This is a genomic window from Streptomyces sp. NPDC028298 (assembly GCF_055565895.1).
Genome location: NZ_JBVHTL010000007.1, coordinates 298693 through 353244 on the forward strand (window position 1 = coordinate 298693; position 54552 = coordinate 353244).

The following is a 54552-nucleotide window of genomic DNA, read 5'->3' on the forward strand; positions in this document are numbered from 1 at the left end:
TCTCGATGAGATCCTGCCGCACAGGAACGGCTGCAGCCACGAGATCGCCTGCTGGGACGGCACCCTCATCCTTGTCTGCCGTGACCTCCAGGCGGCCTGGATTGAGACCATCTGCTCGAGCGAGTCGTAGGCGGGATCGGTCATGGGGATTGTTGAGCGGCTGATACCGGATGAGCTGTGGGAGCTCTTCCAGCGGGTGGTGCCGGAGGCGCCGTCGCGGCCTCAGGGCGGTGGTCGGCGTCGGCATGGCGACCGGGAGGTACTGGCGGCGATCGTGTTCGTGGCCACGTCGGGCTGCACGTGGCAGCAACTGCCGACAGCATCTTTCGGGCTGTCAGGGGCGATGGCTCATCGGCGCTTCAGCGAGTGGTCGCAGGCCTGGGTGTGGGCCAAGCTCCACCGCGTGGTGCTCGGCGCTCGCGGAGAGCTGGACTGGTCCCGTTGCGCGATCGCCTCGGTGAACATGCGGGCCTTGAAAAGGGGGACCTGACGGGTCCGAATCCTGTGGACCGGGGCAAGTACGGCTCGAAGATCCATCTGATCACTGAGCGGACCGGTCTGCCCATATCCGTCGGTATCTCGGGCGCGAACCTGTACGACAGTCAAGCCCAGATTCCCTTGGTCAAGGGCATCCTTCCGCTCCCGCCGCGGACGCAGGCGGCGCAAGCTCCACGCGGACAAGGGCTATGACTACCCCTACCTGCGGCAATGGTTACGCGGACGCGGCGTCACCAATCGCATCGCCGCAAAGGGATCGAGCCCTCACAGCGACTGGGCCGCCACCGCTGGATTATCGAACGCACCATGGCTAGGCCGCTGGCTGCCGCCGCCTCCACCGCCGCTACGAACTCAAAGCCGACCACTTCCTCGCCTTCACCAGCATCGCCCGCACTCTCATCTGCTACCGCAGGCTCACCAAATGAGATGTCGTCTTAGGTGCCCAGGCGGTGCGGGTCAGAGGGGGACGGACTCGATACTTCTCGCAGGAACTGTCCGAGACCGGCGGGAAGGTGCTCTTCGTGTCCGTGTGCGCCCGCTCGTCCGCCGAGACACCGGGCGAATGGACCTGATGCGCGAACGTCGAGGCCTACTCCCCCGCTGGTGATGCTGTGGCGGCCTCTTCCAGCGCCCGACGGGCAGCATGGTACGCACGCTGCCCTGCAATACGGCAACGGCAGAATCGGCGACAAGCAGCACATGAACGTATGGGTTCCGTACCGCGAAGGATGGTACATGCCAATCGCCACCAGCACCGACCGGAGCCCGGTCGATGCGGTGGTCGGGTTCGATCACGTATGCACGGCTGCGGCGGACTCAGGCCGCCTGGTCCGAGCGCAGCATCGAGTACAGGACCATGTCGCGCCATGCACCGGCCCGGAAGCAGGCCCCGCGCAGGACGCCTTCGCGCGTGAAACCCGCTCCCTCAAGGGCACGCTGCTCGGCGATGTTCGACAGTTCGGTGCTCGCCTCGACCCTGTTGACCTTGGTGTGGTCGAACAGGTAGGCGGCGAGCCGGCGCTGCGCCTGCGTCCCGTAGCCCTTGCCGCGTTCGGCGGTGGTCAGGGAGATGCCGATGTTCCAGCATGGAGACGCCGGGCCTTGCATCACCTCGTGCCACTGCACCTCGCCGACGAACCGGTCGTCTTCGCCGGCGATCACGAGCCTGCCGCCCTGAGCGGACAGGAATCCGTCAGCCCACTGCCGTCGAAGTTGCCCTGGATTGCGGAATCCGAAGAAGCCGTGGTCTCCGGCTTCGGCGGGATCTTCGTGAAGGCGTTCGAGCTGGTCCAGGTCCTTCTCGGTGACGGGGCGCAGGTGAATGTGATCAGCGTTGAGCATGATCACAGGGTACGAGGCGCGCGAGCCGACCCTTGTCCCGTCCCGGCCCATGGGGCGCCGACGCGGGCCTCGTGGCCACAGGCCCGGCGGTGGCGGCGTGCAGGAGGGCGTCATCGTCCGGGGGTGACAGCGACCGCGCGGCAGCTCGCCCTGAAACGACCAGGCCGATCGAGGACTTGGGAGCCGACGCTCCACCTCATACAAGCACGCCCGCCGGATCGTCGCCAAGCACCTCGTTCCACGCAAGGACCTCCAGGGTTCGGCGGCGGTCAGACCATCCCTTGCCCAGATCGACCACTGCCGCTGGGCCGACAAGGTCTATCGGGCGTCGGCGGAACCGTCTCTGGAGTACGCCCCTCGGCGACGGTTCCAGGCGCTGGGGACCGTCGCACCGCCCGTACTTGAGCATCAGCGGCATCCGTGTCACAGGGGCTCCTGGTGTTGCCGTACGGCCCGAACTGCGGGTGCGACACGACGAACCGGCCCCGGTGCGCCCGCGAAGGGCGTGCCAGGGCCGGTTCCGGTTGGTGTCGTCGGCGCCACCTAGAAGCGGCTGTCGGCGTCAGCCACGAGGTGCGTGGTGGCACTCATTGTGGGCGGGGCGCCACACGCGGGTCCAGTGGCCGGGGTGCCAGTGGTGGTGACGGTCCCGGAACGCCGGCTGCCACTGCCGCACCCAGTGACCCGCCACCTTCACGCAGTGGTGCGACCCCGCCGACGGCCGGTGGTCCTGCGACGCCGGCGAGGGCCGGTGGTCCTGCGACGCCCGCGACGGCCGGTGGTCCTGCGGGGCGGCCGACGCGGTACCGACCGTACCGACGACCGCGCCCGCGGCCAGGGCCACCGTCGCCGCGCCCAGGGCCGCGGCCCTCTTCAACCCGTTGATCATGTTCAGACCTTTCCGTACGGACCGGGGCCGACGCCCCGGCACTGCCCGGACCATTCGGCCGGGCACGCACTGATCCTCACCGTCGGGCACGGGCAAATCGGCACGGAACACCCCTTCTTAAGAAATGCCAAGTAATTTCTCATTCAGCACAAATAGTCATACATGCGCGCCTATGGTGTGCCCGTCCCGTCAGGAGCTTGACCGGGTCCTCCCTCGACGGAGGAAGGCGGAAGGCGGAAGGCGAGCGTGTCTGTGTGGTGGAGTGTGAGCTTCTGACGACACCGACAGCAGGGAGCACTTCTTCCAATGACCCCGCAGCCCGCACGCCCTGAGCGCATCGGTCCCGAGACCGCCTCGGTCATGGGTGTCTCGCCGTTCAAGCCTTCGCTCGTCAAGGCGGTGTTCAGGGACGTGACCTCGATGCCCGTCTCTCGGTCCGCCGCCTGGGCCGCCGCATCGGTGACACGGACGGTGCTGACGGAGATCATCGCCGGCGCGAGGAGAGCAGCGGCGGAGGAGACCCGGAGGAAGCTGATACCGAGGGACCTTCTCTCGGCGATCGACCGGAACGTCGAACTCGAGGTGGGAACCCGGTGGTTCAACCACAGCCCGACCTTCCGAGGCCTGACCGGCGTCCTCTACGACGCCGACGGTGTCATCGTGTCTTCTCCTCAACGCAGCAGGTCGCGCAAACCGAGTGCCGTGGTCGGCGCGCACAGGTTCGAGGCCGGAGTGAAGAAGTTGCTGTGGAGTCAGGGGGCGACGGCCGTCCCGGCGATGGTCCGCGACCTGGACGGAATCGCGAGCGTGTTCCTGTCGGACCTCGCCGGGGACGCGGCCGCGGTCGCCCGCGAGCGCGGGGTCCAACGTTTCGGTACGGTCACCCCGGTGGTGTCGGGTGAACCGACCCCACCGCTCCTCCTCGATGATTCTCTCCGCCTCCTGTCCACCCGCAGGGGGAACGCGCGGACCATCGGCAGGGACGACATCCTGGCCGCCACCGCGATTCAGTTGTTCGGCGGCGACCTCAGACAGCGGGCCCTCACCGCGGCACGCGAGGCGACACAGAATGCTTCGGCACTACCTGCTGCTCGAAGCTGAGATCGGGGCGGGTAGCAGCGGCCGCGGGTCGGGCGGTCAGGGCCCGCGGGTGGGGCCGGTGATGTCGTTCACCGGCCCCACCCTTCGTCGCCCCTCCGTCGGCCCTTCGACTGACCCTTCGTCGACGCCGTGCGCTTCAGACGTCCGTCCTGCGGTTCAGAATTGCTGGACGAAGTACGGTTCGACGGTCATCCAGCCGTTGCCACGAGCGCCGTAGCGGGTGCCGTTGTCGCTGCTGGCCAGGGTGTACCAGGAGTCGACGTAGTCGGGATCGTCCGTCCACCAGTCGTTCGGGATGGCGTCCAGGATGGCGTTCACCAGGGGGATGTACGTGCCCTGGTCGGTGATGGTGAGCAGGGCGGTGGCGATGGCCTTGGCGAGGTCGCGGTAGTTGGTGCTGCCGTCCTCTTCCATCATCACGGCATCGGCCAGGTTGTACTTGTAGTTCGACCAGTTGACCAGGATCTGGCCGGGCCGGTAGACCGTGCCGTCATTGTCGAGGTAGGGCATGTCGACGGGGTCGACACGTACGGCGCCGTCCTGCCCGAAGCCGGTGACCAGTGTGTAGATCTCGGCGTCGCCCTTGATCCACGGCTCTTCGTCGTCCGAGAGCTCCACCGCGCTGATGCGGGTGGTCCAGAAACCTCCGGCTGCCGCCTGCGCCTGCGGCTTCCGGGTGGCGCCCGCCCTCGGCCCCGCTGCCGGTACCGCCTCCGGTGCGGCGGAGTCCACGCCGTAGTGGCGCAGTTGCCTGTTCAGGACACCCAGGCCGGCGGCCAGCGCCTTGGAGCCGTCGATGTCCACGACGTACACGGGACGGGCGGGTGTGTGGCGGGCGTCGAGTACGTGAGCGCGGCCTTGGACGTCGTAGGCGACGATCGTGGCGGCGTGATCATCGGTGGTGGCGGGGGCCACCCAGGGCACCTGTCCGGCGGACAGGGCGCCGCGCATGGCGCGGTCTCCGAGTCGCAGCCGGAGCAGCGAACCGATGCCGGCGTCGAGGCCCTTGGCGGCGGCGATCCGGCGGTCCGCCGTGGCCAGCGTGGACTTCAGGCCGTTGTCGGCGCGGCCGGCCAGAGAGGTGACGGAGACCTCGTCGGCGGTCAGGGCAGCATGCCGAACGCGGGCACGCCAGGCGGGGTCGGCGAGGGAACGGGCTATGGCACGCGCCGCCTGGTCCTGCGCCGCGGCGACCGTGGAGGCGGCAGCCGGAGAGGAGGGGGCTGCCGAAGCGGCAGGGGCTGCGGGAGCGGCGGCTGCCGGCAGGGCGGCAGCGGTCTGGCCGACGGACAGGGCGACTAAGGACACCACGACGGCGACGGCGCCACGGCGGCGCGTTTCACGAGGTCTCACTGGGCGATCCTCCGGGAGAGTGCGGACGGGCACGCTGGCAGGTGGAACGTCGAAACGCGAATCTATGCGAGTAGATTCACGGAAAGCATGGCGGGTCCATGACAGATTGGACAAGGGGTGCGCACTGCGGAAGACAAGGTGACCCGGATCGGTTTCCTCACCGCGTCGGCAAGGCCCGAGCAAGGCGCAGTCGCCACGGCCGGGGCCCGTCCGTCGCGTGTGGTCGTCCCTCCGACACGAGCAGGACGAGGGGCCACGGCCGGGGTCCGTCCGTCGCGTGTGGTCGTCCCTCCCGAGACGAGCAGGACGAGGGGCCACGGCCGAGGCCCGTCCATCCCACGGGGTCGCCCCTCCGACACGAGCGGGACGAGGGTGACGACCGCGTCATGTCGTACGCGCTGAACAGCCGAACGCGCCCTCGTCCGACCTCCCGGTCGCTCGGTCGAGGGCGCGTTCAACCGCCGGGGCTCACACGCTGAGCGCCGTTCGTACGGTCTGTTCGGCGGCCGTTCCGCCCTCGCCCGAGGACGTCACCCGCCCGGCCTCCAGTACGTAGTACCGCTGGGCGGCGCGCATGGCGAACCCGACGTGCTGTTCGACCAGGAGGACGGAGAGGCCGCCGCGCCGGGTGAGGGCGAGGATCGTCTCCTCGATCTCAGCGACGACCGACGGCTGGATGCCCTCCGTCGGCTCGTCGAGCAGCAGCAGCCTGGGGCGGGTGATCAGGGCGCGGGCGATGGCGAGTTGCTGGCGCTGGCCGCCGGAGAGCAGTCCGGCGCGGCGTCCGGACAGCTCACGCAGGACCGGGAAGAGGTCCAGTGCCTCGGCGGTCGCCGCTCTGCCGTCGGGGCGTCCGTCGGCGACGAGTTGGAGGTTCTCGGCGGTGGTGAGGTGGGGGAAGCACTGCTGGCCCTGGGGGACGTACGCCATCCTGCGGGCGACCCGTTGGTGCGGGGCGAGGTGGGTGATGTCCTCACCGTCCAGCCGGACGCTACCGCTCTTGGGCTTGATCAGGCCCATGGCGGCGCGCAGCAGGGTGCTCTTGCCGGCGCCGTTGTGGCCGAGGACGGTGGCGACACCGTCCTTCGGGACCGTGACCGTGACGCCGTGCAGGACCGTGGTGCGGTCGTAGCCGGCCCGGACGGAGCTGATCTCCAGCATCTGACTCACGCCTCCTCGGCGACGGCCACGGGAGTGGCGGGAGCGGGCTCGGGCTCGGACTTGGGTTCGCGTTCGGCGGTGCGGCCGAGGTAGACCTCCTGGACCTTGGTGTCGGCCTGGACCTCGGCGACGGTGCCCTCGCTGAGGACCTTGCCGGCGTGCAGGACGCTGACGCTGCGGGCGAAGGAGCGCATGAAGTCCATGTCGTGCTCGATGACGACGACCGTGCGGTCCGCGCTGATGCGCCGGAGCAGCGCGCCGGTGGCCTCGCGCTCGTCGTGGCTCATGCCCGCGACCGGCTCGTCGAGCAGCAGCAGCCTCACGTCCTGGACGAGGAGCATGCCGATCTCCAGCCACTGTTTCTGCCCGTGGGCCAGGACGCCGGCGGGGCGGTCGCGCAGGTGGGTCAGTCCGGTGGTCTCCAGGGCGTTGGCGACCGGCTCGGGGATGTCCTTGCGGCGCCGGAGCATCGTCCACGGGCCCCGTCCGGCGCCCGACGCGATGTCGAGGTTCTGCAGGACGGTCAGTTCCTCGAAGACCGTGGCCGTCTGGAACGTACGCCCGATGCCCATGCGGGCGATCTTGTGGACGGGCCTGCCCAGCAGGTCCTGGTCGCCGAAGCGCACCGAGCCCGTCGCCTTCACCAGGCCGGTGACGGCGTCGACCAGGGTGGTCTTGCCGGCGCCGTTGGGGCCGATGAGGAAGCGCAGGTCGCCCGGGTGGATGTCCAGGTCGACGCCGTCGACGGCCGTGAAGCCGTCGAAGGTGACGCGCAGGTCGCGGACGGTCAGTCCCTCGCCGCTCATGCCCTCTCTCCCGTCGTACGCGTAGCGGTTGCGGTGGCGGAAGCGTTGCGGCGCCTGCGCAGGACGACGCCGAGCGAGGCCAGGCCGCCGGGCAGGAAGCCGACCGCCACCACGAACAGCAGGCCTTGGAGGTACGTCCACGCGGCGGGGAAGGCGTCGGACAGCGTGCTCTGTGCCCAGGCCACCGCGATCGCGCCGAGCACCGCGCCCACGAGCGAGGCCCGGCCGCCGACCGCGGCGCCGATGACGAAGCCGATGGAGGGCACGATCCCGATCAGTGCCGGGGAGATGATCCCGACCGCCGGGACGAAGAGGGCGCCGGCCAGGCCCGCCATGCCGGCCGCGAGGACGTACGCGACGAGCTTGACGTTGGCCGGGTTGTAGCCGAGGAAGCGCACCCGCTCCTCGGAGTCCCGTGCGGCGACGAGGAGTTCACCGAACCGGCTGACGAACAACTGGCGGGCGCCGACCATCAGGAGCAGCAGAACGGCGGCGATGATGAAGTACACCATCCGCTGGTTGACGGGGTCGTCGAGGGAGTAGCCGAGGAAGCCGTGGATGTCGGTGAGGCCGTTGGTGCCGCCGGTGGTGGCCTGCTGGCCGATCAGCCAGATGGACAGGGCGGCGGCCAGTGCCTGGCTGAGGATCGCGAAGTAGGCGCCTTTCACCCGGCGGCGGAAGACGAAGAAGCCGAGCAGCGCGGCGACCGCCATCGGCAGCAGCACCGTCATGGCGAGCGCGAACGGCGGATCGGCGAACGGCTTCCACCACCAGGGCAGGGTGTCGCCGGTTCCGTAGAGCTGCATGAAGTCGGGCAGGGTCTCGCCGGTGGCGGCCGCGTCGGTGAGCTTGAGGTGCATGGCCATGGCGTAGCCGCCGAGGCCGAAGAAGACGCCCTGGCCGAGCACCATGAGCCCGCCGCGGCCCCAGGCGAGGCTGACGCCGACCGCGACGATCGCGTAACACAGGTATTTGGCGAGGAGGTTGAGGCGGAAGTCGGAGAGGACGACGGGGGCGACGCCGAGGAGGAGCGCGGCGCCGAGAACGAATCCGGCGGGGACCCGGAACCGCTGCAGCAGGGGCGTCGGCGACGGCGTCGACACGGCGGACGTGGGAGTGGTCGTCGTCGTCATGCCAGGCTCCGGGTGCGCAGGGTGTACAGGCCCTGGGGTCGCCACTGGAGGAAGGCGACGATCGCGACGAGCACGACGACCTTGGCGACGCTGACCGTCGTCGAGTATTCGAGGACCGATTGGAGGATGCCCAGCGCGAAGGCGGTGATGACGCTGCCCTTGAGCTGTCCGATGCCGCCCACGACGACGACCAGGAAGGCGTCGACGATGTAGTTGGTGCCCATGGTCGGGCCGATCGGGCCGACGAGGGTGAGGGCGACGCCGGCGACGCCCGCGAGGCCCGAGCCGATGAAGAAGGTGATGCGGTCGACCTGCCCGGTGGCGATCCCGGAGACCTCGGCGAGGTCGCGGTTCTGGACGACGGCGCGGATACGGCGGCCCAGTGGCGTGAGTTTCAGGATGAGGGTGAGGGCGAGGACGCTCAGCAGGGCCAGGCCGAGGATGAACAGGCGGTTGTTGGCGAAGGTGATGCCGCCGCCCAGCGCGATGTTGCCGGTGAGGACGTCGGGCGCGGCGGTCTGCGCATTGGGGGCGCCGAAGATGTCGCGGGCGAGCTGCTGGAGCATCAGCGAGACGCCCCAGGTCACGAGGAGCGTGTCCAGGGGTCGCGTGTAGAGGCGGCGGATGAGCAGCCATTCCAGCAGGGCGCCCATGGCTCCGGCGACCAGGAAGGCGATCGGCAGGGCGACGAGCAGCGAGACGCCCGCGCTGCTGATGGACTTCTGCAGCACGTACGTGGTGTAGGCGCCGGCCATGATGAACTCGCCGTGCGCCATGTTGATCACGCCCATCTGGCCGAAGGTCAGGGTCAGACCGAGGGCGATGAGCAGCAGGACGGCACCGATGCTGATGCCGGTGAGGGACTGGTTGAGGATGACCGTCATGGGTCGGCTCCGGGTCGGGGGCAGGGGTGCGGGCGTACGCGTGTGCCAGGGGCGTGGCCCGGCCCTGGGAGCGGGCCGGGTCCGGTGCCGGGCGGGGGCGGTGGTCAGGAGAGTCCGGAGGCCCAGGAGTAGCCCTTGAGGTACGGGTCCGGCTTGACCGGCTTGCCGGAGTTCCACACCTCGGTGATCAGACCGTCGGAGCCGACCTTGCCGATCCGGGCGGTCTTGTAGACGTGCTGGGTGGCGCCGTCCACGGTCACCTTGCCCTCGGGGGCGTCGAGTTCGATGCCGTCGGAGGCGGCCTTCACCTTCGCCACGTCGAAGGACCCGGCCTTCTCGACCATCTCCTTCCACAGGTACACGGAGATGTAGGCGGCCTCCATCGGGTCGGAGGTCGGCTTGCCCTTGCCGTACGCCGCCTGGTACGCGGCCACGAACTTCGTGTTGGCCGCGCCCGGGGTGGTCTCGTAGTAGTTCCAGGCGGTGAACTGGCCGTCCAGGTACTGGGTGCCGATGCTCTTGACCTCCTCCTCGGCGATGGAGACCGAGAGCACCGGCAGGCTCTTCGCGGTCAGGCCCGCGGACTTGTACTCCTTGAAGAAGGCCACGTTGGAGTCACCGTTGAGGGTGTTGAACACGGCGTCCGCTCCGGCGTCCTTGACCTTGTTGACGATGGTGCCGAACTCCGTGGAGCCGAGGGGGGCGTAGTCCTCGCCGACGACCTCCATGCCGTTGGCCTTCGCGTACGCCTTGATGATCTTGTTGGCGGTGCGCGGGAAGACGTAGTCGCTGCCGACCAGGTAGAGCTTGGTCAGCCCCTGCTTCTTGAGGTAGTCCAGAGCGGGCACGATCTGCTGGTTGGTGGTCGCGCCGATGTAGAAGATGTACGGCGACTGCTCCAGGCCTTCGTACTGCACGGGGTAGAACAGCAGCGACTTGTACCGCTCGAAGACCGGCTTGACGGCCTTTCGGCTGGCCGAGGTCCAACAGCCGAAGGTGGCGACGACCTTGTCGTCCTTGATGAGGGTCTCCGCCTTCTCGGCGAAGGTGGGCCAGTCGGAGGCGCCGTCCTGGCTGACGGGCTCGAGCTTCTTGCCCAGCACGCCACCGGCGGCGTTGATCTCCTTCACCGCGAGCAACAACGCGTTGTGGACGGTGACTTCACTGATCGCCATCGTGCCCGAGAGCGAGTTCAGCAGACCTACCTTGACTGTGTCACCGGAGGTGTCGGCCTTGGCGCCGGAGCCGGTGGACGTGGTGTCGCCCGTCTTGGCGCCGCACGCGCTGAGGGCGGCGGCTGCGCCGGCGGCCGACATTCCGGCGAGGAGACCGCGTCGGCTGATGCTGAACCCGGACATGCACAACCTCCTTGCCCCGAAGGGCGATACGAAGAGAGCGGAAAGGCTCTGGGGAGGGGATGAGGGGAAAGCGCTTCAGAGGCGGCGGTGTCGACGCGCAGGTTCCCCAGCCGTTCCGGGGTGGTGTCCGGGCTGGTCGCTGAAGTGCGACCACAGCCTGTTGGGAAACTGTTTCAACCGCGTTTCGGAGCAATTGAAGAACAGTTTCCAGTGAAAGTAACCTGGTCGGCCAAAATCGAAGAAGACGCTTCCGAATACGTCCGGTCGAGGACTTCACAGAAACGGCGATCAATGCTTCCCATGGAAAGGGTCAGTTATTCTGATTCCCCTTTTCAAGAGCCCGGTGATCGGCGGTAGGCTCAGGCACCGGTCGGCGAGCACGAGTGGAGGAGCACCATGGCGAGACGGCCCCAGGACCTGCTCCGCCTGCTCACGCGGGCCGAACGTCTCGCCGTGCGCCGAGTGCAGTCCGTCCTCGACGAGTTCGAGTGCTCCGTGGAGGCGTGGCGGGTGCTCGACCTGCTCTCCGACGGGCAGGGCCACAACATGACGGCCCTCGCCGACCACGCCTTCCTGCCGGCGCCGAGCCTCACCAAACTGATGGACCAGCTCGTCGACCAGAACCTGGTCTACCGTCGTGTCGACCCGGCCGACCGGCGCCGCGTCCTGGCCCAGCTCACCCCACGGGGCAAGCAGCGCTGGCAGTTGCTGGCGCGTGAAGTGCGCGCCGACTGGCGGGACTTGGAGCCTCTGCTCGCGGGCGAGGAGCTGGACGACCTGCTCGCACGGCTTGCCGAGGCCCTGGAAGGACGGCTCACCGCCGACCCGGCACGCGTCACGACAGATCGTACGGGGAAGGCAGTTGGGCCAGCACGTTGAAGTCGGGGCCGGCCGCCTCCGCCAGGTAGATGCGCTGGCGTACGTGCCGGTCATGAAGGTGGAGCAGGCCGCGCGGACCCTCGTAGGAGACGGTCTCGGCGGCGGCCGAGATCGCCGAGACGTCCAGGGTGCGAGCCCGCTCGACGAGCGAGGCGAGCAGCAGCACCCCCTCGTAGCACGACTCGCCGAGACTGCCGGGGGCCGGTGCCTCGAAGCCGAAGCGGGCGGCGTACCGACCGTGGAAGTCCAAGGTGTCCTGATTGGCCAGCGAGGCGAAGTAACCGGCCGTGCTGAACAGGTCGCCGGTCGCCTCCGGGCCACTGGCCATCAGCATGTTCTCGTCCATCAGCGTGCTCAGCCGCAGACACCGCTGGTCGAGGCCCGAGGCGGCGAAGGCCCGGTTGAAGCGGACCGCGTCGCTGCCGACGAGCAGCATCAGCACACCGTCCGCATCCGTGTGCTCGATGCGCCGCAGCACATCGGTGAAGTCCTCGGTGCCCAGCGGGAGATACGCCTCGCCGCAGACCCGTCCACCCCGCAGCGCCCGGGCGTAGCGGCGGGCGGCGCGGGCGGTGCGCCGGGGCCAGACGTAGTTGTTGCCGACGACGAACCACCTGCGTAACCGCCGCGTCTCGGCGAGCAGCCGCATGGCGGGCTGCAGTTGCCAGTCCGGCGTCTCGCTGGTCATGAAGACACCGTCCGTGCGCTCCCCGCCTTCGTAGAGGGCGGTGTACACATAGGGCACCCGGTGCGCGATGCGTGGCGCGAGCGCCTGCCGGACCGAGGAGATGTGCCAGCCGGTCACCCCGTGGACCGCGCCGGTCGCCACCAGGGCCTCGACCTCCTCGGCGACCTTCTCCGGTTCGGCTCCGCCGTCGACCTCCAGCAGCCGGAGCTCCCTGCCGAGCACGCCGCCGCCCTCGTTGATCTCTTCGGCGGCCAGCCGCGCGCACGCCTCGCAGGCAGGACCGAAGATGCCGGCAGGACCTTGCATCGGGTACACGAGCGCGACGTTCAGGGTCGAATCGTCGGCCGTGAACCACTCGGGGGTACGGGGGTGGAGCGGCCGGCGCATGTTCACATGATTGCCCGACTGCGTACAGTGCCCCATCACCGGCCGGAATCGAAACCGATTCGTAGGAAACGCGCCACCGTCGACCGAGCGGTCAACCGCCCCGGTCATCCCCTTGAACCACAGCCGGGTGGACGTGACAGGCTTGCCCGGTGATTGTCGAGCCGGCCCCCCGTCTTCTGACCTGGGGCGATGTGGATCCCGTTCGCCATCCCTTCGACAGGGAGGCGGCGCCGCACGTGGTGCGGGCCCTCGGACCTGCGCGGAGGGTACCCAGCCGTCCCGACATCCCTTTGGGCGATCCGGCGATGCATGCCTGGAGCTCGGACGAGGGAGGGCCCTGGGCAGACGCCATGTCACACGCCCTCGCCGAACACTACGGCCGCTGGACCGCGGGCTGGCGCTGGGCGCACGACGAAGGCGACTTCGACGGAGGACCGATCGGGAACTGGTGCTGCCCGAGGGACTCGATCACCACACCCGAGGAGACGGTCGCCCGTGTCGTCGCCGCGCTGTGCGAGTGGCGCGAGTGGCTGGAGAGCCTCGCCGGGTGGTTCGACGCGTACCCGTTGGACCTGGCCGAGGTCGAGGATCAGCGGATCTTGTGGGAACGTGCCGCCCGGAACCTGATCCTGCAGGTGACCGACCGGACCGGCTGCGGCAGCGGCTGGCACGGACACTGCGGTCAAGTGCTCACCTGGTTCCTCAGCCGGTGGGGTGTCGCTCCCGGCCCGGCACAGGATCTGGTCGACGAGGCGATCGGCGGACGGTTCGCGAGCTGGACGGGCCCTGACCCGGAGCTGGTCGAGGATGTCGCGGAGCGCCTCGCGCTGTCGGTGCGGCCGGACGACGCCGCAGGATCCACCGGGCAGGCGCCGGACCACCTCGAGCGCTGGCTCACGGTGCGCGAGAGCGTTCCCTGGCCGGAGGTTCCCGAAGACGGCCGGGAGGAACCGGTGGTCCCGCCGCGCGACGGCGCGGCGGAGGACATACGCGCCTTCGACGGCGCCTTGGATCCCGCCCGCGCACAAGGCCTGCTGACCGCCCTGGAACTGGTGCGGGCCGACGCGGTGCGCGGCGCCGGCCTCGACTTCGAGCGGCTCCGCCACTGGCAGCAGCACGTCCTGGGCACACGTCAGCCGCCGGCGTTCCGCGACCTGCCCGCCTTCGCCAAGAGGGGCCGGGAACGGTACGGCATCGGCCCGGACACCCGAGCCCGCCTCGACGCGTGTCTGGCCGAGAGCGCGCACACCGCCGAGCGGCCCATCCCCCTCACCGCCCGGGCCGCACGCGCCTATCTCGACGTGTGCTTCTTCCATCCCTTCGACGACGGCAACGCCCGGTCCGCCTTCCTCGCCCTCCTCTTCGTCCTGGCCCGCGAGGGCGTAGCGCTCGACGAGGTCAGCCTGCTGCGCCGCCTCACGTTCCAGGCCGATGAGCCGCAGGACGCGCTCGCTCTCACGCGGTGCATCGACGTGCACCTCACGGAGACGCGACGCAACGCCGCTTCCTTCGGCCCTTAGCGGTACCGGTGCAGGAGCGCGATCCTGGTCCGGGGCGGAGCATGCCCGGCGGCTCCGGCTCGGCGCTTGGTAAATCGGAGGCGGCCGCTGTGTCGGGGTGCCTACTGTGGCCGCGTGCCGTTCTTCGCCTTGTACGACGCCGAGTCCTTCTACGGTGAGCCGGAGCCGGCTCCCGGGGCGCGCGTAGCTTTCGCTCCCGACAAACTGTCGGCTGCTCGTGCGCGCCGTACGGGGCGACGGGTGGACCGGCAGTCGGTCGGCGGCGACGGGCTGGTGGTGGACGAGATCGCCACTGATGTCCTGGTGTGGCCGTCCAGCCTGTGGCGCGTGGCCGATCTCGAACCGGTGCGGCCGACACCGCTCCACAGGTGGGTGCGCTGCCGGGCCTTCACGGTGGTGGAGCAGGTGCCCGCATGGCTGGTCGCCGGTCCTCACGGGGACGTCGTGGAATGGGTGATCACCCGGACGCGGGCGCTGACCGCCGCCCAGGCCGATGCCCTTGCCGCGCTGCCGGACGAAGACGAGGGGCCTCTGACACGAACGCTGTGGGCTCGCTGGTCGCGGGACAGCCGCACCGGCTCTCCGGTCGGATGTGCCCTCACGGCTCTCGACGACGCAGTCATGGAGGCCGCTCACCGGGTGGGCCCGCACTTGTTCGGCCGGGACGAGGAAGACGACGTCGAGGTGCTCAGCGACCCGGCCTGGCTGCGGGCCTTCGGCGCGGCGTACGCGGCCGCGCTGGCACTCGGAGCGCCCGAGTTCCTGACACCCCAGGAGAACGCGGTCCTCGCCCGCCGGTGGACCACTGTGTTCGGCTCGCCCGACCTGCCCGCACGATAACGAGCGCGTCACCGCCGTCATCGCCCAAGGCGTCGGCTTCGTCCAGCCATCACGTACCGTTCACGGTCGCGCCATGCGCCGGGCTCGCAGGACCTGAATGAGTGGTTCCGTTCAGTGTCACTCGGCGACTCCGGAGGGCTTCCCATGGCCGGAACCGAACCCGCGTCCACGATCGACCGCCGCCGTCTGCTTCTGGGGTCGGGCGCCGCTCTCGCGGTGGGCGCGGCCGCGGTGGCGGGTGTCGTGCTGCCCCGGCAGCGGGTCCAGCCGTCCGCTCCTCGGCCCGCCCATGCCGCCCTGCCGACGCCGGCTCCGCAGCCCGCCGCGTTCACCACGCTGGAGACGACGGCTCGCCTCGCCGGACCTGCCCGCACGGGCGGCTACCGGCGGCTGGTGTCCGGCCCCGGCTGGCCGCTCGTCGTACGCGAGGAACTGACCCCCGCCCGTCCCGGGCGGGCCGACCGGCGTACTCCGCTGGCCTGCTTCGTCCAGTTCACCGACCTGCACCTCACCGACGTGCAGAACCCGCTGCGGACCGAGTTCCTGCGGGCGAGGTCCGACAGCGCCTGGCGCGCGCAGGAGGCGCTGACGTCGGCGGGCGCGGTGGCGCTCGTACGGCAGGTGAACGCTCTGCACGCGGGCCCTCACTCCGGACTGCCGCCCGCGTTCGTGATGACGACCGGGGACAACCTCGACAACAACGCGGCGATCGAGCTGGAGTGGTTCCTCACGCTGATGAACGGCGGCCGGATCACGCCCACGACCGGTGACCCGACAGCGTACGAAGGCGTCCAGAACTCCGGCCTGCCCCTCTACTGGCACCCGGAGGACGCCTCGCTGCGTGACCTGGACAAGCGGCGCGGACTGCCGTCGATCCCCGGCTTCCTCACCGCGGCGACCCGGCCGGTGACCAGCCCCGGGCTGCGTATCCCCTGGTACTCGACGGCCGGCAATCACGACGCGCTGCCCGGCGGATGCCTCTCACCGGCACTCGGAGACATCGCGACCGGCTCCCGCAAGCTGCTCTCGGTGTCCGACACGGACGCCGCGGCCTACGCGAAGGCGCTGCGGTCGGGCGACGACCCGAAGAGCGAGGTACTCACCGCGATCCTGCGCCGGCACGCGGCGGACGCACGGCAGGTCACGCCTGACGAGCGTCGTCGGCTGTGCACACCGCGCGACTACCTGACCGCCCACCTCGACCCGTCGCACACCGGCCCGGGCCCCCTCGGCCACGGCTTCACACCGGACCATCTGGACGACGACCGCCTCTACTACACGTTCCGGATCGCCGAGAACGTCGTCGGCATCAGCATCGACACCACGTACCGAAGCGGCCATTACGAGGGATCGCTCGGCACCCGGCAACTGCGCTGGCTGGAGCGGACCCTGGCCGCACACAGTTCACGTTCCTACGACGCCGACGGTCGCCTCGTCCGCCGTCCCGGTGCCGACGACGCCCACATCCTGGTGTTCAGCCACCACCACAGTCCGAGCATGACCCGCCGCCCGGACGCCGCCCGCAGCGACGAACCCCGGCACGACGGCGCCGAGGTCATCGCCCTGCTCTCCCGCTTCCCGAACGTCCTGGCGTGGATCAACGGTCACAGCCACGTCAACCGCGTCACCCCGCACGCGCATCCCGTGCCTGCCCGTTCCTTCTGGGAGGTCAACACGGCCTCCCACGTGGACTACCCGCACCACGCACGCGTACTGGAACTCACCGACAACGGCGACGGCACAGTCTCCCTGTTCACCACGCTCATCGAGTCCGCCGCCCCGCACCGCACCTCCCCCGACTTCTCCGACCTCTCGGCGACCGGTCTGGCCTCCCTCTACCGGGAACTCGCGTACAACGCCCCCGGGCTCGCCGAAGGCATGGCGGGCGGAGTCCACGCGGGGTGGGCGGGCACACCAGGCGACCGCAACGCCGAACTGCTCCTCATCACCACGTGACACCAGGAGAGGTTCGGGCGGTGGCCGACACCGCGTCAGGAGTCGAACGTGGTGTCCAGACGGGAGAGAAGCCCCGTCCGCCCGAGGCCGGCTTGTTCGGCGGCGACGACCTCAAGCCTGTCACCCGCCGTCAGCGAAATCCGGCGGGTGACAGGGGAAGCTCAAGGACAGAGGTCAGTCCCAGTAGCCATCACTCCAGAACCAGTCCCAGTGGCCGGGAACGTAGACCCACTTGTAGCCGTGGTCCCAGTAGCTGTGGTGCCAGGTGCCGTGGTGGTCGCGGTAGCCGTTGTGCCACGACATGTGGTTGGTCCACTTCTTCTCCCAGTGGCCCTTGACCCACTTCTTCTCCCAGTGGCCCTTGTGCCACTGGTGTCCGCCATGATCACTGTGCTGTCCGGCCGTGACGGCCGGCGCGGAAACGGGTGCCGCCGACGCGGTTCCCGCCATGCCCAGTGCCGCACCGCCCGCCAGCAGACCGGTCGCCGCGGCTCCGGCCATCAGGCGCTGAACGTGAGTGAGTGCTCTCATCGAGAATCCTCCTCCGAAGGAAAGGCGATGATCCATCGCCTCGTGTGTCACAGGGCATTCGAAGCGACAGCACCGCCGGATGACTTGAGGAGGAAGAAAGATGATTTAGACAGCAATGTTTACTTTTCACACGTTTTTCTCGCCATCCAGGAGGGCCACGGCTCCGGATCACCGACAGAGCCACAACACGCCCCTCCAGAGAGGAGGCACCGGCCATGACCGTCACCACGCCGGCTCCGGCACCCCCAACCGACGTCAACCACAGCCTTGTTACGGGCCATCAGCTGACCGTCGCCCTGCCCTACGGACTGCACACCCCGCGGGTGGCGCGGCAGATCACCGCCCGATGGCTGGCCGCGCGAGGGGTTCCGGCCTCCCGCATGGGCAATGCGGTGCTCGTCGTGTCCGAACTGGTCACCAACGCCGTCCGGCACACGCACGAGCCCTGCACCCTCCAGCTCACCTGGCACGGAGGCCGTCTGGACGTCGCCGTCGCCGACCACGGCGAGATGCTTCTGGACCGATCCGGTACCCCGGGAGAGCGCGGCGGCTTCGGGCTCCTCCTCATCGAGGGCCTCGGAGGAAAAATCAAGACAGTCCCCGCGCTCGGCGGGAAGACCGTGCACGCGACCTTGCCCCTCGGCCCGGCATCCGGTTCACACCGAAGCCCGGTCCACGGCTCGGCCTGAGCGGCCCTCACCCGACGCGATCAGCGTGCGCGCGCGAGAATCAGCCCTGCCGGGCCGTCAGCCATCAGGCATCACGTCAAGCGTCACGCGTCACGCGTCACGCGTCACGCGTCACGCGTTCAGCATTAGGCGTTCAGCATCAGGCGTCGACGCGGACGAAACGCAGGCTCGCCGTGGCCGTGGCCAGGCCCCGCATCATGCCCAACTGGTTCCATCCGATGCCGAACGACTCCCGGTCCACGGTGAACTCGGTTTCCAGCGTGACCTCGCCGGCGCTCGCCCCGGCCACGCGGGCGGTGAAGGACTGCGGCCTGCTGATGCCTCGAACGGTCAACTCCCCCTCGAACCGCACCGTGTCGCCGTCGCGGGGTTCGTCGCTGCGGACCGCGATGGTGATCTCGGGGTGGTGTTCGACATCGAAGAAGTCGGCCGACCGGAGGTGTTCGTCGCGCTTGGCGCTCGCGGTGTCCAGCGACGCGGCGTCGAGGGTCAGGGTGCCGACGGCGGACCCGTCGGGCCGGACCTCGCCCTGGCCGCCGACCACGCCGAAGGTGCCCTTGACGGTGACCAGGCCCCACATCGTCTTGTGGCGTATGGCGACGGTGGAGGCGGTGGTGTCGAGCTGCCAGAGTCCGGTTTTCACGACGGCGGTCATGACTGCCCCTCTCGAATGGGTTGTCCAAATTTGTATGAGCGACGCTAGCCCATCATTCAAATTTGGACAACCTTCGTCCTTCAAAATTGGACAACAGGTACACTCGATCCCATGGCCGACCTCGACAAGGACCCTGCGGGCCCGCCCGGCTGCCCGTCCGCTCAGGGGGGCGGCCTGCTGCCCGCCGAGCTGCACGCCTGGATGCTGCTGCTGGCGGCCACGGGCGCCGTGGAGCAGCGGCTGCGTGCCGTCGTGAAGGAGAGGCTCGGCGTCTCTCACGACGAGTTCCTGATCCTGTGCCTGCTCGCCGCGCAGCCCGAGGAGGGTCTGCGCATGACCCAGGTCGCGGAGCTCCTGGGCCGGCCCAAGACCCGGCTCACGTACCAGATCGCCTGTCTCCAGCATTCCGGCCTGGTCACCCGTCAGTCGGTGTGCGGCGACAAGCGCGGGGTCCAGGTCGCGCTCACCGAGCAGGCGCGCAGCCTCCTGCAGGAAGCTTCCGGTTCGCTCGCCGAGACGGTCACCGACGCGCTCGGTCGCTTCATGGGGCCCGCCCAGCGCGAGGCGCTGCGCGGGCTGCTGCCGGATCTCGTCGAGGGGCCCGCCGCCGAGGCGCCGGGTCCGTCAGCCCTGTGACCCCGCGCTCCTCGTAAGTACCGGTCGGCGTTTCTACTCGGGTGGAGATGAGTATCCGGACCCTGATGCGTGTTCAGGTGGATCGACAAGGCTGGGGCCATGAACAGAGGAGCGCGGAATCGTATCCCCGGGACCCTGGCGGCGCTCGTGCTGGCCGGGCTGGCGACGGCGGCATGGGCCGGCTGGCTGGGCTGGGACCAGCAGCGCGACGTGCACGCCGACGGCTCGACGACCGGCCCCTACGAGGCCTGGCAGGTCATCGGGCTGGTGCTGACCCTCCTGGTGCCCGTGTACTGGGCCGCTTCCCGCGCGTACGTGTCGGCCGCGGTGGTCGGCACCACCGCCGGACTGGCCGTCGCGGCCTGGCTCGACTGGTCGGACGACAGCAGCGGGCTCTTCGCCGTCGGCGTGGGCCTGGTCGTGATAGGGAGCCTGGCCGTTACAGGCGTCCTTTCGCTCTTGATCACGTCACTGAAGCCGAACACCGGCCATGCCGGCCTGGGTGACTGAGACTCCCGTGTCGGCTTCCCTCTGTCGCCGGGGGTAGGGCACGCCTCCCGGGCCGCCGTGCCACTCCCCCGCGTCGACGTCGAGACGCCGCGCTTGCTTCATCGCCGCGCTTGGCCGCTCTCCGGGTGGTCCGGTTCGTTCAGCTTCCCGAAGGGGATGTGGACGCTGGGCGTGCTGCGGGAGGTGCCGGTCAGGTGGCCGACCTGGTCGTCGAAGAAGATGTGAGGCTTGAGGACCTCCATGATCGTGCTCTTGTCTATGCCGCCGAGGAAGAAGGCGTCGTTGACGGCCACGCCCCAGTCCTTCAGGCTGCGCACCGGGCGTTCGTGAGTTGGTGCGCTACGGGCGGTGACTAGGGAGACGTGGACGCGGATCTTGTAGTCGGCGTCCTGCGCCCGTCGTTCTTCCTCACGCCGCTGGAGCCGGTTGACGCCCGCGAGGAAGTCGCGCAGGGGACCCGGGTCGTGCGGGGTGGCGGCGTTCGCCGACTCGTGGAAGCGGAAGTCGTCGATGCCGCGGGCCTGGTAGACCTGCTCGGAGGCGTCGTCGGCGAGAACTCCGTCGAAGTCGAAGGCGATCCGCAGATCCTGGTCATCGCCCTCGTCGGCCACGGCCGGGCCGAGCACGCGGCCGGCGGGCAGCCCGAGCGCGACGGCCTCGCGGACGTCGTCCTCGTTCGCTGACAGGAACAGGGACATGTTCAGGGCGGGCATGAAGTGGTAGGGCGACCGGCCCTGCATGAAGATGGCCCGGCTGATGGACAGTTCGTGGGACTGGATGGACCGCATGACCCGCAATCCGGTGTCGGGATCGTTGCGGGACAGGATGATGACCTCGACCAGAGGGTCATCGGGCGAGAGGTCGTTCAGGGACAGCAGCCTGCGGATGAAGGGGAAGGCCACCCCTTTGTCCAGCGTCTCGTCCAGGTGCTCCTCCTGGTAGGCGCGGAAGGCCTCCTCTCCCTGTTCACGGAAGACGGCGTCCGACTCCGCCAGGTCGAACAGGGCGCTGGAGGCGATACCGACGACCAGGCGGTTCTCGAGTTCGTAGACGGCCACGCCGTACCCCCCGGCACTCATACGCACATACCTCCCGATCATGTTAAATCACCACCACGCTCGCGAGACCGCCGTCGCCCGGCGACGATTAGGGCGTGGTGATCGACCCTGCCGGGTGAAGGCAGGGTTTGCGCGGGCCCGGGCAGTCGGCGCGCCGGTTTTTCCTGACACGAGACAGGGCTGTCGCCCGGAATCGCGGCATGGGAAGGTTACGGACCTGCCAGCACGGTCTGTTCCAACTTGTTTCCGGGAGTCCTCGTTGCCCACGCGTGTCCACCCCGCACGGCCAGGTGACCCGGCCCGTATCGGCCCTTACCGGATCATCGGGCGACTCGGCTCGGGGGGCATGGGCACGGTCCACGCGGCCCTGGATCCCCAAGGACTCCGGGTGGCTGTCAAGCTCATCCATCCCGCACAGGCCGACGACGACGAGTTCCGCGCCCGGTTCCGGCGGGAGGTCGAGGTGACCCGGCGGGTCGCCGGTCCCTGTCTGGTGCCGCTGCTCGCGGCGGACACCGATGCCGCCGCCCCGTGGCTTGCCACCGAGTACATCCCGGGCCCCACCCTCGGCCAGTACATCACCGTCAACGGCCCGCTCGGCGGAGCCGAACTGTACGCCCTCGCGGCCGGAACCGCGGCCGCGCTGGCAGCCGTTCACGCGGCCGGGGTGGCCCACCGCGACGTCAAGCCGGCCAATGTCATCCTCGCCCCCTCCGGACCCCGCGTGCTGGACTTCGGCATCGCCCATGCCCTGGACGGCACCTCGGTGACCCACACCGGCGTCATGACCGGCACCACCGGCTGGATCAGCCCCGAGGCCTACCGCACCGGGATCACGGGCCCCGCCGGCGACATCTTCGCCTGGGGAGCCCTGATCGCCTACGCGGCCACCGGACGTCTGCCCTTCGGCACCGGAGCTCCCGACGCGGTCGCCTACCGCGTGATATCCGGCGAGCCCGACACCGCCGGCATGCCCGACGACCTCTTGGCGCTCGTGACGTCGGCACTGGCCAAAGCACCCGACGACCGTCCCTCCGCCGCGGCACTCGCCGAGGAGTGCACAGCGCTGCTCGCCACCCAGACGACCCGGGCCCTGCACCCGGCCACGAACGTCCCGACCGCCGTGAACGACCTGGTGACAGCCCAGTGGGACATGCCCGCCCTGGACGACCCGGCCTGGCGGGCTCCCGCCGGACGGCGCAGGGTCCGTACGATCGCCGTTGTCGTCGGAGCCGCCGCCCTGAGCGGGGCACTTGCGGGCACTCTCCTCTTCCAGACGTTCCAGGCAAGCGGCACCCCCGGGACGCAGGGTTCCGCAGGCGGCCCCTCATCGCTGCCCAGCCCGACCGCGGACGCGACGAACGGCGTACAGAGCGCGGCCCGAAGCCACAGCCCCGCCGCTACGGCAACAGGCGATCCGGGCGAGGCCTCCCTCACGGCGTGGAGGGAATCGCGGCAGGCCAGGACTCCTGCCGAGAACGACGCCTTCGGGGCGATGGGGACGGGGGCCTGGCTGGATCCCGTCGCCTATCCCCACTTCGACCGTGCCATCACCTTCCACCGACGAAGGGGGGAGGTGTACGTCGCGACGAGCGGCCAGGAGTTGACCCCGGTGACGGTGCAGGAAGTCGCCTCGACCGTGTGCCTGGGCCTGCGGGACCTCGTCAAGTCCTACCCCGACTTCCCCTACGACGACTACATCGTCGTGGACACCGCCCGTACGGAAGGTCCGGGCATCGTGTGGGAGGACGACTTCCGCACCAACACCTCGTGCGACACATCGGTCCAGAACCGGAGCGCTCCCTCCGCCGCGGGCCAGGACGCGGATTGGCAGCCCACCGAGGCCGGACTGGAGCAGGCGCGGATCCCCAGCACGGACAAGGAGGAGATCCGCGTGGCCGGGCAGACGGTCGACAGCATCATCTCCGAGTGGCAGGGCAACTCCCGCATCATCAGCGATCCCAACTGGCTCGACGACGACAACATGTCCATCGGCTTCGCCCGCGACGAGGCCGTGATGTACATATGGGCCGACAAGCCCGCCTGGGACGAGGCGACCCGAGACCGGTGGGCCGCGCTCGCAGCCGACACGGCCTGCCAGACGGTCCTCGCGGAATCCCGGGCCCGCAAGGAATGGCGGTACGCGCAGTACGCGGTCACGGTCGTCGACGATGCGGGATCCAGCACGTTCCTGCGCTGGGGCTCTGCCGGTAGCTGCGCGACGTAGCCCGCCCGGCTCCGCGCTACACGCGAGGGCGGTAGCGGGAGTCCTCCCAGGGCATGTGACCACGCCGCCGCGATGGCCGTCGGCACCGGTTCACGGGCAACAGCCTGAGGCGCCTGTGTCGGGCTGTTCGCCGTCGAGGCCGTCGTCGTAGCCGGCGGCAATCCGTGCCCACTGCGCGGTCGGCCGTCCGTCCTTGCGGAACTGCTGACCGAGGGTCGCGTACGGCTGCGGCCAGCCCGACGGGGAGTCCTCCCAGTTCTCCTGCCGTCCGTAGACGGTCATGTCGAGGATGCCGTAGGACGGGGCCATGGGTTCGACGCCGCGGCCGGTGGTCCAGTACGTCTCGTAGACGCGGTCCCCGTCGCGGAGGTAACTCGCCTTCATCCCGAAGTGGCGGCCGGCGAGGAGCCGTTCGTGTGACTCGGCGGGGACGGAGTACCAGGGCATGCTCCAGCCCATGAAGCGGCGGTAGCGGTCGGATTCCTCGTAGGGGCCTTGACAGAAGACGGCGAAGGTGACGTCACGCTGATGCAGATAGGCCAGTTCGCGGACCTGGCCGGTGAAGAAGGTACAACCCTCGCACTGGTTTGCGGCGGTGTGGCCGTCGTGCCACATGTGATACGACACGAACAGCTGGGCGCGGCCCTCGAAGACGTCGATCAGGGGGACGGTTCCGTTGCTTCCTGCGAGCGGAGTCGAGGGGTCCACCTCGGTCATGGGCAGCCGCCGCCGTGTGGCAGCGATCGCGTCGCCCTCCCGGGTGTGCGCCTTCTCCCGGACACGCAGGGTGTCGACGGCGGCCAGCCACTCCCGGCGGGAGACGACCGGCGGCATGTTCTCAGCAGTCATGTCCGTACAGACCCGGCAGCCCGCAAGAACTCATCGGTGGAGCCGGATCAAGGACTCGACCAGGTTGGACATTCCACAGTCGACGAGATCCTCGGCCCATCACGTGTCGGCCCAACTGCAGTCACGCCTTGCCATCTGCGAGACCAGCGGCAGACAGCGGAAGTACGCGGGCGGCGCGCCGGACTTAATGAGTCGGCGCGTCCCGCCCGGCTGACAGGACGGCACCTGGGAAGCGGGCGCCTCCGGCCGGTCAGGCCGAGGTGAAAAACTCCTCGGGGGCGTCGTCGAGGACGAATCCGTTGTCGAGGCGGACGCGGACCGTGACGCGGAGCTTCTGCCGTTGGTAGGCGGCCCACTGCTCTTCCAAGGCCCCCACCTGCTCCTCCAGTTGCGTTCTGCTCGCCGGCGGCATCTGGTGGCCGAAGTCGTCGAGGAGCGACTTGAGGCGCTGGTACTCGCGGACCTCGTGGCTCTCCTGGCGATGGTGCTCGTCCACACGCTCGACGGTTCCCGCGATGCCCGCGGCCAGGGCCAGGGAGGCGGCGAAGGCGCCCGTCTCCTCCGGGGGCTCCTCCCCGGCCGGGGTCACGGACCCGGCCAGCCGGAGATCCGTCGCCAGCCGCACCCGTCGGCCCACGTTCAGCGTCATCGATCCTTCGTCTTCCTCGTCGGTCATCCGGCGATCCGGTACACGGGGCATCGCCCCGCGTACCGGACTGGACAGGACACGATCATCCCACCGTTCCCGAAGTCCACCGCTGACGTCGGCGCAGGCCATGGAGGGGATTCGCCCCGGCCCGAAGACCGGGCGCCTCGCGCGATGTCGGAGGCAGGGGGCGGACCCGGATGGATCGGGGTGGACCGGCTGGGCCGGCCCAGCCCCCGCGGGTCACCCCCTGCGGCTCAGCTCTCGGCTCCCGAAGCGGCCGTCTCGCCGGGCCGGTCGACCACGGCGCGCTGCAGTACGGCCGTGCTGCCCATCAGGGTGTCGGACGTGATGCCCTTCTGCCGGTCATGGGTGATGAAGCCGCGCGCGCCGAGGAATGCCAGGCTGTGCTTGTCGAAGATCCATTCGTCGCGTGTGGCGGAGGAGGGGTCCTCGCGTGTGATGGCGATCCCGTGCCGGCCGGCCACGTCGACGGCGTCCGGGATCTCCTTGACGCCCGGTATCTTCGCGGCCGCCTTGTACAGGGCGGCCGTGTTCCGCGGTGGCATGAGCGTCTCGCTCAGCAGGTCGCCGATCAGGGAGAAGACGGCCTGTTCCCTGGACTCCCCGTCGAACACGCGGACGTCATGGCGCAGCCGGGTGAGCAGGGCGTCGGGATCGGTCGGCAGTGAGGCCAGCCAGGTGTACGTGGGGTGGTCGATGCCTGCCGGGACCGCGTCGGTGGACTCGATGGGGATCGTCTCGTCGGGCATCACGGCGTCCTTGCCGGACTCGCGCATCCAGCCGAGGGTCTTGAGGGGCCTCGGGTCCTGCGAGGTCCACGTCTCCACCGTGTGCGGGGCGCCGAGTTCCACCGGCCCTTCGAACGTCCCCTTGTTCGACACCGTCAGGCTCCTGACGTACACGAACTGGTCGTCCCTGACCGGCGTGACGTCACTGGCCATGGCGGCGACGGCGATCCGGTTCAGGGTGACGGAGGCGCTCTGGGCGCGGGTGCCGCCGGCGGCCGCCCGGTCCGTCGGCGCGGGGTCGTGGCCGGTGACGGTGAGGGTGACGGCCAGTGCTGCGGCCAGCGCCATGGAGGCGAGGGGCACCAGGATGGCCGGACGCCGCGTCAGCCTGTGGCGCGGTCCCTGGACTCGGACTGGGGCGGGAGCATGGCCGAGGTCGTGGTCGATCTGCTGCATCAGGACGTCCTTGTGGTGGAGGTGTCGCTCCGGCGGGAGGTCCCATTCGGCCGGAGCGGACAGCAACTCCAGCGCGTCCTCGGTCGATCGGCGGTCGGCGTTCATCGGGTCTCCTCCTTCAGGAACAGGGCCGCGAACGCGGCCTCACTCTCCACCTCTCCTCGGGGGCCGGGAGGTTCCGTCCTCGCGCCGGCCTGTTCGGAGCTGAGCCGGGCGAGCCGGGCCCGGGCACGCGAGAGCCGCGACCGTACGGTGCCGACGGGGACCCCGAGCGTCTCCGCGGCCTGCCGGTAGTCGAGTCCGGCCGACACGCACAGCGCGAACACCTCACGCTCCTGGCGGCGCAGCCGGCCCAGCGCCTGATGCACCAGCGCGAGGCGGCGGGCGTCGTCGATCCGCCCCGCGGTCTCCTCCGCGAAGTCCTCGACAGGACGCGGTTGCGGGCTGCGCGCGAGGAAGGCGAGCCGCCGGCGCAGGCTCCGGTTGGCGTTGCGCGCCTTGTGCGTGGCGATGCCGAGCAGCCAGGGCCCCAGCACTCCGCCCTCCGGCTCGACCCGCTCCCGGCCGCGCCAGGCGGCGAGGAACGTCTCGGACATGACCTCCTCGGCCTGTGACCAGTTGCCGGTCAGCCGCAGGGCATGGTTGTAGACCGCCCGCGCGTACTGGTCGTAGAGCTCGGCGAATGCCGCCCGGTCCCCCGCCCGTATGCGCGCACGCATGGATTCCGCTGGTTCGTTTTGACTCACACTCGGTACTCTCCGTGCCCCGCCCTAAGTTCCTGTGGCGCGCGTCACGTCATGTCTGCCCGACGATGGCACCGATGGCGGGTGGTCATCGCGGGTGGCGTACGAGCAGCACGGCCTCCACGTCACCGGTGGGCGCCCGGTAGAGGTGCGGGACGTCGGCGGCCCAAGTCCCGTGCATCCCGGGGCCGACCAGGAGGGGATCCGCGGCGTCACCGACGAGGGCGGTGCCGGTGAGAACGATGATGTGCTCCGTGGCGCCCGGGGCGTGGGCCGCGGAATCCTGCGTCGCTTCGGAGCGGATGCGGATCCGGTAGGTCTCCGTGACGGCGGCGTCGGTCTCGTACCTCTCGAGCAGTACGGCATCGACGGCGTCCCCGGAGATCGTGGCGGGAGACTCGAGATCGTGCAGAACGCTGCTCAGCGGCACCTTGAGTGCGGTGGTGAGGGCGTAGAGCGTTTCCAGGGTGGGATTGCGGCGTCCGCTCTCCAGTTCGGAAAGCGTCGCTTTGCCGATCCTGGACCTGCGCGCCAGCTCGGACAGCGACACCCGCTGCTCCTCACGCAGCCTCTTCAGGCGCAGACCGACGTCGGCTGCCAGATCCATGGTGTCCCTGTCCGTTGCGCGAGAGCCGGTTGATTCCGATGGCTTGCGAGATCTATCGTTCCACATACAGAACGTTCCGTATACGGAACGCCCCTTTGATGTGAGGAAGAATCGCATGGAGTCCCGGGAAGACACGTCCCTGCCCGCCCGCAGCAGGGAGGTGGCACGCATCCTCACCGCGGCCGGCGTGACAGGCCAGGTGCGCGAACTGACGGATTCGACGCGCACGGCCGCCGAAGCCGCTGCCGCACTGAACTGCGACGTGGGCGCGATCGCCAACAGCCTCGTCTTCATCTCCGACGACGAACCGGTCCTGGTTCTGACCAGCGGCCGCCACAAGGTGGACACCGCGGCACTGGCCACCCGCTGGAACCGCGGTCCGCTCCGACGCGCCACCCCGGACCAGGTACGACAGGCCACCGGACAGGCCATCGGCGGAGTGGCTCCGGTCGGCCACCCCGGGGTGCTCCCTACCGTTGTCGATGCGGCCCTGACCGACTACCCGCAACTCTGGGCCGCGGCCGGAACTCCTCGCACCGTGTTCCCCACGACCGTCGATGAACTGCTCCGGCTCACCGGCGGGCTCCTGCTCCCGGTCGGCCCGTGACCGGTACTCCCCTCCGTCGAGCACGACGACTCGCCCAGGAGCCAGACAACAGGCTTTCAGGACAACGGAGTTGGCAGGAGGCGGAAACCGCGTGGCACCGCGTGAGCGGCCTCCGCCATGATGTGCGGCGATGTTGTCCATACGAAGGCGGTTGCCACGTTGACGCTGTCCCCGGCCACGCAGGCCATACTCGACCGATGCGCCGACGGTGACGCCCCGGAGGCGGCGCGGCAGTGGGAGTCCCTGGCCGCCGAGGCCGTGCTCCGGCACGGGGGGCCGACCGATGCGGAGGCGCTGCTGCCGCTGTTCCTCTCGGCGCCCGCCGCGCACGAGGCGCTGATACCGGTTCTCGCCCGTCACGGCGACCGGCCGCTGGCCGCGCGTCTGCTGGAGGCGACGGTCGAGGGGGGCCGACTGCGCGAGGACGTACCGTCCGGCGTACTCCACGCCGTGGGGCGCCTGGGGTACACCCCGGCCACACCCCTGCTCTGGGAGCACGTCGACAGCTCGTACGACGTCTCGAAGGACGCGTGCCTCGGCCTGCTGCACCTGCCGTGCGAGGAACTGCGGGGCCCGATCGCCGAAGCGCTGGAGAAGCACGAGGGATCCGCGCTGTTCCCGGAGTTCCTGCCCGTCCTCGCCCCGAAGACCGAGGACCCGGCCTGGCTGGAGCGGCTCGTCGCGTGGGGTGAGGACGCCGCCTCGGTCGACTGCAACGGCGGTCTGATCCTGGGGGTCTCGTTGTACGGCGACCCTGCGCGCGCCGCTTTCACCCGCCTGTTGTGGGACACCCGCTGGGAGGCCTGCGGAACCGGCACCGGATCGGCGCTGTGGACGTACGCGGGTACGCGCGTGCTCGGCCTGGGCCTGCCGGAGTTGTATGCCGACCTGCGGGCACGGTCGCAAGCCTCCGCGGACCCGGACGGCCAGTGGGACGCTCTGCGGTCGCTGATCACGCTGGTGCGGCTTCGGTGCGCGGATGTCTGGACCGGAGTGAGGGTCGCCGAGGTCCAACCCGAGAGCTGCGACGCCCTGTACAGCGCGCTGTTCACCTCTGCGGTCGACGACGGTGACACGCTCACCGAGGTCGCCGACCAGGTCTTCGGCGGTGACGATCACCTGTCGGACGAGGTCTTCCATCTGGAGGCCGCCCTGCGCACCGCGGCGGCACACGAGTGGGCGTTGCGCGCGGCCGCTTCACGCTGACCGGAAGGCCCAGGCCCGGAACCAATGAGCAACCTTCGGTTGCGATAGGCGCCGGAGTCGCCTATCGTGATGTGCAACCTAAGGTTGCGAAAGGTGGCTGCGGTCATGGAGTACGGAAGCATCGAGCGCGAGTTGTACGTCGACGCCCCGCCCCAGGTGGTGTTCGACGTACTCACCGACCCCGAGCACATCCGGGACTGGTGGAGCGCGGAGAACGACTTCCAGGCGACCCCCGGCAGGCAGGGCAGTCTCACTTGGACGGATGAGGGCAGCGGGACCCGCACGTCCGCCCCCTTCACGGTCGTCAAGTCCGATCCGCCGCACACCCTGTCGTTCCGGTGGACCTACGACGAGGGGGATACCGCGGCCCCGGACAACTCGCTGCTGGTGACCTTCGAACTCGCCCCGGCGGGCGAGGGGACCACGCTCCGCTTCCGCGAGAGCGGGTACCGCGAACGCGGTTGGGAGGCCGCCGTGCTCGAGGCGCACTACAACGACCACCGGCAGGGCTGGGACTTCTACCTGCCCCGCCTGGCGGCGACCGCCAAGCAGGTGGCGGGCACGCCATGAACACCGGTGTCGACGACGGTCTGTGGTCGGCGATCGGCGACCCGACCCGCCGCCGCATGATCGACCTGCTGCTGGCCGAAGGCCAGGGCACCGCGACGACCCTCAGCGCCCGTCTGCCCGTCACCCGGCAGGCCGTGACGAAGCACCTGACGGTGCTCGACCGGGCGGGACTCGTCCGTTCCACGCCAGCCGGCCGGGAGCGGCGCTACTACGTCGACGAGGCCCAACTGGCCCGCGCCGTGGCCCAGTTGCAGTCGGTGGGGGCGCTGTGGGACGCCCGACTGAACCGCATCAAGAACATCGCCGAGGCGATCCAGCGAGCCAAGAACGAGAAGACGTAACGAGAAGAAGCAACGAGCCGAGAACGCGAAGAAGCGAGGAGATCGAGATGGCTGACATCCTGCACCGGGTCGGTACCACGGCGGCCCGAGACACGGTCTATCAGGCACTCACCACGGTCGACGGTCTGGCCGCGTGGTGGACGACCGACACCAAGGGCAGCGGCGACGACGTACTGCAGTTCCGCTTCGGCGACGTCGGCGGCTTCGACATGAAGGTCCTCGAACTGCAGCCGGGCACCCTGGTGCGGTGGGAGGTCGTCGACGGTCCCGAGGAATGGATCGGCACCACGGTGACCTTCGACCTCAAGCAGGAAGGCGAGTGGACGATCATCCTGTTCGCGCACGAAGGCTGGCGCGAGCAGGTGGAGTTCATGAACCACTGCACCACCAAGTGGGCACTGTTCCTGATGAGCCTGAAATCCTTCGCGGAGACGGGCGCCGGCGCACCGCACCCGCACGATGTGCGGATCAGCAACTGGCACTGACCCGGTCCGCGGGCGACTGCCACCCCACTCCCCCGGCACGCTCGCGACTCCCCCTGGCACACTCGCACCATCGTCGCGGCCAGGGGCGTGCCCCAGAGAGGGCCTCTCGAAGGCGGTAAGAAGGGCCCGAGAAAGGACCCGACAGCGAGGCCCGAGAGCCAGGCTCGGGAGAGAAGCCCGAGAAAGGGCTTTGGAAGCCCCTGCCCGACGGGCGGGGGCTTCTCCGTTCCGGTCCGGCCGCGCACCGACGGACCTCAGACCTTGGCGAGCCGGTCCACCAGCAGCGCCACCCTCCGTTCGGCGTCGCCCGGCGGCAGCCGCCCCGCGCGGGTCAAGGTCGCCAGCCCGTGCAGGGCCGCCCAGAACACCTCGGTGAACAGCGCCGGATGGACGCCGTCCCCGGCGACCTCACCAAGGCTCTCCAACAGGGCGGCGAAGGCGTCCTTCAGCGGTTCCGGGGTGTCCTCGTGCGCGAACGCCAGGCCGCCGTCGAGCTGGAAGATGGCGTCGTAGACCGCCGGGTTGTGTTCGGCGAAGTCGAGATAGGCGAGGGCCAGGGCGGTGACGCGAGCGCGCGGGCCGTCCGCGGCACGGGCCGCGGCCCGCAGCGCCGCGGCCATCTCCGCCGCGCCCTCCAGGGCGACGGCGCCGATGATCTCGCGCTTGCCGCGGAAATGACTGTAGAGAACGGGCTGGCTGTACTCGATGCGCTCGGCGAGCCGACGCGTGGTGACCGCGTCCCAGCCCTGCTGCTCCGCGAGTTCGCGGGCCGTCGCCACGATGAGGCGCTCGCGGCCCGCCCGCTCACGCTCCTTGCGTTCCTGTACCGACATGATTCGATCCTAGCACTGCTAGACAATCGAGCGGCAGTAGGACTAGCGTTGCCTCATCAGCTAGCAACGCTAGATTCCAGGAAGGGCCGTCATCATGCTCAACGCACTCGAGGTCTTCACCACCGTGGTCGTCGGCGTGATGGTGGGGGTGGAGTTCTCCGTCGCCTTCTTCGTCAACCCGATCCTCAACGGCCTTCCGGGCGACAACGGCCTGCGCGGCCGCACCCACGGAGCACGGCTGCTCGGCGCCGTGATGCCGTTCTGGTACATCGGCTCGCTCGTCCTCAGCGTGATCTGGGCCGTCGCCGCACGGCACCACCACGGCTCCGGCCTGGTCGTCACCGCCGCCGCACTGCTGGTCCTCAGCGTGGTCATGTCGATCCTGCTGCTCGTCCCGATCAACAACCGGGTCAAGGCATGGACCGCCGACGGCCTGCCCGAGGACTGGAAGCAGCAGATGAACCGCTGGGACCGCTTCCACTACGTCCGCGTCGCCGTCATCATCGCCGCCTTCACCCTGCTGGCCGCCGCCCTCGCGTGAGCCCGCGGGCCACGGGCCGCGGCCGCACAGGTGCCGCCCGGCCGCCCCGAAGACCACCCGGCCGCCCCGAAGACCAGGAAAGTCTGGGAGTCGGGGCGGTCGGGCTGCGGCGCGGCGGACGGGCGGGCGGGGGGCGAGCAGATTGGACGGTCGGGTGGCGGGCGAGGGCATCGGGCAGCCGGTCGCCCAACCCTTCCGCTTCCACCTCCGCTCCCGCCTCCGCTTCCGGCTCAAGCCGTGCGGTCGATGCGCTCGCCGCCCGGGCGGATCAACGCAGTCCGGCGAAGAGATCGTTCTCGGGCACGGCCGCGCCGGTGGCGTCCTGGACTCGTACGAAGGTCTCCATGCCCATCAGCTCGCCGAACCGCTCCTTGCCCATCTTGAGGAAGAAGATGTTCTCGCCCTGACTGGCGTGTGCGGCCAGCGAGTCGAACTTCTGCCCGCTGAACGCGGTGGCGTCCACCCACGTGGTGATCTCGTCGTCGGGCAGGCCGATCTTGGCCATCTCGGCGGCCTCGGCGGGATCCGGCTCCGGCATGTCCTCGTGGAACTCGCGCATGATCTCGCCGAACCGCTGCATCATCGAGCGGGGCATCGTGGTCCAGTACACCTTCGGCGTCAGCTCGGTCATCTCCAGCGCCGCCATGGTGATGCGGTGGGCCTGGATGTGGTCGGGATGCCCGTAGAAACCGTTCTCGTCATAGGTGACGACCACATCTGGCCGGTAGTGCCGCATGAGCTCCGCGAGCCGGGCCGCGCCTTCCTGGACAGGGGTCTGCCAGAAGGAACCGGGGGCGTCGTTGCTCGCCCAGCCCATCATCCCGGAGTCGGCGTAGTCCAGCGTCTCCAGATCGCTGATCTTCAGAACGTCGCAGCTCGCTTCAAGTTCCTTCCGGCGCATCGTGGCGACCGCCGCCGGATCGTGTCCGGGTTCCCCCGGCTTCACACCCCCCGGACCGTCACCGCAACGGCCGTCGGTACACGTCACGAGAACCGTGCGGATGCCTTCCGCCGCATACTGCGCGAGGACCCCTCCGGTTCCGGTGGCCTCGTCGTCGGGGTGGGCGTGCACTGCCATGAGCGTCAAGGGCCGGTCGGTGGTCATAAAACGGTTCCTCCTGCGGAAAAACGTCTGAGTCCGGGTGCGCGGCAGGCGTACCGCGATCCTGGGGCCGGATCCTGGCGGGTCCGACGACCTCGCGGTCTCCGTCACTCCGCCCATGCGGCGCCGGCCCCTCCGTCGGTGCAACCGCGCCAAGCGGGTCGGCTGTTCCCGGCACGTCCGTAATCGCTGAACCGCAGCACGATCGGCGATCGGGCGCAGCCCGGGAGGACGAGGATTTCGTCGTACGCCGGACGCCCACGCGGAGCGAGTACCCGCCGGCAGCACACGCAGGCGCACACAGCGCCGTCCGACAGCGAGGCAGTACGGCTCACCCTCGGGACCAGCCGAACCGCCGACCCTGGGCATACGGACGGGGCCTCCGCAGGCGACCCGCACGCTGTGCCACCTCGCCGGCGTCACGCCGTCGTACACGCGGCGCAGGGGCTATCCCACGAGTTCCTCGGACAGGGCCCACAGCCGTGCCGCGTTGTCCGCGTTCAGGGCGTACGGGGCCACGCCGGCGACCGCGGTGCCCCGCTCGGCGACCGGCTGGGCCTCGGCGCAGTCCTCGAAGTAGCGGCCCGTGACGCCCTGGACCGTCGGCGAGGCGGCCAGCAGTACCGAGGTCGCGGCGCCCTGCGCGACCGTCTTCCCGGGCGGCAGGGCGAACGCCCCCGCGGCGAGCATGGCGCCCACCTGCTCCATGTCCGTGGTCCGGGACAGGTTCGTCTCGCCGACGTTGCCCGGCATCACGGCGTTCGCGGTGATGCCGTCGTCGGCCCAGCGCTCGGCGGCACCGACGGCGAACAGGGCGTTGGCGGTCTTTGACTGGCCGTACGAGGTCCACGGGTCGTAGGGCCGGAAGCGGTAGTCGATGTCGTCGAAGACGACCGGGGAGAAGAGGTGCCCGATGGAGCTCACCGAGACGACCCTCGCCCCGTCAGCCGACGCGAGTGCCCGGCGCAGGCCGGTGGCGAGGGCGAAGTGGCCCAGGTGGTTGACGGCGAACTGCAGCTCGTGACCGTCGGGCGTGCGGGTGAGCTCGGGCGGAGCCATCAGCCCGGCGTTGTTGACCAGGATGTGCAGCGGGCCCTGCCAGCCGGCCACGAACTGGCCGACGGTCGATCGGTCGGCCAGATCGAGCCGTCCGACGGTCAGCTTCCCGGCCGAGGGTGACAGTTCGGCCTCCAGCTTCGCCACGACACGGGCGCCCGTTTCGGTGTTGCGCACGGCCAGCGTCACGTCGGCGCCCGCGGCGGCGAGGGCCCGGGCCGTCTCGACGCCGATGCCGGAACTGGCTCCGGTCACCACGGCCCGGCGGCCGTGCAGGTCGACGCCGTCGATGACCTCGGCTGCCGTGGTGCTCGCTCCGAAGGTGCGGGAGGTCTGGGATGCAGGCATGAGGGATCTCCTGACGAAGAAAGTAGGTGGTTACCTACATATCGACCGTAGGACGGGCCACCCGGCTTTGCAAGTGGGCACCTACTTACTTAGAGTCCAGGCATGGCCCGCAACGCAGACGACACCCGGCGCAAGATCCTCGACGCCGCCACCGAGGAGTTCGCCCAGTACGGCATCGCCGGCGCGCGGGTCGACCGCATCACGAAGAACGCCGGGGTCAACAACGCCCTGCTGTACCGTTACTTCGGCAGCAAGGTCGACCTGTTCGACACCGTCTACAGCCGGCTGGTCACCGAGATCGTCGACGCCGTCCCGCTGGATCCGTCCGATCTGCCCGGTTACGTGGGGCACCTGTACGACTACTACGAGGCGCGCCCCAAGGTCGTACGGCTGGCCGCCTGGCGCCAGCTCGAACGGAGCGAGCACACCCTGCCCCAGGCGGTCATCGACAGCCACCTGGCCAAGCGCGCGAAGATCGCTCAGGCCCAGCAGGACGGACGGCTGCCCACGACGCTGCCCGCCGAGGAACTACTCGACCTCATGATCCTGCTGTCGCTGAGCAACACACCTCTCATCCCCGCGCCGGGCTCGGAGTCCGACCGCGAACGCCGCCGCGCCACCGTCGTCGCCACCGCCACTGCGATCCTGCGCGACTGACACCTCGATGCCCCGACTCCCCTCCCCGGAGACCCACTTGAACATCGTCATCTTCGGCGCGTCCGGCATGGTCGGGCACGGCGTCCTGCGTGCCTGCCTCCTGGACCCCTCGGTCACCGGCGTCGTGGTGGTGAGCCGTAGTCCGCTCGGCGTCAGCCATCCCAAGCTCCGCGAGGTCGTCCACCAGGACTTCACCGACCTGTCCGACCTCGCCCCGCACCTCAGCAACCTGGACGCCTGCTTCTACTGTCTCGGCACCTCCGCCGCGGGCCGCTCCGAGGCCGAATACACCCGGATCACCTACGACTTCACCCTCGCCGCGGCTCGCGCCGTCAGCGAGCAGAACCCCGGCATCACTTTCACGTACGTGTCCGGCGAGGGCACCGACAGCACGGAACGCGGCCGTACGATGTGGGCCCGGGTCAAGGGCCTTACCGAGAATGCCCTGTTGGCGATGCCGATGAACGCGTACATGTTCCGCCCGGGCTACATCCAGCCTCTGCACGGCGCCGTCTCCAAGACCCGCCTCTACCGCGTGATGTACACCCTCGTGTCCTGGCTCTACCCCGTCCTCCGCCGCGTCGCCCCCTCCCACACCACGACCACCGAACACCTCGGCCGCGCGATGCTGGCGGTCACCCGGCCCGGGGTGGAGTGCCCACGCGTCCTGGACAGCAGGGAGATCAACCGCCTCGGCGCGTAGAACGCCCGGGGCGCCTCGCCCCTCGGCCGCCTCAAGAACCCGGGTATCACCGCACCCGATGTCGAACCTCACCTCGCGCCGGTCCAGCGTGACGACAGTGACCTCGACCGGCCGGCCGGCTTCGCCCTACGCCAGTCACAGCGCATCCCCGCACGCGGTCTTCCACGGCGGCGAGCACTTCCCGATTCTTGCGAACATCCGGGACGGCATACGGCAGTTGTCGGGCGCTACGGCTGCTTCAAGCGCTCGGAGATGTCCGACTGGACCGCAAGAGCCGGTGCCCCGTCCCGGGCATGACTCCTCGGCGGCGGCCAGCCCTGACGAGTTGGGCGTGACCGAGTTCGCGAGGGTAGCTCCGGAGCGATTCGCCAATCACGCATCGGGCCCTTTCCCGTTCTCACCACGGTTCGACCAGGCGGACGAACATGGGCGCGCCGCAAGTTCGTTCACGCTGCGCGTCGGTCGCGGCGCCCGTTTCGGCTGGAGCGAACCGAACCCGGACGGTCGATGACGCCGGAGGCCGCCCGTTCTGGGCCCGAGACGCATTCGTTGAAGGTTCACATTTCGTTACGGTTTCATCACCGTGCCTCCACAGCTCTTACAAGATCCTCACCTAGCCCATTACGTTCGTCCCTTCACGATCCATCCCTGGGGGGACCATGTCGCACAACCAGCCGCCGACGTCCGGGCCTGCCAGTTGGGGCCAGGTGCCGCCGCCTCCGATGCAGCCGCCGCCTGTCGGCCGCCCGAAATGGGCGCGTAAGCGGATCGCCATTCCGGTTGCCCTGCTCATCCTGTTCATCGGAGTCGGTATCGGCTCCTCCGGTAGCGATCAGAAGACGGCTGCCGATGCGAAGCCCGCGCCGCGCGTCACCGTCACGCAGACCGCCTCGAGCAAGGGGAAGCCTGCACCTGCCCCGACGGTGACGGTGACGAAGACCGCGAAGGCCGCGGCCGCGAAGGCCACGCCGAAGAAGACGGAGCAGGCCGCCCCCAAGAACAAGGTCGTGTTCAAGGTGTGGGGCTCCGCCCCGGCCGGCGTGGACATCACCTACGGCAGCGACACCGACAACCTGCAAGGTCGCGGCCTGCCCATGACGAAGACGCTCCCGCTGAAAGACGACTCCATGTACTACAGCATCACCGCGCAGCTCCAGGGTGGCGGCGACGTCCACTGCTCGGTGACCGTGGACGGCAAGACGAAGACGGGACACGCCGTCGGCAGCTACAACATCTGCTCGGCGCAGCTCAGCGGCGGTCTGTTCGGCGGCTGGAGCTAGAACTCAGGCACGACGAGGCGCCCCGCTCCCCAACCCGCCGATGGGACAGGAAGGCGGGGTCGCCGCGTCCTTGGCGCGACCCTGGTCTGCAGGCCGGCCTGCTCCGCCGCGCGCTCGTCGTCCCGGCCCAACCGGAAGCGGGCGTAGTCAGCAGCAGCGCGGCCCGTCATCGCCCCTGGCTCGGTGCTTCACCACCGATGGGTGCGATCATCCGGGGATGGCAGAGCCGCAGCTACCCCCGGGATGGTCTCTTCAGCGGATCCGCGACGTGTCCGGGGACCGAGAGGCTGTCGCTCTGGATCCGGACCGGGCGGTGAAATGGCTGGCCGGACCCGGGGCGTCCGACGAGGTGATTGACCCGGAGATCGTTCTCGGGTTTCACAGCCTGTGCCTGGTGAAGCCGGTCCACGACGACGACTGGTACATGGGCAGCTTGGACGACGATGGCAGCGTCGAATGCTGGTCGGCCTATGACGACCTGTACGAGGCACTGCGCGGCCTGTAGCGGCCGCGGGCCCCGGTGCGTCGCGGAAGGGCATGGGCACGGGCATGGGCATGGGGCAGGCAATCCCCCGCCTCGGTCCTCGGTTCGCCGGCGTCGTCGACCTGCGGTGGTGCAGTCGCGAGCACCTTGCCGCTCTCCTGGAGGAAATCAGCTGTGTGCCTGTCGTACAGATGATCTAAGGTCTGGCTGATCTTCGGGAGGGGATGACGCATGGTGCGTGGGGGGCGGTGGGCTGTGCTGTGCGTGGCCACGGTGCTGACGATGGCGGGGTGCGGGCACCGGGCGGTCGAGGCCGAGGCCAAGCCCGTGTTCGAGAGCGCGGAGAAGCTGCCCGAGAAGCTCGGCGAGGACGGCACCAGCATCCTGGTGGGTGATCCGGACGCGAAGGTGACCGTGCACCTGTACGAGGACCCGCGGTGCCCGGTGTGCGAGGAGTTCGAGACCACCGGCGGTTCCCCGAAGCTGCGGGAGGAGATGCTCGCCCGCCGGGCAACGACCGAGTACACCCTGGCCTCCTTCCTGGACGACCGGCTCGGCGGCAGCGGCTCCAAGAAGGCGGTCAACGCACTGCGGGCGGCACTGGAGGAGGGCAAGTTCGTGGAGTACCACGAGGTGCTCTACGCCAACCAGCCCGAGGAGAGCGTCGACGGGTTCACCGATGCCCGCCTGCTGGAATTGGCCGGCCAGGTGGAGGGACTGCGCGGTCCGAAGTTCAACGCGGCCGTCAAGAGCATGAAATACCGCTCCTTCGTCACCGCCTCGGAGAAGGCGTACGAACGGGCGGGGGGTGCGAAGGACCCCGGCGGGCCGGGGACACCCACCGCCATGATCAACGACAAGCGGATCCCGGCGGACTACAACGGCCTGCTCTTCGACGGCGACACCTTCGCCGAACTGCTGCGGGAGATCCACGCCAGGCCCTGGGAGTGGGAACAGACCGCCCTCTGAGAACAGCGGGGCCCGGCGAAAGCCGGGCCCCGCTTTCCGCTGTGACCTGGGTCAGCCGCGGACGATGTTCTCCGCCTGGGGGCCCTTCTGGCCCTGGGTGACGTCGAAGGAGACCTTCTCGCCCTCGACCAGTTCACGGTAGCCGTTGCCGGAGATGTTCGAGTAGTGGGCGAACACGTCGGGGCCGCCACCGTCCTGCTCGATGAAACCGAAGCCCTTCTCGGAGTTGAACCACTTCACGGTGCCGCTGGCCATACTGCTGTCCTTCGATATCGCCGAGGAACACCCCCGGCTGGTCCATGAGACGGGGCCGACCGTCACCGGACGGCACCCGACCTACGTTTTACCCCACAAACCAGCCGCCGTGAAACGCGGCTCGAGAGTGACTTGGATCATGGCCTACGGTCGTTTGGGAGAAGGATGCACCGAGTCGGGCCGGACATGCCTCGCCGACGACCCGGCACGGTGCCGGGCCGGCCTCGGTTCGCCCTCTCGTCGAGCGCCTTCTCGATGGCTCGTACAGGCCATACGAGGCACAGTTGAGCTCCGACCGACGAACGGGGGAATCAAGGTGCAGCAGTGGCCTGAAGGACCCGCGGCCGATCCGGAAGCGGCGCGGGAGCGCTACGAGTCCGACATGAGGGCCATGCGCGCGGAGATGAGGGAGGCCACCCGTGCCGACATGCCCGCCGCGCACTTCGGGGTCGGCGTCGTCCTCGCCACCGGCGTGGTTCTGGGCCTTTCCACCCGTCCCGTTTTCGGAGGCCTCCTGGTCGGGGGCTTCTGCGCGCTGTTCCTGACGACTCTTGCGGCCATGTTCGTTCGAGGTGTCCGGGGTGTGGATGCCTGCCGGCGGTCCTACCGCTTCACCTTCGGATGGGCGAACTGGATCTAGGCGTCGGGCACGACCACGACCCGGTCGATCCTCGGCCGCATGCCGAGAGGGGGCTCCCGGCTCGTCCCTCCTTCGTGCAACCACCCGCCCCCTCCCCGCGTCCGTCGATACGATCACCACACGCGAGCGGGGGCTCGTGATGAGGGGGGCGGGGGATGAACGGCGACAACATCGTTGTGCGCAGGGGGACTTGGCCGTGGCGGATCGCCGCGTTAGCCGCCGTGTCGGGGGTGGTGCTCGGCGGCTGCAGTTCGACGGAGGACGGCAAAGCAGCCGGGCCGAGATCCTCGGCACCTTCGAAAACCGCCGGACCCGCGTCCGGCTCACCAACGGCCGCCGCGTCCGTCTCCGGGTCCGCCTCCCCGTCCACCTCAGGTGGTGACGCGTCGCCGAAGACGCCGTTCCAGGCGGACCCCGCCAAGGTGCCGACGACGAAGAGCCGCGCGGAGGCGCTGGCCGCGGCCGTCGCGCTGAAACCGCCCGGGTGGGGCGCGGAGTTCCGGGCGCAGTTGCCGGCCGCGAGTACCCCGCGCACCGCCGCCGTGCTGGACGAGCAGTGCCGATGGGAGCGGCGGGCGCTGCCCCAGGGCGTCCTGGCTTCCCTGTCCCGCTACAGCGAGATCCCGGCCGCCGGCGGCAAGGGCGAGCTCAAGGTGAGCGCGGCGGTCACCGTGCACACCAGCGTGCGCGAGGCCGACGAGCGGCTGGCCGAGGCGCTGGAGGAGCCGTTGCGCTGCCGGGAGCAGCAGGTCCGTACGGACGAGCGGATCGTCAAATTGATCTCGACCGCCACGCCTTACGGCCAGGGGAACAACACCTACTCCGACGACCAGGTCATGGAAATGGGCAAGTATCTCGCCGCGAGCGGCGAGCAGACCTACTACTGGTACGTCACGCGGCTCGGCACGGTGACTCTGGCGGTGTCGGTGAAGGGCGCCAAGGGCTACTCGGACAACGAGTTGGGCACGTACGCGTCGCGCGCCAACGCCGCGATGCTCAACCGCGTGGAGTTCGAGCTCGGAGGAGAGAGCTGATGGAGCCGCTGCGTTCGTCGGATCCCGCGCGTATCGCGGACCATCGCCTGCTCGGGCGGCTCGGCGCCGGGGGCATGGGCGTGGTGTACCTGGCGCGCACCCCTGGGGGCTCCCTGGTGGCGCTGAAGGTGCTGCTCGCCGAGTACGCCGAGGAGCCGGGCTTCAAGGAGCGGTTCCGCCGGGAGGTCGAGGTCGCCCGGCGGGTCGACAGCCCTTGCGTGGTCCCGCTGGTGGACGCCGACCCGGACGCCGAGGCGCCTTGGCTGGCGACGGCGTTCGTGCCCGGCCCTTCGCTGGCCGAGGCCGTGACCGCGTACGGGCCCCTGTCCGAGCGCGGTCTGCGGCTGCTCGGCGTCCGGCTGGCCGAGGCGCTGGGCGAGGTCCACCGGGCCGGGCTGGTCCACCGGGACCTGAAGCCGGGCAATGTGCTGATCGCCCATGACGGGCCTCGGCTCATCGACTTCGGCATCGCCCGCGCGCCGGAGGACCACACGCTCACGGCGACCGGGATGGTGGTCGGCACACCCGGCTACCTGTCTCCCGAGCAGGCCGAGGGGCGGGGCGGGGACGGCATCGGGCCGGCGAGCGACGTGTTCTCGCTCGGCTGTGTCCTGGCGTTCGCGGCAACCGGCCGGGCACCGTTCGGCAGCGGGGCGGTCGACGCCCTGCTGTACCGGGCCGTCCACGACCCGGCGGACCTCGAAGAAGTGCCGGAGGGGCTGCTCCAAGTGCTCCGCCGCTGCCTGGAGAAGGATCCCGCCCGACGGCCGGACGCCGGTGAGCTGGTCCGGGAGCTGGCTTCCGGCGGGGCCGTTCAGGACGAGGGCGCGTCCGGGACCGTACCGCAGGGCGCGGACGGGGACCGGGACGGGGACGGGGAGACGCTCGAGATCGCGCGGCGGAACGGGAGCGCGGCGACGCCCCAGACCGCGCCGAGGAACGGGGACGCGGAGACGTCCGAGACCGTACCGGGGCACGGGGACGCGGAGACCTCCGAGACCGTACTGGGGCGTGATGAGGCATCCGAGGTCACAGCGCGGCACGAGGCGGCATCCCCGGCCACAGCGCGGCACGAAGCGGCGGCCAGGACCACCGCGCCGCCCGAAGAGGCATCCGCAGCCGCGCCCGGGGACGACGAGGTGGCCGGATGGCTGCCCGAGCCGGTTTCCCGGCTGATCGCCGAGCGCTCGGCGGCCGCACTCGCGCTGCCGGACATCGAGCACACGCTGGCGCCTTCCGACATGCCTTCCGACATGCCGTCCGACACGCCGGGCTCCGCCGACCCGGAAGAGCCCGACACGCGCGAGACGTCCGGGGCGGCTGACCGGCAGGACTCCCGCCAGCACGGTCGGCGTCGTTTCCTGCTGCTCGCCGGTGGAGCCGTGGCGCTCGCGGCGGGCGGGGGCGGGGTCTGGTGGGCGGTCGACCGCGGCGACGACGGCTCGGGGGCCGCCGACCCGGCGGCCCCGTCCTCGCGCCGACCGGCACACACCATCGCGCTGCACGGCGACCTCAGCGGCCCGCATCGAGCGACGGGCCAGGCCCAGGAACGCGGACTGCGGCTCGCGGTCGCGGAGTTCAACGCCCGCGCCGACGCCCCGTTCACCGTGAAGGTCAAAGCGGTCGACGACGGGGGCGATCCGGCGGCCTCGACCCGGCTCGCCGCGCAGCTCACCGACGATCCAGCGGTCCTCGCCGTGGTCGGCCCGACCACCGACGAGACCGGCCAGGCGGCGCTCGCGACCTACGACGCCGGGCTGCTGCCGGTCGTCGCCGTGTCCCCCGGCACGACCGCCCTGTCGATCCAGGGGTTCCGCTCGTTCCTGAACGCACGGCTGCCCGACGCCGTTCTGCCCATCTACGTGAGCGCCTACCTGCGGGGGACCGCGCGGTCGCGCAAGGTCGGCATCGTCGTCGACCGCCCGGCCGGCAACTACGGTACGAATCTGGGCAGTTCCCTCAGCAACGCGCTCGGCAGCATCCCGTACCCGTCCGTGCCGGAAGTGGTCAGCGCGATGCGGCGCGACTTCGGCAGTGCGGTGGACTCGGTGCTGTCCGCGGGCGCCGACTCCGTGTTCTTCGCGGGGCTGCCGGACCGGGCGGCGCTGATCTCCGCGACGCTGCGGGAGCGCGCGTTCAAGGGTGCGCGGGTCTCCGGTCCGGCCCTGCTGGACGAGACGTTCCTGACGCAGGCTCAGGACGGGGCCGAGGGTTGGGTGATGGTGGCCACTGTCATCGACGCGACCCGCAAACCCGAGGCGCGGCCCTTCGCCGCCGCCTATCGCAAGCACTTCAAGGAGGCTCCGCCCCGGTTCGCGGCGGAGGCCTACGACGTGACCGGGATGCTGCTCAAGGCCCTGGCCGGGCTGCCGTCGAAGGGTCGCACCCGAGAGAACCTGCTCACGGCCGTACGGGCCGGAAAGTACGAGGGCATCACCAGGACGTTCGCCTTCGACAAGACCGGGATGATCGCCCTGGACGGCACCGGCGGCTTCCTCTGGCGGGTGGACCAGGGTGCGTTCGTGTACGACGGCCCCGCTCCGCTCACCGCCTGATGGAGCCGCTGCGGGCCGGGGACCCGTCACGGATCGGCCGCTACCGTCTGCTGCGGCGGCTGGGCGCCGGCGGCATGGGCGTGGTCTTCCTGGCCCGTGCGCCGGGCGGAGCGATCGCCGCGGTGAAGACGGTGCGGCCCTCGTACGCCGACGAGAGCGGATTCCGGGCCCGTTTCCGCCGTGAGATCGAGGCCGCCCGGCAGGTCGGCAGCCGCTGGGTGGTCCCACTGCTCGACGCGGACGCCGACGCGGAGACACCGTGGCTGGCGACCTCGTACGTGCCGGGGCCCTCGCTCGCCGAGGCGGTGGAGGCCTTCGGGCCGCTGTCGCTCGCTTCCGTACGAGTACTGGGTACACGGCTCGCCGAGGCGCTCGCAGCGGTGCACGCGGCCGCTCTCGTCCACCGTGACGTGAAGCCGGGGAACATCCTGCTGGTCCCGGACGGGCCACGGCTCATCGACTTCGGCATCGCCCGCGCACCGGACGCCACCGCACTCACCTCCAGCGGTGTGATCGTCGGCTCGCCGGGCTTCCTGGCGCCGGAGCAGGCGCGGGCGCGGGGCGGCGAGATAGGCCCGCCGACGGATGTGTTCTCGCTGGGGTGCGTGCTGGCGTTCGCGGCGACCGGGGTGCGGCCGTTCGGCGGCGGCTCGGCGGCCGGGGTGCTGTTGCGCACGATCTACGAGGAGCCCGATCCGGCGGCGCTCCCGGACGGTCTCGCACCTCTGCTGAGAGCCTGCCTGCACAAGGACCCGGCGGACCGGCCGAGCCTCGCGCGACTCCGGGCGACGCTCGGGGAGGAAGCGGCCGGCGACTCCGCCGAACCGTCCGACTGGCTGCCCGCGTCCATCACCCGGCTGATCAACGACCGGTCCGCCGCCGTGCTCACCATCGGATCGATCGAGCCGACCCGGCTGTCCCCGTCCACATCGTCGGGCACTTCGGATACGGCGGAGACTGCGGACACGGCGAGACCGGCGTCACCGGAGGCCGCGACCCTGACGGCCGTCACCGCCACTCGCCCCACCCCGCGTACGCTCGGCCGCCGCGGCTTCCTGCGCCTCGGCTCGACGGCGGGGCTCCTCGCTGCGGGCGGTGCCGGAGCCTGGTGGTGGAGCACACGGGCGAAGCCGGAGACGTCCACGGCGTCCGGTACCGGCCGTCCACGCCCGGAACTGGTGGTGGCCTTCCACGGCGATCTGACCGGCGCCCACAAGGAGACGGGGAAGGCCCAACTCGACGGCGCCCGGCTGGCGGTGCAACAGCTCAACGCGCGGACCGACCACCCTTTCCGGCTGAAGCTGCGGTCCTACGACGACGGCGGCGACACCGGACGGGCCGAAGCGCTCGCCACGCGGCTGGCGAAGGACGCGACGGTGCTCGCGGTCCTGGGCCCCACGACCGACGACTGCTTCCACGCCACCGAGAAGACGTACACCGAAGCGGTGATGCCCGTCGTGTCGGTCTCGGTGGGCACCGACACACTGAACTCGTCCTTCGGCACGAACGTCTTCCACTGCCACGCGGCACTGCACGTGACGTACGGGCTTCTCGCCGCCCCGTGCGTCCGCTATCTCGGCAACCACGTCGACGCCCGTCAGGTGTTCCTCGTGGACGACCGGGCCCAGAAGGACTTCGCCTGGACCGTGTGCGACCAGACCGAACAGGCGTTGCGGCGGAGCGGCCGGGGCGCCACGGTGACCCATGTGGGCCCTGGGAAGATCGACTACGCATCGCTCGCCGCCAAGGTGAAGTCCGCCCACGCGGACGCGGTCCTCTTCACCGGAGACGCGGCCCGGGCCGCCGGATTCGCGTCGGCGCTCACGGCCGCCCGGTTCACCGGCGCCCGGGTGGCGACGGAGCGCGCCCTCGATCCACGGTTCCTCGCGTCGGCCGGCACCGCCGCGACGGGCTGGGTCTTCGCCACGTCCTTCACGGACCCGACGGCCCGCGCCTCCGGCCGCGCGTTCACGGCGGCCTACCGTGCCCGTTTCGGGGCCGACCCCGGCTGGTACGCGGCGGAGGCCTTCGACGCGGTGATGTTCCTGGCCGAGGCCTGCGACAAGGACGGCACCCCACTGACGGAACGGGGCGCGATCGCCCGCCGGATGCCCCAGATCACGTATGCCGGCATCACCCGCACGGTCAAGTACGAGTCGGGGTACGGCTACAACCACGACGCGATGTTCGAGTTCAAGGCCGTCGACGGGGCGTTCCGGTACCTGGGGCACTATCGGGATGCCGCGGTGTCGTGACGGGTGATCACGGCTGCGTGGAAGGGGCTAGGGACGGTCCGGGTCCAGGGCTGTGCGGACTGCGACCAGGATGGATTCCGTGTCGGCGCCCAGGGCGCGGGCGGCCGAGGTGAAGTCGCGGGCGAGAGTCGCGAGTTGGGGGGCGGGGGTGCCGGTCGGGCCGTACGGGGGTGCCGCGACCCTGGAGCCGGCTCCGCGGCGGGTGCGGATCAGTTCGGCCGCCTCCAGTTCGCGGTAGGCGCGGGCCACGGTGCCGGGGGCGAGGCCGAGGTCCGTGGCCAACTGGCGTACGGTCGGCAGCCGGTCGCCCTCGACCAGCCGACCGGTGAGGATCAGCGCGCCGAGCTGGGCGCGGATCTGCGCGTACGGCGGGACCTGGCTGGTGGTGTCGACGCGGACGGCGGGCTCATTCATGGTCGGAGGACTCCTCGGCCGCGTCGTCGTCGACGGCTCGGGGGGCCACCAGGGTGACCAGGGACCAGCCGAGGGTGAACAGGTTGAGCAGGGCCAGCGGGTAGAACACCCAGAAGGTGAGCGCGCCCATCGCTCCGGCGCAGCCCGTGTCCGTCAGTGAGACGGAGACCATCAGTACGGCGTACAGCTGCTGGCTCGACACCAGGAGCCCCCAGGCTCCGGTGACCGCCCACGCGCGGTCGCGGCGCTGCTGTTCGCCGCCGGGTCCGTCGGCGATGCGGCGCAGGGCCCAGACGCAGGTGGGAGTGGCTATGGCGAGCGCGCCGAACATAGGGAGGCTGTAGTACAGGCCGGGCCAGGGGCCCAGGGTCGTCCCCATCCCGTTGCAGGTGACGGCGACGACCTTCCCCGTACTGAGGATGTGGTCGGGGTCGACCGAGGCGGTGGCCGCCGTGATGGCCAGCAGGACGACGAGCGAAACCCCCTGAAGGGCGATCAGGGGGCCCATGCGCGGCGGGACGTGTTCTCTGACCAGGCGTGGGGCCAGACTCGCGGTGCGCACCACGTCCTGCGGGACCAGTGTCAGCGCGTCGGCGAGCAGGACACCCGCCACCGCGCACAGGCCGAAGGCCGTGATGCAGAAGACGACGCGCTGCTCGAACTCCACGTGCCCGAGGGTGGACATCGCCTGTGCGGCGATGACGCCGATGGCCAGGCCGGACCAGCGGGCGTAGTGGTCGGCATGCTCGAGAAAGCGGCGCTGGAGCGGGGCGGCGTCGAGCATGGGGGATCCCCTCAGGTCATCTTGTATCAATCTGCTAGTACAAGATGCCGCAGCCGGGATCTTGTGTCAAACACTCGATACAAGCTGACGGAGAGGGAGACGGGTTCCGGAGCGAGGGGGTTCCCTGGCGTGGGCGATCGATTGCGTCCTTGCCGGAATGCGGTCTCGTGGATCAACGCGCCCACGGGCCCCACCATTTGGGCGGCAGCGGGTCGGCCGGCCCTGACGTCGGCTGATCGGGATGGAGTCCGAGCCGTCGCAGGACGTCCGCGCGGACGCGGACGACGATCGTGCCGTGCCAGTGCCCGTCGGCACGCACGCCGCACATGTGGTCGATCAGAACATCGCGTTCGGCGAAGGGGTACCAGTCGATCCCCCGGTCACGCAGTCAAACCGACATCAGCCGGCCGGGGCGCGGGCAGCCGGGAAGGTTCTCGAAGCGGAAGAGGGTCACCCAGTCGGAAGTGTGTCCGTCCATGGCCGTCATGATGCCGCGCGCGGCGGGCAACTGTCGCTTGATTTACGTCCAGTTGCGCCGCCATGACGGGGGTGCCCAGCAGCGGGCAGAGCGCGGGCACGGGCCCGTTCGGACCCTGCCCGCGCTCGTCGGACACATCACGGAGACCGAGGGACCACCGTACGAATGGCCCGCGGTCGGAGCGCTACGCCGACAGTTCCCACACCGCGTACGCCAACGCGTCGGCGTTCCGGTTCAGCGCCGTGTCGTTGATGTTCGACGACGTGTCGCACGAGGAGTGGTAGCAGGCGTCGAAGGCCTTGCCCGCGGTACCACCCCATTTGGCCGCCTGAGCGGACGTCTTGATGTAGTCGGCGCCGCTGAACAGGCCGCCGACGGCGATGCCCGCGCTCTTGAAGGGCGCGTGGTCCGAGCGTCCGTCGCCCTCGGTCTCGATCTCCGTGGAGACGCCGATCCCGGTGAAGTACGCCTTGAAGGTCTTCTCGATGGCGGGGTCGTCGTCGTAGACGAAGTACCCCGGGTTCGGCGAGCCGATCATGTCGAAGTTCAGGTAGCCGCTGATCTTCGAACGGTTCGCGGTGGTGAGGCTGTTGACGTAGTAGCGCGAGCCCACCATGCCCAGTTCCTCGGCGCCCCACCAGGCGAACCGGAGGTGCTTCGTGGGCTGGTAGTTGGAACGGGCCACGGCGAGTGCCGTCTCCAGCACGGCCGCGGAACCGGATCCGTTGTCGTTGATGCCGGGGCCCGCGGTCACACTGTCCAAGTGGGAGCCGGCCATGACGACCTGGCCGGTGTCACCGCCGGGCCAGTCGGCGATCAGGTTGTAGCCGGTGCGGCCGCCCGAGGTGAACTGCTGGACGGTCGTGGTGAACCCGGCCGCGTCCAGCTTGGCCTTCACGTAGTCGAGGGACGCCTTGTAACCGGTGCGGCCGTGCGCGCGGTTGCCGCCGTTGGCGGTGGCGATGGACTGGAGCTGGGTGAGGTGGGCCTTGACGTTGGCCACGGGGATGTCCGGCGCGGCGGCGGCCACCGGGGCGGGGGCCGCCCCGGCTATGGAACCGCCGGTGAGCAGCGCGGCGGCCGTGACGACAGCGGTCGCCGAGGCACGCCCAGGAATGGAGAGCTTCATGTGGGGGGCTCCGAATTCCAGGGAATCCGGGCGGAGTTTCCACGAGGGGGCGTGGGGTGTCCGGGGATTCCACGGTGAATGGGGTGCCTGGATGGTGAAGGTGGGACTGACTGAGCGTCAAGAGCAGTATCCGGTCAGACGCGTTCGCATTCCGGATGAACCGACTTCCGGACGTCTGGGGACTGTCTCTCAGATGCGTCCGTGAGATCGTCGTGCTCGTGACCGAGTCATGGGTGATCAATGACGACAGCACCGTCCCCATGTCGTCCGAGGTGGTGCTGGAGACGCTTCGGGCGAGGGTCGACAGACGTCAGCTGGAGACATGGCTGAGCAGTTCGTCGGGGCGATCGCTGGCCTTCGTGACGAACACCGAGCGGGCGATGGTGATGTTGCTCGAAGCAGACGGTGATCCCGGCGAGCATGCCGTGGAGCCAGGAGCCGTGGGATCGAGTGAGGGGTTCGTCCTTTCCAACGGGCAGCACGACGAGTATCCGGACCAAGACACCGTGCCCATCGGTGAGGCGTTCAGGATCGTGGAGCACATTGTCAGCGCGGGATCCTGGCCTGCGGACGCGCGCTGGGTAGTCGATCGCTGAGGCAGTGGCCTATCGCCGGGCCCAGATGAGGATGGCGGCGAGGTGGAGTTCGGCCTGGTAGCCGATGGCGAGCTTGTCCGCTCGCCTGGCCAGGCCACGCCATTGCTTGAGCCGGTTGACGCATCGTTCGACTGTGTTGCGTTGTTTGTATGCGTCGACGTCGAAGGCCCACCGACACGGACCAGCCGATGCCGTCGTCTTCGTCGGCCGCTGCCAGGCCCTCCGACCAGGTCGGCCACCGTCGAAGCGGTCCCCGCACACCGAGGACCCGACCGGATGCCGTTCTGGCAGACCGCAGAGACACGTTCTAGCTCCGTCCGGCGCAGGTCACCAAGTGCGCCCGGATCTCTACCTTCGGACCGGCTTCGTAGACCTTCGGCTGACTGCTTGAGGGGCGGTGGATTCCCAGACTGGGTTCGAGGCGAAGGATGCCGGAGCGGGAGTCGGGAGGCGCGATGCAGGGGACGCCGGGAATCAGTCGGGCGCGGTTTCTGGGGATGGCCGCGGCCGCCGGTGGAGCGGTGGCGCTGCCCGTCGGCCGCGCGGCGGCACTGCCCGTCGGGGCCACGGGGCGGGCGTCGGCCTCGGACGGGCGGGGGACGCCATCCCGGCGCGGGCTGACCTACCGGGGTGTCGTGTACGAGGTCGGCGTCGGGGAGACGCCCGCGACGGCGTGGAACCTCCGCGACATGCGCGGGGACCTGCGGGCCATCGCCCGTGACTTGCACGCCGATTCCGTCAAGGTCACCGGGGACGGTGTCGAACGGCTCGCCGCGACCGCGACCGAGGCGGCGGAACGCGGGCTGAACGTCTGGCTCGAACCGACCCTCGGAGACGTGCCCGAGCGGGACATCCTGGACCATCTGGCGGAGACCGGGCGTCATGCCGAGCGGCTGCGGCGGCAGGGCGCCGGGGTACACCTGAGCGTCGGCTGCGAGTTCGTGCTGTACGTCCCCGGCATCGTGCCCGGCGCGAACGTCCAGGAGCGCGTCGAGAACCTGCTCAAGGGCGACTTCGACCCGGTCCTCATGGCCCGGCGGCTGCGCCGGTTCACCGCCAAGGCCGCAAAGGTCGGCCGGTCCGTCTTCCACGGGCGCCTGACGTACGCCTCGGCGCAGGACGAGGACGTCGACTGGACGCTCTTCGACCTGGTGGGCATCGACTACTACTCGTCCTTCCGACGCCCCTCGGACTACCTCCGCGATCTCGCCCCCTACCGCCGTTTCGGGAAGCCCGTCGCCGTCATGGAGTTCGGCTGCTGCACCTACAAGGGGGCGCCGGAGCGGGGCGGCATGGGCTGGGACGCCGTCGATTACACGAAGGAACCCCCGGAGATCAAGGCCGGTCTGGTACGCAGCGAGCGCGCGCAGGCCGCGTATCTGACCGACGTCCTGGCGGCGTTCGAGGCGATGGGGCTGTACTCGGCGATGGCGTACACCTTCGTCACCCGCGACGCCCCGCACCGGCCCCGCGATCCGCGCCACGATCTCGACATGGCGAGCTACAGCATCGTGAAGACGATCGAGAACCGTCCGGGCCACCCGGCTTCCGGCGTTCACTGGGAACCCAAGGAGGCCTTCCACGCGCTGGCTCGGCAGTACCGGTGCGCCAGGCGCGGTTGACGTGGGGCGACCGGGCGCGCCACCGAGCCGAGGGGATGACCACTGCGGCTCACTACTGAGCGGCGCGTCCGGCTACGGGGGCGCAATTTGAGCCACGCGTCCGGCGGCTGGGGCTCCGCCCGAGCGGCTTCGGTGCCGTGGGGGTCGGGGCCGCGCCGGTACATCCGCCCGCATCCGAACGGATCTCAGCGGGGTTGTGGGGTGGGAGTGGGTGATGATCCGTCCGGCCTGCGGGCATTTGATGTACCGGCACGTCCCCTTCCGTGCGTCGCCGACTGCGGGGGCGTGGTCCATCCCGTGGCGTTCCGTCAGTAACGCCAGGCGAAGGCGGCGCTCTCGCGGATGTCACCCGGGCAGATGATGTCGGCGATCCGGTGCGCGAAGTTCCGGTAGGCGGCCTCCTGCTCGGGGGTCAGCACCCGCGGGGCCGGATCCCTCGTGGGCGGTACGAGGAGCGGTCGCAGCAGTGCCAGGTCCTCCGGCGCCGGCTCGGGCCGGAGTGTGTCCAGCAGGATCCGCAGGTTGCCGCACAGGCTCAAGGCGGTGGACGGGCCGAGCGGGTACGGGTGGAGTGCGGCGATCCGGTACAGCAGCGCGGCCCCGCGCAGTCGCCCGGTCACAACCTGGGTCAGGCGGTCCAGGGCGGCTGCGAGCGTCTCCAGGTCGCGCTCGGCGATCTCCACCAGGTGTACGGGTATGTGTTCGCGTCCGTCGGGTCCCCACAGGCCGCTGCCGCGAGCGACCCGGTCGCGTTCCTCCTGGGCCTGCCGGACCACGCGGTCGACCACCGGTTCGGCCGGGTCGGCGGGTTCTTCGGGTTCGGTGAACTCGACGGGCTCGGGGACGTGGGTACGGAGCGCTTCGGGGAAGGTGGCGCACACCGCCTCCCAGGCCGCCAGGACCGCCACCGGGTCGAAACCGTCCGGCAGTTGCTCCGGCTCCTCTTCGGCCGCGGCGGCGAGGGGGGCCAGGAGCATCGTCCGCGCCCGGTGGAAGTGCCAGAGCCAGGCAGGGTCGCCCGGTACGAGCCGTTCGCAGCGCACGTCCACCGTGCCGGGGATGTCTTCGCCGAGTGTCACAGGATCCTCCGAAGGACGATTTCCGGGCAGCGCGAAGAGGCGCATGCAGGGGCCTGCCCGATCGGGTTTCATCATATCGTCACACTGACGATATCGGGGAGGTTTTCCTGGGTTGCCGCGAGGCCGGCCCGCGCTTTCCTGCACCGGGGCGTCGACCGTCTCTTGCAGTTCCGGCTGCGTCACATCGCCTATTTCGCGATACCGGCGCCAACCGGCGATCTGGGCTATAGATTCATGAACCGACCGCGTATCACCGGCATTGTCCGGTACGTCGGTGGGCAGTTGAGGCATGGGGCTACGGGGGAATGTGCGTGCGTGTACGAGGGTTATGGATCGGCCTTGCTGTGGTTGTCTCCACCGCCGCCACCGGGTGCGCGGCGGGAGCGCCTGATGCACAGGGGAGCGTCTCCTCGGCCGCGGCCTCGGCTCCGAGTGCGGGTGGAACAGCCGACTCGTCGAACCTGACCCCGCAGGAACAGGTCGCACGCGCCGTCGAGCAGGCCATGGTCAGCCGTGCCGTGACCGCCTTCGACATCAACGCGCGCAACCTCAGTGACCCCGCTCAATTCCATGGCCAGGGTCGTATCGGCATGTCCCCCGAGGGTACGAAGGCCGCCGCGACCCATGTCCTGTACGAGCCGGGCGAGGACCCTTGGTATCCCCCGGACGTCGTGGTGATCGGAAACCACGCCTGGGTGACCCCGGACAACTCTCCCAACACCGACATGGTCACCTACGGGCCGACCACCTACGTCGGTGACGCCGGCGCCGCGACGGACAACCTCGACGTCAGCAACGCCCTGCAGACCCGCTGGCTGGCGTCGCCGGAGCATCTCGCGGCCCTGCTCGCGCATGCCGATCACTACCGCGAGACCGATCGCGCCGGACGGCTCCTCACCGGTCAAGTGCCCCTCGCGACCCTGGCGTCCGACCCGGCCGGGGCCTTCTTCTACCGCCCCTACGCCAAGGCAAGTCCCGGCAAGGAACTCAGCTTCAGGATCGCGACCACCAGTAACTACCTTCCGGTGTCTCTGGAGTTGACCGTCCCTTTCCCGCACGACACATCTGACTACCTGTCCCGGTACTCCTCCGACCCCTTCTCCGTGGAGTACCGCGACTGGTCCAAGGGGCAGGCCATCACCACACCGGCGCCGAACCCCTCCCCTCAGTGGGGTGGCCTGCCGTCGCAGAGCGACGCCGGCGCCGCCCAACCCTCCGGCTGAACCGGGCCGAGCGGGCGCACCAAGGCCGTCGGCAGGACGAACGCGCAGGAATTGACGTGACAGGCGACGGGTGGGGCAGCGACCATCGTGGCGTGCCGTCCGAAATCAATCACCTTGCTCTCCGCGTCGTCGCACCGGATCCGGCTGAGGGCGGGGGCGCGGTCGAGGTCCGGCCGATCGTCGACGGCCAGGACATCCTGGCCGCCGCCTTCGACATGGGCCCGGGAGAAGACCCTCGACTGCTCCTCGCGCCCTCCCGCCCGCTGATGCCGTCGAGCGAGCCCAAGGAGGTGCGGCTCGCTGAGGCCGAGTGCACGGAGGGCTGCTGCGGGGCCGTCCATGTGACGATCACGCGCGAGGCGGACACCGTCGTGTGGCGCGACTGGCGGAACCCGGACGGGGACGTGGACCTTTCCCCGTATCGGTTCGACGCGCGGCAATACGAAGCCGAGGTCGAGCGTGCCGCCGCCGACCACAGTTGGGAATGGCCCGCCCGTACCGTCGCCCGGCTGCTGGAAGAGAGCCTTCGGCGGCAGACTCAATGGCTTGATCGGTGGAGGTGTGAGCTCGCCTGGGTCAGCGCCCTGCCCGGGGACCGCGACCACGTCATCGTGTCCTACTTCCATCCCGGTCGGCCGACCGGCGACGGCAATCAGCCTTGGCTGCAGTTCCGCCAGGTCCTGTCGGTCACAGGTGACACTCCCATGCGCCAGGCCGACCTCATGCTGCGGGATCTCCTCGAAGCCGACCCCCGGGTGGCCGGTGAGGTCTGCGGCGGATCACGCGAGTTCGCCCGCCGGTTGGGATATCCGTGGCCCTAGCAGTTCGGGTCTGAGCGGCCGGCTCAGCGGGTCTTGTGGCACCCGTGTCGCCGTGGCATCCTCCTGGTCATGATCAAGAGAAACGAGCCCTCCGTCCGCCGATGAGCGAGGCGACCGGGATGGAGTTCCCCGGAGCACGGGTATCCCTGTACGACCACGTTCTGGCGCTGTGCGAGGCGACTCCGGATGCGCCTCTTCCACGGGACGGGGAACCCTATCCGGACGACGGGGCGCATGGCCTACGGCACCGCCCCAAGGTTCCGAGGGACCGACGTCGTATCGGGTTGGACGTGGCGTCTGTGCTTGATGCCCACCTCGCCTCGACGGCCGACCCCGACAGCCTCGCCGAGGCCTTCCACGAGCTCTACGTCCCCATTCAGGAGAACGAACACATCGCGGCGGCGGCCCGACGGGCTGACAGAGACCGCGTTCTTCGAACCGGTCGGTGGCTCCTCAGGTACGGCACCGACCGGTGCGCGGTCACCGTGGGACTCGCCCTCCTCGCGACCGTGGGAACCCCCGACGACATCCCGCTGATCCAAACGATCGGACTTCTGTCCGACCACTTCGGTCCACTGGCGGCGCGCGCCTTGGAGCGACTCCCCGAAGGTGGCACCGAAGCCCTCCTCCGGCTCGCCGACCGGGTCACCGGCTGGGGACGGGTCTACGTAGTGGAAGCCCTCTGTCGGCTCGACGATCCCGCCGTCCGGCTCTGGCTCCTCCGCAGGTCATGTGACGGCGACTGGCTCAACGCGTACTTCGCCGGCCGGGTCGCCGAGACCACGAGGCTCCACGACGTCATGAGCGAACCCCGCGTGGAGGGCGCGATCGCGGACAACACCGGCGCCCTGCTCCTCGTACTGGCCTACGGCCAGGGCATGGGCATGACCCTCTCCCGCTACCGCCACGCGGAGACAGTGCTGGCCGGGTACCTGCGTCACGTCGAGCGGCTGGGGCCTTCCGTCGGGAGGTACTCCACTGTCGGTTGGTTGGCCGACAGCCTCGGGGAACAGGGCGACGCGGGGTCGATCGGGCCCGTCGAACGGTGGGCGGTCCATCGGGACCGCTGTCTGGCGCTGCTCGGCCGAGAGGACTGGCGCGAGGTGGCCGGGAAGGCCCTTTAGGCCAGGGATCCAACAGTCCTCGGGCTGGCCGGTGCTGCTTCGGGGCGCGGGCTGCCGACCTTCGCCGACGCACCAGCACCAGCACCAGCACCAGCACCAGCACCGGCACCGGCACCGGCACCGGCACCAGGCGAGGAGGACGGTGTCAGATGTCCAGAACGCTTCTGATGGTGCGTATGACGCCGTCCTCCGTGTGCGCGGGGGCCAG

Annotated in this window: 57 protein-coding genes and 2 pseudogenes (2 of these 59 cut by a window edge); 31 read left to right on the forward strand and 28 right to left on the reverse strand. The window is 69.9% G+C overall.

Going from position 1 to position 54552, the window contains the following annotated elements; genetic code table 11:
• Positions 1 to 130, forward strand: the 3' portion of a protein-coding gene (locus ACZ4TO_RS29660) for a hypothetical protein (protein WP_468025745.1). Its footprint begins 338 nt before the window's first position; the window shows 130 of its 468 coding nt (coding positions 339-468); its start codon lies beyond the left edge, outside the window; its stop codon occupies positions 128 to 130.
• Positions 131 to 142: 12 nt separating this feature from the next.
• A pseudogene (locus tag ACZ4TO_RS29665) lies at positions 143 to 923 on the forward strand (IS5 family transposase).
• A 391-nt stretch (positions 924 to 1314) separates the two neighbouring features.
• Here ACZ4TO_RS29665 and ACZ4TO_RS29670 read toward each other — a convergent pair.
• Positions 1315 to 1839, reverse strand: a complete 525-nt coding sequence (locus tag ACZ4TO_RS29670; protein ID WP_468025884.1) for a GNAT family N-acetyltransferase — start codon at positions 1837 to 1839, stop codon at positions 1315 to 1317.
• A gap of 562 nt (positions 1840 to 2401) precedes the next feature.
• Positions 2402 to 2728, reverse strand: coding sequence for a hypothetical protein (locus ACZ4TO_RS29675; protein WP_468025746.1), 327 nt, complete (start codon positions 2726 to 2728; stop codon positions 2402 to 2404).
• Between the two features lie 306 nt (positions 2729 to 3034).
• On the opposite strand from ACZ4TO_RS29675, the gene ACZ4TO_RS29680 reads away from it, so the two are divergent.
• Entirely contained in the window at positions 3035 to 3829 is a 795-nt protein-coding gene (locus tag ACZ4TO_RS29680) for a hypothetical protein (RefSeq protein WP_468025747.1), read from the forward strand.
• A gap of 156 nt (positions 3830 to 3985) precedes the next feature.
• On the opposite strand, the gene ACZ4TO_RS29685 is transcribed toward ACZ4TO_RS29680, so the two are convergent.
• The 6 genes from ACZ4TO_RS29685 to urtA form a co-directional block, all read right to left on the reverse strand.
• Positions 3986 to 5140 (reverse strand): DUF3103 family protein, encoded by a 1155-nt coding sequence (locus ACZ4TO_RS29685; protein WP_468025748.1) that lies wholly within the window; start codon positions 5138 to 5140, stop codon positions 3986 to 3988.
• 510 nt (positions 5141 to 5650) lie between these two features.
• Positions 5651 to 6343 (reverse strand): urea ABC transporter ATP-binding subunit UrtE, encoded by a 693-nt coding sequence (gene urtE, locus ACZ4TO_RS29690; protein WP_468025885.1) that lies wholly within the window; start codon positions 6341 to 6343, stop codon positions 5651 to 5653.
• A gap of 5 nt (positions 6344 to 6348) precedes the next feature.
• A complete protein-coding gene (urtD, locus tag ACZ4TO_RS29695) occupies positions 6349 to 7149 on the reverse strand; it encodes an urea ABC transporter ATP-binding protein UrtD (RefSeq protein ID WP_468025749.1) in 801 nt (266 codons plus the stop codon).
• Complete coding sequence (gene urtC, locus ACZ4TO_RS29700; RefSeq protein ID WP_468025750.1) at positions 7146 to 8282, reverse strand: urea ABC transporter permease subunit UrtC; 1137 nt, start codon at positions 8280 to 8282, stop codon at positions 7146 to 7148. Before urtC ends, urtD begins: the two co-directional genes overlap by 4 nt.
• A complete protein-coding gene (urtB, locus tag ACZ4TO_RS29705) occupies positions 8279 to 9166 on the reverse strand; it encodes an urea ABC transporter permease subunit UrtB (RefSeq protein ID WP_468025751.1) in 888 nt (295 codons plus the stop codon). Before urtB ends, urtC begins: the two co-directional genes overlap by 4 nt.
• A 104-nt stretch (positions 9167 to 9270) precedes the next feature.
• A complete protein-coding gene (gene urtA, locus ACZ4TO_RS29710) occupies positions 9271 to 10524 on the reverse strand; it encodes an urea ABC transporter substrate-binding protein (protein WP_468025752.1) in 1254 nt (417 codons plus the stop codon).
• Positions 10525 to 10920: 396 nt separating this feature from the next.
• On the opposite strand from urtA, the gene ACZ4TO_RS29715 reads away from it, so the two are divergent.
• Positions 10921 to 11403: a MarR family winged helix-turn-helix transcriptional regulator gene (locus ACZ4TO_RS29715; protein ID WP_468025753.1), complete on the forward strand. Its 483-nt coding sequence runs from the start codon at positions 10921 to 10923 to the stop codon at positions 11401 to 11403.
• On the opposite strand, the gene ACZ4TO_RS29720 is transcribed toward ACZ4TO_RS29715, so the two are convergent.
• Positions 11360 to 12478, reverse strand: coding sequence for a substrate-binding domain-containing protein (locus ACZ4TO_RS29720; RefSeq protein ID WP_468025754.1), 1119 nt, complete (start codon positions 12476 to 12478; stop codon positions 11360 to 11362). The genes ACZ4TO_RS29715 and ACZ4TO_RS29720 overlap by 44 nt on opposite strands.
• 191 nt (positions 12479 to 12669) lie before the next feature.
• Here ACZ4TO_RS29720 and ACZ4TO_RS29725 point away from each other — a divergent pair, with 191 nt between their 5' ends.
• From ACZ4TO_RS29725 to ACZ4TO_RS29735, 3 genes are all read left to right on the forward strand, one after another.
• On the forward strand, positions 12670 to 13998 hold the full coding sequence (locus tag ACZ4TO_RS29725; RefSeq protein WP_468025886.1) for a Fic family protein: 1329 nt from the start codon (positions 12670 to 12672) through the stop codon (positions 13996 to 13998).
• 114 nt (positions 13999 to 14112) lie between these two features.
• The gene (locus ACZ4TO_RS29730; RefSeq protein ID WP_468025755.1) at positions 14113 to 14838 is read left to right on the forward strand and encodes a hypothetical protein; all 726 of its coding nucleotides are present in this window, start codon (positions 14113 to 14115) and stop codon (positions 14836 to 14838) included.
• Positions 14839 to 14982: 144 nt separating this feature from the next.
• The gene (locus ACZ4TO_RS29735) at positions 14983 to 16794 is read left to right on the forward strand and encodes a TIGR03767 family metallophosphoesterase (protein ID WP_468025756.1); all 1812 of its coding nucleotides are present in this window, start codon (positions 14983 to 14985) and stop codon (positions 16792 to 16794) included.
• Positions 16795 to 16968: 174 nt separating this feature from the next.
• Here ACZ4TO_RS29735 and ACZ4TO_RS29740 read toward each other — a convergent pair whose 3' ends face one another.
• On the reverse strand, positions 16969 to 17325 hold the full coding sequence (locus ACZ4TO_RS29740) for a hypothetical protein (RefSeq protein ID WP_382785449.1): 357 nt from the start codon (positions 17323 to 17325) through the stop codon (positions 16969 to 16971).
• Between the two features lie 215 nt (positions 17326 to 17540).
• Between ACZ4TO_RS29740 and ACZ4TO_RS29745 the strand changes: the two genes are divergently transcribed.
• Complete coding sequence (locus tag ACZ4TO_RS29745) at positions 17541 to 18014, forward strand: ATP-binding protein (RefSeq protein ID WP_468025757.1); 474 nt, start codon at positions 17541 to 17543, stop codon at positions 18012 to 18014.
• Between the two features lie 139 nt (positions 18015 to 18153).
• Here the strand turns inward: ACZ4TO_RS29745 and ACZ4TO_RS29750 are convergent, their stop codons facing one another.
• A complete protein-coding gene (locus tag ACZ4TO_RS29750; protein ID WP_468025758.1) occupies positions 18154 to 18669 on the reverse strand; it encodes a YceI family protein in 516 nt (171 codons plus the stop codon).
• 111 nt (positions 18670 to 18780) lie between these two features.
• Between ACZ4TO_RS29750 and ACZ4TO_RS29755 the strand changes: the two genes are divergently transcribed.
• Both ACZ4TO_RS29755 and ACZ4TO_RS29760 read left to right on the forward strand, forming a co-directional pair.
• Complete coding sequence (locus ACZ4TO_RS29755; protein WP_468025759.1) at positions 18781 to 19305, forward strand: MarR family winged helix-turn-helix transcriptional regulator; 525 nt, start codon at positions 18781 to 18783, stop codon at positions 19303 to 19305.
• A 99-nt stretch (positions 19306 to 19404) separates the two neighbouring features.
• Positions 19405 to 19815 carry a hypothetical protein gene (locus tag ACZ4TO_RS29760; RefSeq protein WP_468025760.1) on the forward strand — a complete coding sequence of 137 codons (411 nt, stop codon included), beginning with the start codon at positions 19405 to 19407 and terminating at the stop codon, positions 19813 to 19815.
• A 98-nt stretch (positions 19816 to 19913) separates the two neighbouring features.
• On the opposite strand, the gene ACZ4TO_RS29765 is transcribed toward ACZ4TO_RS29760, so the two are convergent.
• The gene (locus ACZ4TO_RS29765; protein WP_468025761.1) at positions 19914 to 20894 is read right to left on the reverse strand and encodes a 5'-nucleotidase; all 981 of its coding nucleotides are present in this window, start codon (positions 20892 to 20894) and stop codon (positions 19914 to 19916) included.
• Positions 20895 to 21132: 238 nt separating this feature from the next.
• On the opposite strand from ACZ4TO_RS29765, the gene ACZ4TO_RS29770 reads away from it, so the two are divergent.
• Complete coding sequence (locus ACZ4TO_RS29770; RefSeq protein WP_468025762.1) at positions 21133 to 23100, forward strand: serine/threonine protein kinase; 1968 nt, start codon at positions 21133 to 21135, stop codon at positions 23098 to 23100.
• 90 nt (positions 23101 to 23190) lie between these two features.
• Here ACZ4TO_RS29770 and ACZ4TO_RS29775 read toward each other — a convergent pair whose 3' ends face one another.
• From ACZ4TO_RS29775 to ACZ4TO_RS29795, 5 genes are all read right to left on the reverse strand, one after another.
• Positions 23191 to 23949 carry a DUF899 family protein gene (locus ACZ4TO_RS29775; protein WP_468025763.1) on the reverse strand — a complete coding sequence of 253 codons (759 nt, stop codon included), beginning with the start codon at positions 23947 to 23949 and terminating at the stop codon, positions 23191 to 23193.
• 250 nt (positions 23950 to 24199) lie between these two features.
• Positions 24200 to 24625: a hypothetical protein gene (locus ACZ4TO_RS29780; RefSeq protein WP_468025764.1), complete on the reverse strand. Its 426-nt coding sequence runs from the start codon at positions 24623 to 24625 to the stop codon at positions 24200 to 24202.
• A 227-nt stretch (positions 24626 to 24852) separates the two neighbouring features.
• Positions 24853 to 25908 (reverse strand): CU044_5270 family protein, encoded by a 1056-nt coding sequence (locus ACZ4TO_RS29785; RefSeq protein ID WP_468025765.1) that lies wholly within the window; start codon positions 25906 to 25908, stop codon positions 24853 to 24855.
• Entirely contained in the window at positions 25905 to 26522 is a 618-nt protein-coding gene (locus ACZ4TO_RS29790; protein ID WP_451075926.1) for an RNA polymerase sigma factor, read from the reverse strand. Before ACZ4TO_RS29790 ends, ACZ4TO_RS29785 begins: the two co-directional genes overlap by 4 nt.
• A 112-nt stretch (positions 26523 to 26634) precedes the next feature.
• Entirely contained in the window at positions 26635 to 27153 is a 519-nt protein-coding gene (locus tag ACZ4TO_RS29795; protein WP_468025766.1) for a helix-turn-helix domain-containing protein, read from the reverse strand.
• A gap of 115 nt (positions 27154 to 27268) precedes the next feature.
• Here ACZ4TO_RS29795 and ACZ4TO_RS29800 point away from each other — a divergent pair, with 115 nt between their 5' ends.
• The 5 genes from ACZ4TO_RS29800 to ACZ4TO_RS29820 all read left to right on the forward strand — a co-directional run bounded on the left by ACZ4TO_RS29800 (position 27269) and on the right by ACZ4TO_RS29820 (position 30362).
• The gene (locus tag ACZ4TO_RS29800) at positions 27269 to 27760 is read left to right on the forward strand and encodes a YbaK/EbsC family protein (RefSeq protein ID WP_468025767.1); all 492 of its coding nucleotides are present in this window, start codon (positions 27269 to 27271) and stop codon (positions 27758 to 27760) included.
• 159 nt (positions 27761 to 27919) lie between these two features.
• Positions 27920 to 28966, forward strand: coding sequence for a hypothetical protein (locus ACZ4TO_RS29805; protein WP_468025768.1), 1047 nt, complete (start codon positions 27920 to 27922; stop codon positions 28964 to 28966).
• 105 nt (positions 28967 to 29071) lie between these two features.
• Positions 29072 to 29536 (forward strand): SRPBCC domain-containing protein, encoded by a 465-nt coding sequence (locus ACZ4TO_RS29810; RefSeq protein ID WP_451075923.1) that lies wholly within the window; start codon positions 29072 to 29074, stop codon positions 29534 to 29536.
• Positions 29533 to 29877, forward strand: a complete 345-nt coding sequence (locus tag ACZ4TO_RS29815; RefSeq protein ID WP_468025769.1) for an ArsR/SmtB family transcription factor — start codon at positions 29533 to 29535, stop codon at positions 29875 to 29877. Before ACZ4TO_RS29810 ends, ACZ4TO_RS29815 begins: the two co-directional genes overlap by 4 nt.
• Before the next feature lie 47 nt (positions 29878 to 29924).
• Positions 29925 to 30362 (forward strand): SRPBCC family protein, encoded by a 438-nt coding sequence (locus ACZ4TO_RS29820; RefSeq protein WP_382785394.1) that lies wholly within the window; start codon positions 29925 to 29927, stop codon positions 30360 to 30362.
• A 254-nt stretch (positions 30363 to 30616) separates the two neighbouring features.
• On the opposite strand, the gene ACZ4TO_RS29825 is transcribed toward ACZ4TO_RS29820, so the two are convergent.
• Positions 30617 to 31195: a TetR/AcrR family transcriptional regulator gene (locus ACZ4TO_RS29825; protein ID WP_382785391.1), complete on the reverse strand. Its 579-nt coding sequence runs from the start codon at positions 31193 to 31195 to the stop codon at positions 30617 to 30619.
• Positions 31196 to 31289: 94 nt separating this feature from the next.
• Here ACZ4TO_RS29825 and ACZ4TO_RS29830 point away from each other — a divergent pair, with 94 nt between their 5' ends.
• A complete protein-coding gene (locus ACZ4TO_RS29830) occupies positions 31290 to 31736 on the forward strand; it encodes an anthrone oxygenase family protein (RefSeq protein WP_467851987.1) in 447 nt (148 codons plus the stop codon).
• 268 nt (positions 31737 to 32004) lie between these two features.
• On the opposite strand, the gene ACZ4TO_RS29835 is transcribed toward ACZ4TO_RS29830, so the two are convergent.
• Positions 32005 to 32814 carry a PIG-L family deacetylase gene (locus tag ACZ4TO_RS29835; RefSeq protein ID WP_468025887.1) on the reverse strand — a complete coding sequence of 270 codons (810 nt, stop codon included), beginning with the start codon at positions 32812 to 32814 and terminating at the stop codon, positions 32005 to 32007.
• Positions 32815 to 33285: 471 nt separating this feature from the next.
• Positions 33286 to 34242 (reverse strand): SDR family NAD(P)-dependent oxidoreductase, encoded by a 957-nt coding sequence (locus ACZ4TO_RS29840; protein ID WP_468025770.1) that lies wholly within the window; start codon positions 34240 to 34242, stop codon positions 33286 to 33288.
• A gap of 102 nt (positions 34243 to 34344) precedes the next feature.
• Between ACZ4TO_RS29840 and ACZ4TO_RS29845 the strand changes: the two genes are divergently transcribed.
• The 5 genes from ACZ4TO_RS29845 to ACZ4TO_RS29865 all read left to right on the forward strand — a co-directional run bounded on the left by ACZ4TO_RS29845 (position 34345) and on the right by ACZ4TO_RS29865 (position 38335).
• Positions 34345 to 34899, forward strand: coding sequence for a TetR/AcrR family transcriptional regulator (locus ACZ4TO_RS29845; protein WP_468025771.1), 555 nt, complete (start codon positions 34345 to 34347; stop codon positions 34897 to 34899).
• Between the two features lie 37 nt (positions 34900 to 34936).
• On the forward strand, positions 34937 to 35602 hold the full coding sequence (locus ACZ4TO_RS29850; protein WP_468025772.1) for an NAD-dependent epimerase/dehydratase family protein: 666 nt from the start codon (positions 34937 to 34939) through the stop codon (positions 35600 to 35602).
• Positions 35603 to 36261: 659 nt separating this feature from the next.
• Entirely contained in the window at positions 36262 to 36882 is a 621-nt protein-coding gene (locus tag ACZ4TO_RS29855; RefSeq protein ID WP_468025773.1) for an MmpS family transport accessory protein, read from the forward strand.
• A gap of 217 nt (positions 36883 to 37099) precedes the next feature.
• A complete protein-coding gene (locus ACZ4TO_RS29860; protein ID WP_468025774.1) occupies positions 37100 to 37387 on the forward strand; it encodes a hypothetical protein in 288 nt (95 codons plus the stop codon).
• Positions 37388 to 37597: 210 nt separating this feature from the next.
• Complete coding sequence (locus ACZ4TO_RS29865) at positions 37598 to 38335, forward strand: DsbA family protein (RefSeq protein ID WP_468025775.1); 738 nt, start codon at positions 37598 to 37600, stop codon at positions 38333 to 38335.
• Positions 38336 to 38386: 51 nt separating this feature from the next.
• On the opposite strand, the gene ACZ4TO_RS29870 is transcribed toward ACZ4TO_RS29865, so the two are convergent.
• On the reverse strand, positions 38387 to 38590 hold the full coding sequence (locus ACZ4TO_RS29870) for a cold-shock protein (protein WP_382785311.1): 204 nt from the start codon (positions 38588 to 38590) through the stop codon (positions 38387 to 38389).
• 316 nt (positions 38591 to 38906) lie between these two features.
• On the opposite strand from ACZ4TO_RS29870, the gene ACZ4TO_RS29875 reads away from it, so the two are divergent.
• The 4 genes from ACZ4TO_RS29875 to ACZ4TO_RS29890 all read left to right on the forward strand — a co-directional run bounded on the left by ACZ4TO_RS29875 (position 38907) and on the right by ACZ4TO_RS29890 (position 45074).
• Positions 38907 to 39230 carry a hypothetical protein gene (locus tag ACZ4TO_RS29875; protein WP_468025776.1) on the forward strand — a complete coding sequence of 108 codons (324 nt, stop codon included), beginning with the start codon at positions 38907 to 38909 and terminating at the stop codon, positions 39228 to 39230.
• 422 nt (positions 39231 to 39652) lie between these two features.
• Positions 39653 to 40264, forward strand: a complete 612-nt coding sequence (locus ACZ4TO_RS29880) for a hypothetical protein (RefSeq protein ID WP_468025777.1) — start codon at positions 39653 to 39655, stop codon at positions 40262 to 40264.
• Positions 40264 to 42819 (forward strand): bifunctional serine/threonine-protein kinase/ABC transporter substrate-binding protein, encoded by a 2556-nt coding sequence (locus tag ACZ4TO_RS29885; protein ID WP_468025778.1) that lies wholly within the window; start codon positions 40264 to 40266, stop codon positions 42817 to 42819. The genes ACZ4TO_RS29880 and ACZ4TO_RS29885 overlap by 1 nt, the downstream gene beginning before the upstream one ends.
• Positions 42819 to 45074: a bifunctional serine/threonine-protein kinase/ABC transporter substrate-binding protein gene (locus tag ACZ4TO_RS29890; RefSeq protein ID WP_468025779.1), complete on the forward strand. Its 2256-nt coding sequence runs from the start codon at positions 42819 to 42821 to the stop codon at positions 45072 to 45074. Before ACZ4TO_RS29885 ends, ACZ4TO_RS29890 begins: the two co-directional genes overlap by 1 nt.
• A 27-nt stretch (positions 45075 to 45101) precedes the next feature.
• On the opposite strand, the gene ACZ4TO_RS29895 is transcribed toward ACZ4TO_RS29890, so the two are convergent.
• The 4 genes from ACZ4TO_RS29895 to ACZ4TO_RS29910 form a co-directional block, all read right to left on the reverse strand.
• Positions 45102 to 45488, reverse strand: coding sequence for a GntR family transcriptional regulator (locus ACZ4TO_RS29895; RefSeq protein ID WP_468025780.1), 387 nt, complete (start codon positions 45486 to 45488; stop codon positions 45102 to 45104).
• Entirely contained in the window at positions 45481 to 46272 is a 792-nt protein-coding gene (locus ACZ4TO_RS29900) for a hypothetical protein (RefSeq protein ID WP_382785299.1), read from the reverse strand. Before ACZ4TO_RS29900 ends, ACZ4TO_RS29895 begins: the two co-directional genes overlap by 8 nt.
• Positions 46273 to 46444: 172 nt before the next feature.
• A complete protein-coding gene (locus ACZ4TO_RS29905) occupies positions 46445 to 46600 on the reverse strand; it encodes a hypothetical protein (protein WP_382785296.1) in 156 nt (51 codons plus the stop codon).
• 334 nt (positions 46601 to 46934) lie between these two features.
• A complete protein-coding gene (locus tag ACZ4TO_RS29910) occupies positions 46935 to 47879 on the reverse strand; it encodes a M28 family metallopeptidase (protein ID WP_468025781.1) in 945 nt (314 codons plus the stop codon).
• A 218-nt stretch (positions 47880 to 48097) separates the two neighbouring features.
• Here ACZ4TO_RS29910 and ACZ4TO_RS29915 point away from each other — a divergent pair, with 218 nt between their 5' ends.
• The gene (locus tag ACZ4TO_RS29915; RefSeq protein WP_468025782.1) at positions 48098 to 48475 is read left to right on the forward strand and encodes a hypothetical protein; all 378 of its coding nucleotides are present in this window, start codon (positions 48098 to 48100) and stop codon (positions 48473 to 48475) included.
• 9 nt (positions 48476 to 48484) lie between these two features.
• Here ACZ4TO_RS29915 and ACZ4TO_RS29920 read toward each other — a convergent pair.
• Positions 48485 to 48643 (reverse strand): annotated as a pseudogene (locus tag ACZ4TO_RS29920) (IS5/IS1182 family transposase); the annotation flags it as partial.
• 287 nt (positions 48644 to 48930) lie between these two features.
• Here ACZ4TO_RS29920 and ACZ4TO_RS29925 point away from each other — a divergent pair.
• On the forward strand, positions 48931 to 50097 hold the full coding sequence (locus tag ACZ4TO_RS29925; RefSeq protein WP_468025783.1) for an abortive phage infection protein: 1167 nt from the start codon (positions 48931 to 48933) through the stop codon (positions 50095 to 50097).
• A gap of 308 nt (positions 50098 to 50405) precedes the next feature.
• Here ACZ4TO_RS29925 and ACZ4TO_RS29930 read toward each other — a convergent pair whose 3' ends face one another.
• Positions 50406 to 51176, reverse strand: a complete 771-nt coding sequence (locus ACZ4TO_RS29930) for a hypothetical protein (RefSeq protein WP_468025784.1) — start codon at positions 51174 to 51176, stop codon at positions 50406 to 50408.
• A gap of 344 nt (positions 51177 to 51520) precedes the next feature.
• Between ACZ4TO_RS29930 and ACZ4TO_RS29935 the strand changes: the two genes are divergently transcribed.
• The 3 genes from ACZ4TO_RS29935 to ACZ4TO_RS29945 all read left to right on the forward strand — a co-directional run bounded on the left by ACZ4TO_RS29935 (position 51521) and on the right by ACZ4TO_RS29945 (position 54344).
• On the forward strand, positions 51521 to 52399 hold the full coding sequence (locus tag ACZ4TO_RS29935; RefSeq protein WP_468025785.1) for a hypothetical protein: 879 nt from the start codon (positions 51521 to 51523) through the stop codon (positions 52397 to 52399).
• A 92-nt stretch (positions 52400 to 52491) separates the two neighbouring features.
• A complete protein-coding gene (locus ACZ4TO_RS29940; RefSeq protein ID WP_468025786.1) occupies positions 52492 to 53220 on the forward strand; it encodes a hypothetical protein in 729 nt (242 codons plus the stop codon).
• A gap of 101 nt (positions 53221 to 53321) precedes the next feature.
• Positions 53322 to 54344, forward strand: coding sequence for a hypothetical protein (locus ACZ4TO_RS29945; protein WP_468025787.1), 1023 nt, complete (start codon positions 53322 to 53324; stop codon positions 54342 to 54344).
• Between the two features lie 145 nt (positions 54345 to 54489).
• On the opposite strand, the gene ACZ4TO_RS29950 is transcribed toward ACZ4TO_RS29945, so the two are convergent.
• On the reverse strand, positions 54490 to 54552 hold the 3' end of the coding sequence (locus tag ACZ4TO_RS29950) for a Cof-type HAD-IIB family hydrolase (protein ID WP_468025788.1). Its footprint extends 816 nt past the window's final position; only the last 63 of its 879 coding nucleotides appear in the window; its start codon lies beyond the right edge, outside the window — the gene reads right to left on this strand; it ends in the stop codon at positions 54490 to 54492.

Excerpts from the sequence above, each read along its gene's own strand:
- ACZ4TO_RS29745 (WP_468025757.1), top strand. The coding sequence starts at position 17,541 with ATGACCGTCACCACGCCGGCTCCGGCACCCCCAACCGACGTCAACCAC.
- ACZ4TO_RS29785 (WP_468025765.1), bottom strand. The coding sequence starts at position 25,908 with ATGAACGCCGACCGCCGATCGACCGAGGACGCGCTGGAGTTGCTGTCC.
- ACZ4TO_RS29860 (WP_468025774.1), top strand. The coding sequence starts at position 37,100 with ATGGCAGAGCCGCAGCTACCCCCGGGATGGTCTCTTCAGCGGATCCGC.
- ACZ4TO_RS29855 (WP_468025773.1), top strand. The coding sequence starts at position 36,262 with ATGTCGCACAACCAGCCGCCGACGTCCGGGCCTGCCAGTTGGGGCCAG.
- ACZ4TO_RS29790 (WP_451075926.1), bottom strand. The coding sequence starts at position 26,522 with ATGCGTGCGCGCATACGGGCGGGGGACCGGGCGGCATTCGCCGAGCTC.
- ACZ4TO_RS29715 (WP_468025753.1), top strand. The coding sequence starts at position 10,921 with ATGGCGAGACGGCCCCAGGACCTGCTCCGCCTGCTCACGCGGGCCGAA.
- ACZ4TO_RS29815 (WP_468025769.1), top strand. The coding sequence starts at position 29,533 with ATGAACACCGGTGTCGACGACGGTCTGTGGTCGGCGATCGGCGACCCG.
- ACZ4TO_RS29900 (WP_382785299.1), bottom strand. The coding sequence starts at position 46,272 with ATGCTCGACGCCGCCCCGCTCCAGCGCCGCTTTCTCGAGCATGCCGAC.
- ACZ4TO_RS29890 (WP_468025779.1), top strand. The coding sequence starts at position 42,819 with ATGGAGCCGCTGCGGGCCGGGGACCCGTCACGGATCGGCCGCTACCGT.
- ACZ4TO_RS29945 (WP_468025787.1), top strand. The coding sequence starts at position 53,322 with ATGAGCGAGGCGACCGGGATGGAGTTCCCCGGAGCACGGGTATCCCTG.
- urtC (WP_468025750.1), bottom strand. The coding sequence starts at position 8,282 with ATGACGACGACGACCACTCCCACGTCCGCCGTGTCGACGCCGTCGCCG.
- ACZ4TO_RS29765 (WP_468025761.1), bottom strand. The coding sequence starts at position 20,894 with ATGAGTGCCGGGGGGTACGGCGTGGCCGTCTACGAACTCGAGAACCGC.
- ACZ4TO_RS29800 (WP_468025767.1), top strand. The coding sequence starts at position 27,269 with ATGGAGTCCCGGGAAGACACGTCCCTGCCCGCCCGCAGCAGGGAGGTG.
- ACZ4TO_RS29750 (WP_468025758.1), bottom strand. The coding sequence starts at position 18,669 with ATGACCGCCGTCGTGAAAACCGGACTCTGGCAGCTCGACACCACCGCC.
- ACZ4TO_RS29870 (WP_382785311.1), bottom strand. The coding sequence starts at position 38,590 with ATGGCCAGCGGCACCGTGAAGTGGTTCAACTCCGAGAAGGGCTTCGGT.
- ACZ4TO_RS29760 (WP_468025760.1), top strand. The coding sequence starts at position 19,405 with ATGAACAGAGGAGCGCGGAATCGTATCCCCGGGACCCTGGCGGCGCTC.
- ACZ4TO_RS29835 (WP_468025887.1), bottom strand. The coding sequence starts at position 32,814 with ATGGCAGTGCACGCCCACCCCGACGACGAGGCCACCGGAACCGGAGGG.
- urtD (WP_468025749.1), bottom strand. The coding sequence starts at position 7,149 with ATGAGCGGCGAGGGACTGACCGTCCGCGACCTGCGCGTCACCTTCGAC.
- urtA (WP_468025752.1), bottom strand. The coding sequence starts at position 10,524 with ATGTCCGGGTTCAGCATCAGCCGACGCGGTCTCCTCGCCGGAATGTCG.
- ACZ4TO_RS29895 (WP_468025780.1), bottom strand. The coding sequence starts at position 45,488 with ATGAATGAGCCCGCCGTCCGCGTCGACACCACCAGCCAGGTCCCGCCG.
- ACZ4TO_RS29735 (WP_468025756.1), top strand. The coding sequence starts at position 14,983 with ATGGCCGGAACCGAACCCGCGTCCACGATCGACCGCCGCCGTCTGCTT.
- ACZ4TO_RS29825 (WP_382785391.1), bottom strand. The coding sequence starts at position 31,195 with ATGTCGGTACAGGAACGCAAGGAGCGTGAGCGGGCGGGCCGCGAGCGC.
- ACZ4TO_RS29675 (WP_468025746.1), bottom strand. The coding sequence starts at position 2,728 with ATGATCAACGGGTTGAAGAGGGCCGCGGCCCTGGGCGCGGCGACGGTG.
- ACZ4TO_RS29830 (WP_467851987.1), top strand. The coding sequence starts at position 31,290 with ATGCTCAACGCACTCGAGGTCTTCACCACCGTGGTCGTCGGCGTGATG.
- ACZ4TO_RS29820 (WP_382785394.1), top strand. The coding sequence starts at position 29,925 with ATGGCTGACATCCTGCACCGGGTCGGTACCACGGCGGCCCGAGACACG.
- ACZ4TO_RS29720 (WP_468025754.1), bottom strand. The coding sequence starts at position 12,478 with ATGCGCCGGCCGCTCCACCCCCGTACCCCCGAGTGGTTCACGGCCGAC.
- ACZ4TO_RS29840 (WP_468025770.1), bottom strand. The coding sequence starts at position 34,242 with ATGCCTGCATCCCAGACCTCCCGCACCTTCGGAGCGAGCACCACGGCA.
- ACZ4TO_RS29680 (WP_468025747.1), top strand. The coding sequence starts at position 3,035 with ATGACCCCGCAGCCCGCACGCCCTGAGCGCATCGGTCCCGAGACCGCC.
- ACZ4TO_RS29810 (WP_451075923.1), top strand. The coding sequence starts at position 29,072 with ATGGAGTACGGAAGCATCGAGCGCGAGTTGTACGTCGACGCCCCGCCC.
- ACZ4TO_RS29795 (WP_468025766.1), bottom strand. The coding sequence starts at position 27,153 with ATGGATCTGGCAGCCGACGTCGGTCTGCGCCTGAAGAGGCTGCGTGAG.
- ACZ4TO_RS29910 (WP_468025781.1), bottom strand. The coding sequence starts at position 47,879 with ATGAAGCTCTCCATTCCTGGGCGTGCCTCGGCGACCGCTGTCGTCACG.
- ACZ4TO_RS29780 (WP_468025764.1), bottom strand. The coding sequence starts at position 24,625 with ATGACCGACGAGGAAGACGAAGGATCGATGACGCTGAACGTGGGCCGA.
- ACZ4TO_RS29865 (WP_468025775.1), top strand. The coding sequence starts at position 37,598 with ATGGTGCGTGGGGGGCGGTGGGCTGTGCTGTGCGTGGCCACGGTGCTG.
- ACZ4TO_RS29670 (WP_468025884.1), bottom strand. The coding sequence starts at position 1,839 with ATGCTCAACGCTGATCACATTCACCTGCGCCCCGTCACCGAGAAGGAC.
- ACZ4TO_RS29740 (WP_382785449.1), bottom strand. The coding sequence starts at position 17,325 with ATGAGAGCACTCACTCACGTTCAGCGCCTGATGGCCGGAGCCGCGGCG.
- ACZ4TO_RS29845 (WP_468025771.1), top strand. The coding sequence starts at position 34,345 with ATGGCCCGCAACGCAGACGACACCCGGCGCAAGATCCTCGACGCCGCC.
- ACZ4TO_RS29925 (WP_468025783.1), top strand. The coding sequence starts at position 48,931 with ATGCAGGGGACGCCGGGAATCAGTCGGGCGCGGTTTCTGGGGATGGCC.
- urtB (WP_468025751.1), bottom strand. The coding sequence starts at position 9,166 with ATGACGGTCATCCTCAACCAGTCCCTCACCGGCATCAGCATCGGTGCC.
- ACZ4TO_RS29755 (WP_468025759.1), top strand. The coding sequence starts at position 18,781 with ATGGCCGACCTCGACAAGGACCCTGCGGGCCCGCCCGGCTGCCCGTCC.
- ACZ4TO_RS29775 (WP_468025763.1), bottom strand. The coding sequence starts at position 23,949 with ATGACTGCTGAGAACATGCCGCCGGTCGTCTCCCGCCGGGAGTGGCTG.
- ACZ4TO_RS29885 (WP_468025778.1), top strand. The coding sequence starts at position 40,264 with ATGGAGCCGCTGCGTTCGTCGGATCCCGCGCGTATCGCGGACCATCGC.
- urtE (WP_468025885.1), bottom strand. The coding sequence starts at position 6,343 with ATGCTGGAGATCAGCTCCGTCCGGGCCGGCTACGACCGCACCACGGTC.
- ACZ4TO_RS29905 (WP_382785296.1), bottom strand. The coding sequence starts at position 46,600 with ATGTGCGGCGTGCGTGCCGACGGGCACTGGCACGGCACGATCGTCGTC.